Source organism: Haloarcula argentinensis DSM 12282 (genome assembly GCA_000336895.1).
GTDB lineage: Archaea > Halobacteriota > Halobacteria > Halobacteriales > Haloarculaceae > Haloarcula > Haloarcula argentinensis.
Genome location: AOLX01000003.1, coordinates 57,672 through 115,089 on the forward strand (window position 1 = coordinate 57,672; position 57,418 = coordinate 115,089).

Sequence of the window (57,418 nt, forward strand, 5' to 3'; positions counted from 1 at the left end):
TCGATCTCAACGCTGAGAGATGGGTTAGGAGTGGCAGAGGCCTTATTGGGATCACTCTCCCAGTGCAATTCCCCAAGATGGGTATTGGAGTGGAACTCAGTACCGTTCCCGAAGAGATCGGCTCCGTCGGTAGCCGTTCCGGAAACCTTGTGGATACCTGCCTGTGCCGGGACTTGTTCGTCCCCGGAGATTCCGCCATCATCATCACCATCAACGATAGTGAGACCGTCACCATCGTCATCGTCACGGAGGTTCTCACGGTATAGCACGACATTATCGGTATGCCCAACATCATAAACACCGATCCAGCCGTCCCAGTAGCCGTCACCGTCCGTATCTGGGTCCGTTGGGTCTGTTTTGTAGACCGAGCCGGACGAACCGTCCTGCACTCCATCGATCTCCTGCCCATCAGTGAGTCCATCATCGTCGGTGTCAGGGTCCCAGGGATCAGTCTCAGAGCCCAAGGCCGGATCTGCATCTGGTTGCCGATGATCCGGATTCGCCGTGCGGATCTCTTTCTTGTTCGAAATCCAGTGATCCGTCTGAGGGGTGCCATCCAGCCCTCTGAAGACGAACTGATCTAGCCCGCGTTGGTCGGTCGTTACGAAGTCGAATGAATCGCTTGCGTCCGTGAACTCCGGATCCGAGAGGTCGTCCACGCCCTGCATGCGATCAGTGTCCAGTCCCATCTGGTTCTGCAGGTTCGTTCGTGGGTAGGATCCTCTCCCATCGAACACCTGCTCGAACGTCTCTGACCGCTCGGTAGTAATGTTGTACGTTCGCTCCGCGCTCGGATCGGTGTGCGTGAGATTCTTCTCTTCGGGGTCAGTCAGACCGTCACCATCCGAGTCCCGCGATGTCGGGTCCGACGTCACACGGATGGAATCCGACTCTGCTTCACACCCATCGTCTGTTTCACAGGCGTAGTCGTACCGATGCACCTCGCCGCTTTTGTTGACTGTCTGGATAGTCCAGCCCTCCTTTTCAAGCGAGTCGGCCAGACCATCGCCGTCAGTGTCTGCGTTCCCTTTCGCAGGGTTACTGGTCCAGCGGTAGCCAGTTACCAGCGATTTCTCGTTCGGTGGCTCATTCTCGACAGTTTCAGACATGTCAACTTCCTCGCCATCGGGAATGCCGTCGCCATCCGTGTCTGGATCGTTCGGGTCAAGCGTCACCGTTGGCCCGTTGGCCAGCGGAATGCCGGTCACCTCGCGGAAGTCCGAGATGCCGTCCTCGTCTGAGTCCACGCGGACAGTCTCATTCGAGGGTGAGACGAACCGTACGTTGTGGGCACGAAGCCACGAATAGTCTCCGTTAGTGTGGCGCGCGTCCGCCCGCAGTTTCACCGTCACTTCCTTGCCCGCATGTTCGGAGATGTTCACCCGCCGGACCGCGTTTTCCGTCCGCAAGCCGCTGCTGTCGTCGTTTTCAAGCCGGTAGATGTCGGTCTCCCCATCTTCGTCCGTCAGCGCCAGCGTCGCTGCCGCGTGGGACCACGAACTCTGGACGTGGGCTGTCACGTTTGCGATGACGTACACCTGTGGGTGATCCGGCAGCGTAATCGACCGTGAGAGAGTTCGTTCACGGTTGGTCCGTTCACCAACACGAATCGCGTCACGGTCCTCTTCGACCTCGCAGTTCCCGTCGGCCGGTTCGTCGTTGTAGCCTCCACTACGCGGTTCGACATCGCACGTCCAGTCACTCTGTACAATCGAGTCCGGCATATCCTCAAACGTCCACGACTCGATTTTACCGACCTTCGACCGGTCCGGGCTCTCGGAGATGATGTCCTTGCGCTCGTTGAGGTACTCTGTCCAGGCATCGCTGTCGAAGACGGTATACGTCGAGAAGTGTGTGGTATTGGCCGTCACGGTATCTGTCGTGGTGTTGACCGACGACGGCACCTGCTGGTACCGGTTCGCCGATTCGTTGAACCAGTAGATAGAGACGTTTGACTCTGCTCCCGACACTTGTGATTCGTTGTACTCGATGGAGATTTCCGCTTGCGAGAAATTTGCGTCGGATTCGAACTCAACGAACGGAGCAACAGTCCCAGTGGGTGCGTAGTTGTCCTGATATCGAACGTTGACTGGCTCATCCACCGTTGTCTCCGCACTCACGTTTCCGGCACCAGTGATGTTCACCGAGGCACCGAGGCTCTCATTTCGAGCGGTCGTGGTGTAGGTCTCGTTTCCGTCTGTGACACTGTCTCCGTCAGTATCAGGGTTCAGTGGGTCCGTGTTGAACGGGTCAGTTCGCTCGTCACCATCGGTCACCCCGTCCTCATCAGTATCAGGCGAGAGCGGGTCAGTTCCAAGTTCGAGTTCCTCGGGGTCAGTCAGGCCGTCGTTGTCCACATCGGCGTACAGCGGGTGAGTTCCGGCAGCCAATTCTTCTCTGTGTGTGAGCCCATCGTCATCGGGGTCTGCACGGTCGTCAGTGAACCCGTCGCCATTAGAGTCTCTCTTGGTTGGATTCGTCTTCGTGAGTCTGTGTTCGTCGCTGTCAGTAAGGTTGTCCCCATCCGTGTCGGGGTCGGTTGGATCAACACCCTGGAGTCGTGATTCTACCTTATCAGGGAGTCCATCACCGTCTGTGTCGTTGCTTCGAGGGTCAGTGCCAAGTCGGTATTCTCGGTATGCCGGTAGCGTATCGTTGTCCCAGTCTTCTGCACCGTCAATCACAGCATCCCCGTCGGAGTCTGCTATGACAGGGTCGGTCCCAGTGACATTCCGCTCGTATGCATCCGGAAGTCCATCGCCATCAGTGTCGTTCGAGGCCGTCGAGCGTGTGGCGACGAAGAGCCACTGAATATCCCCCACGTCGGTTCGGTTGTCACCTGTGTAATCATACGCGCTCCAGTTAGCACCGGCTGCTGTGGTTCCCAGATGACGCGACAGTGCGTCAACGTCAACGATATTGATAGCGCCATCGCCGTTGACATCTTCGTAGATTCCGTCACCATCTGGGTCAGTAGGTTGGTGGTCACCGACGAGTGGGTACGGCTGAGAGTCGTTTTCTCGGGGCGCTAACTGCTCAATTTCACTCGCATTCGGTTCTGTTGAGTCATTCCAACTGGTTGAAAGTGGTCTGGTTGCCTGGTTCCCAGCCGTTGCGGTTGGTGTCGGTGGTTGTGTCCGTGTTGGTTCATTACCGGCCGTTGCGGCGGGTGTTTGGGTCGGTCGTGTCTGTGCTGGTTCGTTTCCGGCGGTGGTGACAGCCTGGTTACCGGCACCTGTGAGAGACGCGTCATTGCCGGCCGTCTGCAACGGGCCAGCCCCAGTGCCAGTCATCATCCCGGAAGCCGGACCGACAGTCACTAATAGTAATACACCAAACAACGCCTGTAATTTTCTCGTTGAACTTGCCATATAAACCCCCCACCAGAGGTACTGTTGTCAATTTGATTCGGTAATCAGAATACTTAATCCTACCCATCTAGACAGTATATTTAATGGGGAAACTTGCGACAGTAGCTGGCCTCTGTATAGCGTTGTCCCTCTGTGCGGGACTCGCGATGGGGGCGGGAACGACCCGTGTGGTGGTCCAGCCTTCGACTGATACCGTTACCGTTGGGAACACAACCACTGTTGATATTGTGGTCACGTCTGCTACAGACGGAGTCGGCTCGCTGGATATCGATATTGCAAGCACCAACGGGTCGGTTGCAACAGTCTCGAACACGACTGTTGCTGGGAATCCAGACACAGTCCAGACCTCTNNCGCCTGTTGTCTCGGTCACGCTCACCGGCAAGGCTGTCGGGACAAGCGATGTCGAGCTGACTGTTGCAGCCGTTGGTGACGAATCCGGGAACGCATACAATGTCACCAGCGTACGCGCCGGAACACTGACAGTCGAATCCGGAAATGACACAGCAACCCCAACGGAGACGCCAACGCCAACACCAACTCCGACAGAGACACCAACCGAGTCAGACTCTTCCAGTTCCGACGATGGTAATGATGATGATGACGATAGCCATGACGGTGACGATGACAGTGATTCCAGCAGCAGTGACTCCGGTGACACGGCAACACCGACGGACACACCGACAGTAACGGAACCGACACCTGGTGACACGCCGACAACGACGACAGCGGCAACTGAACAACCGACACAGACGGCAACCGAGCAGTCAACCTCGACGCAGACCAGCGGTGGGCCGGCCATCACGCCGGACGCGACGAACACACCGTCTCAGACCAGAGCGACCGACAGTGTTGAGCCGTCTGGCGGCTCACCGACAAATCTGCTTGTGGGTGGGAGCATTCTCGTGGCTGTTCTGGGTGGGATCACCATCTACCGTCGGTTGTAGAAGACGGCTTTCACGAGCTACTCAGCTACTTCAGAGCGCTCGATGAGGTCGTTGTCTTCCATGAGCCAATCAATCCTCGCGGACGAGCCAGCCGAGCTGGTCACGAACCCATGTGAGATGGGGCCGCCGCATCGAGGACAGCCGCAGCGCTGGCGGCCCGTCGTTGGGGTTGTCGAGATTCCCGTCACCCACCAGACAGCCTCGGATCGCCTCGTGCTGGGCATCGCTCAGATCACGGAACGAACAGTGCTTGCTCCGGGACCAGTGCTGTGCCAAGCGCTGATACTCGCTGTCGCACTGGTGGCAGATACCCCCACGAGCGTCAACGACCCACTCGCTCATACCCGCTGGTCCGAACGGATCAATATGTAGGTATCGTGTTCGCTCTAGTGTCGGTCGGCTATAGCTTCAGTCCGGTGTGGAAGGATAGACTGCACAGCGGCCGCAGTCACGGCTACTGGTCAGTACAGGATTAGCACATACCACCGTAGTGGGGGCCTTCGAACGTCCCATCGGAGTTGACCGGCACGTGAATATCACCATAACACGCATCGTTGTTAAACGTGTCACGTGTCGTCACATTTCGGGCTGTGACGATTACCTCGAAGGACTCGATGCCATCGGTGTCAGCGCTACTGATATTATAGGCGGTCCGGCGTGACTCAGGTGACAGAGCGTAGCTCTCGTTGCGGACAGTCTCGTTCGTTGCAAGTCGGATGATACGGAGTTGTACGTCGGCGCTCTGGTTCCAGTCATTTATTAGTCGCACCTCTTTGTTCTCAGATGCGACCACACCGGTGGCAGTACCGGCAGATTTGGAAGTGGACGCTGGTGTTGAGGTGGCAGTACCGGGAGATTGAGAAGTGGACGTTGGTGTTGAGATGTCAGTACCGGGAGATTGGGAAGTGGACGCCGGTGTTGAGATGTCAGTACCGACTTCCGGGGCAATACAACCGGCCAAGAGTATCATGGCTACTAGTCCCATGACTTGCCAGTTTATTGGAGGGCGCATCGTCTACGATTGGACAAGCAACAGTTGAAAACTTTGGGCACGCCTTTCGGCCATTCTCTCGTTGTAGAAACATTCTGTCGGTGAAATAGTCGGCCTCACGCAAACGGATGAAAACATCGTGACGGTCGCGGAGGAACTCGGCTTCCCGGCCCGAAAAGCTACCGCACGGCACAGATGACGATGCCACTCCAGCGGGGTCAGGCCGACTTTGATCTCGCACTAAACAGCTGATTCAGCAGGAGAGGGCCAGAAGCAACGACGGCAATGTAATAGATCCTCAGAGTCTTGCACGTCGCTTGTGACAGAAGTCGAATAGAACAGCGGTTTGTTCGATACAGAGCGTTTATCCGGCGATCCAATCTGATTGACTCAGGTAGAGACTCTGTACAAGATATGCAGTCTTACTGAACAGTCGTGTCACGCCTGCTCGCGACGACCAAAGCCCACCCGTATCCACTACGGCACTGGGACCGTCAGGTCAAGCGGCGATGAGACCGACGCATCGCATGTATGAGAGTCCACTGCGGCCGACGAAGACCATCGTCGCCGGCAGGCCAAGGCCAGCTAGTGCTCCAAAGACAACGTCAACACCATCTTCGACAGCAGTGTCACAGTAAATGTTTCCGACGTCGGTCTGGCCCATCACAGAGCCAGCAAACAGCGTGAGGATCAACAGCAACTGTGTTGCCTGGCGCACGCCGGGCGTGAGCCATGCTTCAGCGAACTGGCGCTTTGCGTGAGTGTAGAGTGTTGGTTAACAGTGTTGAGTCAGCACATCGACCCACACCGGGTTTCCGGTGAAAAAAGCGCCACCATCTCACAGGGGTAGACTGTTGGAATCTCAGACGCAACACACCATGTTTCCGATGAAATCAGGAGACTACAGTCAAATATTAGTGGTTATCAGCTAACGAGAGACACCGGATTTCTGATGAAACTAAGTGCATCGCAGAGATGCGGAACAGTGGTAGTACGCTGCTTTACAAAATCGATTCAGCTGATTGTATCTTCGAGCACCTGTTGCACGACATCTGGATCTTCCAGAAGCTGATGTTCTGTATAGCTCCCTTCTGCACTACCACCACTGTGGCGCGTTTGTTCGATAATATCTAAGAAAGCGTGTTCCTTGAGAAGGTCACGGACTCGTCGTAACGAGAGAGGATCAGAGCCTTCCTGACGGCAAATTTCTTCGTACACGTCGTAGATTCGGGTTGTTCGGAAGCCGATATCATCAGCTCCATCGCCAGCATTGTCAACCGAAAGGATAGTCAACGCCTGTAGTACGTATCGAGAATGTGGCGTTGAGCCGCTAATGAGCTCACGGAACCGATCAGTCTCAGCCCGCTCTCGAGCTTGAACAACGAAGTCTTCTGGAACCGTCTTCATGTCCGATGATTGGGCAATTTCACCTGCATATCGAAGTATGTCAATCGCTTTTCGTGCATCGCCGTGCTCACGAGCTGCGAGTGCAGCTGCCCGAGGGATAACACCACCTTCGAGTACTCCCTCTCTGAATGCGTCGCCCCGTGCACTCATGATTTCATTGAGCTGATTAGCGTCGTAGGGTGGGAACACAAATTCTCGTTCGCAAAGACTGGACTTGACCCGCTCGTCCATCCGATCCTTATACTTGATTTTGTTGCTAATCCCGATGACACCGATCTTACAGTCTTCAATTTTTCCAGCCTCTCCAGCTCGTGACAGTTGCATCAGGATGTCGTCGTCTTCGAGTTTGTCGATCTCGTCGAGGATTATGAGGACGACGTCATAACGCATATCGAGAATCCGCCAGAGACGCTTGTAGTAGGTTGCAGTGCTAATTCCCTTGTCGGGAATGTAGATATCATTCTCCTCCGTATTTACTGAGTCCGCGATCGTTTGCACAGACTGGGTTTCGGTGCTGTCCTGGGCACAATCCACGTATGCGTAGACAGCGTTGATACCCTCCTCAGATGCGGTATCGACCAGTTGACGAGAAACGTATTTGGCACAGAGAGACTTCCCTGTTCCAGTCTTTCCATACAGGAGGATGTTGCTAGGACTCTGGCCAAAGATGGCGGGATTTACCGCATTAGCCAGTTGCTTGATTTCTTCATCTCGACCAACGATGCGATCCTCCTCCGGGAGATGGCTGATTTCAAGCAGTTCCTTGTTCACGAAAATGGGATCTTCAAGGATGAAGAGATCGTCAGAGTCGGACATTGCTTGTACACCGGGTTTCCGGTGAAACGTCTTGATACTTTCCCCGAGACACACACACCACGTTTCCGGTGAAAAGCGTCTAGAGGGTGTTTAGTGTCCAGATGAAACGGGGGTTAGGATGCACCGGAAACATGGTTTCAACTGCGATCTACCTCAGCCGCATTGGCGGGATAGCCAAGGAAATACCAGAGTAGGGCAGAGATAGAAATCCCGAGATAGATAGGATAGAACGGTTCTGTGGAGTGTTTTCGATTGGAGTGATGAAAATCATAAGCGAGAAAATCTCGCTCTAATCTATGAAAAGCGATTCAGCTAATGGAATATCACGCTAGGATTGTATATAAAACTATGTCAGACATAGCAATAAAGATAGTATCTGGTCATTTCCTTGCTGATGTGAGTTCCATTATGTTCTTCCTCCTGCAGATTTCCCTGAATCTGCAGATAGCGTAGGAATATTCCTTTTGTAACCAATGGGTTTAGCAGCTATACTGTCTCTATTGGGCAATTTCACCGGAAATCTGGTGTGTCTGTCTACGCTCCCCAGTTGACGCAATAGTAGTTGATCCGGAACGTTCTTGGTTACTGCTATGGCTCTCTGTTTCACCGGAAACCCGGTGTGCGTGTGGTTCCATTCAGCGGTGATTTGGCTGATTTGGATTTCACCGGAAACCCGGTGTGCGTGCGAAGTCTCAGTATCTCTCAGATTTCACCGGAAACCCGGTGTCCCCCTATCACATTTCAACAGTAGTCTCTCAGTTTCCCCGTCGTCGAATCAGCGAGCTCTTGGACGGGCTTTTTCGAGCGCGTCACGAGATCGAGGACGCCGTCGAGGTTCGTTTCCCCGTAGAAGAACGTGTTCGACTCATGGTCGCGAGCAGCGCACGCGGGAGGGCGTCAGCGAGCTGTGTGGTCGGGACGAGCCGGCGCCGACGGAGCGCACGGATCCCCGGGAGAAACTGACGCAAGACGAACTCGCGGAGGTCAACGAGCAGGCAATGCGGATCAGCGATGAAGTGAAAGGCGGCTGGTCGAGAGCAGTCGTCGCGAAGCAGCTGTCCGAGAAGGTGCAGCGCGGGCGGGACGTCACGAAGGCGGTGCTGGAGACGCTCGAAGAACTGAAAGCGGCGCCGAGGGCGATCGTGCCCATCGCGGACGTGCCGGATGTTCCGGTCGGTGAGGTGACCACGTTCTACGGCGCCGTGGCGAAGGGCGGCGCCGCGGCGAACCTCCCCTCCGCCAACGAAGCGGAGCCGGCCGTCGACGACAGTCACCGCAAGACTTGGGACGTTGAAGGCGTCGAGATGGAGATCGCGATCGAGGCGATCGCCGCGGCCGGTGTGAGCGACGAGTACAGCATGCAATCGTCGGGAGCGTTCTGCCCTCGTCGCCTGCGAAGACGAACGGCTCGGAGAGTCAGCGGTGAGGGACCATCTGGAGTGGCTGTCGGTCGGGACATGGTGGAGGGGGCGTCAGCGGTTGTGGGAAGCTATCGAGGCGTCGTCTAGGTGTCGGTGGCGATACGCAGGGAGTAGGCGATCAGGAGGAGCCCGCCGAACTGGAGGAGGCGGACGATCAGCCGGAATACGTTCTGGTAGCGGATCGGGACGATGCGGAACGTGAGGAGCCCCTGTCCAGCCACCGCCAGGACGTATGTCACGCCGAAGAGCAGGATCATCCCGATCGAGAGATATCGCATCGACGGGTCGTCGTTGCGTCGGAGCCCGCGATAGGCCTGACCGCCGATGTAGAGGCCAACGAGGGCGGAGCCGGTCGCCGCCACCCCGGCCGCGAGACCGACAACGCCGGTGAAGTCGGTAAGCGCGCTGAAGACGTTCATCTCAGAGCTGTCCCCACATCCGCGAGAGCTCGTCGGCCGGGTCGCTCTCCGTCCGGTCGATCGTCCAGTCCAGTTCGCCGTCGCGGATCGTCAGCTCGAACCGATCGAGTGTCGAGACGTACACCGTCTCGTGGTGGCCGTCGCGGCGCGGTCGCGTCCGCTCGGTGAGGAGGGCACAGTCACAGAGCTCGTCGACCCGACGATAGATCGACGACACCGAGAGATCGCAGTGCTCGCCGAGTTCCTTGGCCGACAGCGGTTCCGCACTCGTCGCGACGAGGATCGACCGAACGTGCTCGTCGTCCAGCAGAGCGACGACGTCGGCAACGTCGGGGTCCTCGTCCACAGCGTCATCTGACATACGTGGAACAAGTATCTTGCCCTCGGTTGGCCGAGGTCGTGGCGTCTGTGAGGTGCTGAAACGAGGGACGGCCGTGGCGCTCATCGGTCGTCCTCCAGTGGCAGCTCGAACAGTATCCGGAAGCTAACGTCGTTCATCGGGCCGTACACCACACTGATCCCTTCCGCAGTCGGAGTGTCACCCAGGTCGATCGTCGTCTCGTCACCGGCACTCACGGTGTTCTGGTCTGGCCAGAGTGGCTTCTTCTCGACCTGGCCCTTATCCTCGGGCGTATCGATGTCGTAGCAGATCAGGTCCGCGTCGGCCGACTCGCCGACCTCGTGACGAAGCGTGACGGTTTGGGTCTCGGCATCGAACACTCCACCCCACGTGACGTGTGGCGGATCGTCCATCGGATCACGCTCACGATCCGGCCGGGCCGGTACTCGAGCAGAGACCGTCATGAATCGGCCGTCCTTCCTGACATCGACGGTCTGTGCCTCTTTCGTGAGTTCGTGTCGCTGCTGTCCGAGGGCACGCTTCATCTGCTCTTCAGAGAGGTTGGTCTCGGTTTCGTACCGTTCGATCAACAGGTGGTATGCGACATCATCGTCGATTCGAAACGCGTCGGCACCAAGTTCGGAAACCTCGGGGTTGATCCCCGGATGAGAGCCGCCAATGAACAACATCCGGTTTGCGCCGACCGCGTTGGTGACCGCCGCGAACGCGTCACTCTCTTCGTGGAACTGTCGACTGTGACCGTGTCCGGCGTCGATCGTCGCCTCAATGTCCGGTGCGTTGTGATCGCGAGTACTCGACCACACGAGGACGCCGTCCCGTACTGCAGCCCGTCTGCGTACGTCTGAACGGGCGTACACGTCGTAGCCGCGATACGAGCCGTCAGGCTCGTAGCCGGTGTCTGCGAGCGTTGACGCCACGTCGTCGGCTGTGAACTCGGCCTCGATCACCGTGGCGAGGTTCGTGCTCGTGACACTGTCGTAGTTCTCGTACCCGATTCCGAAGTAGTCCAGTTCCATCTTCTGGAAACCGCGCCTGGCGACGAACTCCTCGGGGACAGGGCCGTCAAAGCGCCCGGGTTCGGCGTAGGTGATGACCCAGTCTTCGTCGGTCTCGCTCTCCCATCCTGCGGGGAGCCAGCGGCGGTACTCCGGTGGGCCGGCGTCGGGAACGTCGACACGGCCGTACCTCGGTTTGCTGCTCAGCGGTGGTAAGCTGCCAGTACAGCCACTGAGCCCAGTCGTCAGACCGAGCGCGACGGCCGTCGCACTGCCGTTGAGAAACGAGCGTCGCGTCGGCCGGAAGGGATCGTCTGGTGGAACCATCGTGGTACGTAATCGATGACAGCCAGCTATCTTTATACCGGCCCGTCGGCCGCGCACTGGCAAACATCGGCGACAGATATATATGTAGAAGTGATCGATCGCCCGCTGGGACGATCGTCGCGATATTTGTCAGTTGAAGGTGGTAAAATACGTCACGGCCGGATAGCTCCCGATATCACTCGCCGCGGTCGGGGACGTAGCTGAACAGCCGCAGTCCGTAGGGATGATCTTTCGGGCCCCAGCGCACGTCAACGCGGTCTGCGTCCGGATGGTCACTCATGTCGACCGTCGTCTCGTCGCCCGGTCCGACGGTGTCTCGACCGGGCCACAGCGACCGGTTCTCGACCCGATTGATCGCGTCGATGGGAACGAGATCGTACCACAGGCGGTCGGCGTCGAGTTCCGGACCGAGCTCGTGACGGAGCGTGGCCGTCTCACTCTCCGCGTCGAAGGCCACGCCCCAGGTGATCTGGGGGGATCGTGGATCAGATCGCGAGGTTCGTCCGGCTGCAACGGTATGCGAGCACCCGCCGTCGCCAGCTGGCCGTCGACCCTGATGTCGATGGTATCAGCCGCCGCCATGCCGGTAGGGTGTTGGTCCTGGATGGCATCTTTCATCTGCTCGCCGGGCTGGTCGACCGTCTCCGGGTACCGTTCGAGCACGAAGGGATACGCGGCCTCGTCGTCGACTCGGAACGCGTCGACACCGAGCTCGGCGACGGTCGGGTTGAGGAGCGGGTGATCGCCGATCGACACCAGTCGGCTGGCACCGACCGCATCGGTGACCGCTTCGAACGTGGTATCGACCTCGTGGTACCGCTCGGTGTCTCCGTGTCCGGCGTCGATCGTCGCCTCCAGATCCGGCGTGCTGTGGAGCGACGCGCTCGTCGAGACGACGACACCGTCCCGGACGGCCACGCGGCGTGGTATGTCCGAGCGAGCGTACAGATCGTAGTCGCGGTACGAGCCGTCGGACTCGTAGCCGGTCTCTGCGAGGGCGGACCGAACCGTGTCGGCCGAGAACGTCCCCTCTCGCACAGTGGCGAGGGTCGTACGCGTGAGGCTGTCGTAGTTCTCGTACCCGATCCCGAGGTACTCCAGGTCCCGACGCTGGGTGGCCCGGCTGGAGACCAAGTCTTCGGGGACGGGGCCGTGGAACGATCCGGGCTCGACGTAGGTGAGGAACCAGACTTCGTCCGTGTCGCTGTCCCACTCTGCGGGGAGCCAGCGGCGGTACTCCGGCGGGCCGGGGTCGGGAATATCGACGCGGCCGTACTGGGGCTTGTCGCCGAGTGGCGGGAGACCGGTACAGCCACTCAGAGCAGTGGACAGACAGATCGCGACGGCCGTCGCGCCGCGGTGGAGCATCGAGCGACGCGTCGGTTGGGAGGTGTCGTCTGGTGGAACCATCGTGGTACGTAATCGATGACAGCGGGCGATATTTATACCGGGTTATCGATCGCGTGCTGGCAAACATCGGCGAAGGGTTTATACGCCGTCTGAGAAGCAGCCAACGAGTGCTAATACGGTATTCCCGGCTGTGTTGAATCGCCATACTGCAGCGAGGTGGGCCGCTAAATCAAAGGAACTGAAGCGGGAAGTACGCCGGCGGTGGCAACCATTGAGGCTCGATTTTCAGGTTGCACGTTGGACGGGCACTGATCGAGAAGCACGGCTGGCACGACGAGTATCCTCACTGGGGCGAGCAAAATCCGGACGCCGAAACAACGTCTGTTCGCGAGCAGGAACACGAACTTGAACAGCGTGTGTCGGAGTATATTCGGGATCTGCCGTTTCTCTGGGTTGACGTTCCGGCCGACCCCGGACCCGAGTGTGACCGAGCGGTGATTGAGCCAAATACAATCGCGAGGGTATCGCATCATCGTCGATCCGCAGGATCGTCAGACCTCGATTGGCTCGGGTACCACTCGCCGAAATCTGAGGTGTACCAATCTGGGCTGTGGAACGTGCGCCACGTCTCTGACAAGTTTGACCCCTCGCTCGTGGACCAGTTATCGGGGTATATCCCGTCAACGAATGCGCTAGATCATCAATCGCGGATCTGAGGACGAGGGAGGTGGTTCAGACAATTTCGTGAACTTGTACTAAGTGACCGTAAGAAACGTCGAGTTTAATTCCTAATTTCAGTCAGTACGGGTAGAATACCAGTCAGGATTCTCGAGTTGAAATTTGGATAGAGTCGTCATCCTTTGCTCGCTCAAGTACTGATGCGCAAAAGTCGTTTTTTGCGGCGTTGTACTCGGTGATGTTGTTTGGGTGAGATTCCGCAGCTTCCTGTTTTACTGTTGCATACTCGTTGCGTACATCTGGATAAGAACGCAGATATTCTCGAAAAAGGAGGTCATCTTTCCATTGATTGCTTGACTCTTTGATGAGATGGAGGTTGTATGATTGACCACTATCTTCTGTACGTTGAAGGAACAGCCAATTAGATGGAATATGGCTCAGCTCATATCCAAAACCAGCGCTAAGTTTGTCGATATCTCCCCATAGTCCGTTTAAGTCAGTCACAACTGCCGTGATGTCGATGATTGGTTTCGCCCTTAACCCTTCAACCGCTGTACTCCCGATATGCTCGATTCGGGCCGTATACTCGTTTAAAACGGTGGTAAGTCTCTGCCGTTCAGATTTAAATTGGTTGGGCCAGTTCGGATTGTATTCTACTACTTTGATTGGTGTCTCACTCATGTTTCTGTATCTACACGTCTATATCAAAACCGTTTTGAGATGAAGATCTACAATGCGCCTGAAAACTTGCGGAGGTTTGGACTATCGATTCGCGCCACCATATAAACGAACAAACTGTTGTTCTACGTCTACACAAGGCTGTGGGTGTCCTCTTCGGAACCGCCGGCAGTCGTCCTCAAGGTTCCAAGCCTCGGACTGGAATCTCACGGTGACCGGCTCGGCGACCGCCTGGCGACGCCTCTTGATGGAGTTTTCCCAGATGCGTGGTTCAGATTTCGACCGTGCCGACAAGGCTGCCCTTCGTTTCAAACAGTTGCTCGCCGCAGACCTCGCAGACACAGACGCAGCACTAGCTGCCCTCGAACTCATCAGTACGATCTGGACACCTCAACAGACACGTTCATGGCAGAAGTGACGGACAGCACGGGGCGACGAGTAGCCAACTCGTCCTGTCTTGGTCTCGGCTCTTACCAAAGACAGCGAAACACTGGTATCTGTATCGGGGTTGGTAGATCGGGCTGTGCAAGATGCACAGCGCAAGTCGGTCACCAGTTTCCAACTGAAAGACTTTGACGAGTCACCACACATACAGAAGAACTACGTAACAAGCGAAGTGAGAGCGAAAAGATGGCTGAAAGCGTACGGAGTCGATTAACGAATTCGTGGCTATATATTCCGATGAGCGTCGTCGTTTGGATATTGCTGTGGGTTTCGATAGATGCGCTTCTCGGGGACGGTAGTGTGATTTCTGCTGCGATTCCGGGGGCAGCAGGGGGGTTGGCTTTCGGAGTCTTCACCTATTATTTCAAAAATCGCGACAACGACTAGCTTAGTCCTCTTGTCTGTTCATATCGGCTCCGTTGCTGCCGGCTCCCGTTCCAATTTTCCGTTTCATCACCAGTGACCGGATATAAAGCGCCTCAGCGTGCTGACTACACCCTCTACATCTTGCACGGCAACCAGTGACAACATCATCAGGTCGACAGCTGTTTCACTGGATTAGGCAAGACTCTCGCTCTCTGTCGGTTTGTGCTTCCCTCAGGGCCGAGGTTTAAATACGATGACGAACGCAACCATGCGTGTAACCGACCCGAATCCTGAGTACGATCCTGCTGATATCCTCGGTGCAGCGAGTTGCGACCCTGAAACGAGAGGGAACGGGCGGGAACGCGTGCTTAAATCCACTAGGTATCCCGACCGTACCGAGGATGATACCCGTATCTGTCGGACCTGTGGGAAGGATATCCCCCATGATAAACGCCAGTGCCCATTCTGCACTCAAACCGGTATCTCAGAGACTTCGTCCGACGACCAAGACGACAGTCCATTTGGAGAGTGGACATTCGGCCGAGTCGTGCTCGCGCTCGTCGAGGCGAACACTACCTTCAACGCACGAGCCACCGGCGCTGCGGCCTTCTCCGCCTCTGATAGTATCGCGAACGGCGAGGTCACCTCTCACGGAACGGTGAAGTGCCGTGCAGCGTTCGGCAGTGAGCCAGCCTCCAATCTCACCAAAGGGTAGCCCGAGCTTCCGACCGAGACCACGATCGGGGAGGACCGCGGACAGACACTCTTGGAGACGGCCGACGAGCAGACCGATTGGGATGAATCAGACGTCCAGCCATGAATCTATCTTGAGGATGGGTCGCCGGTCACCGACCGCTCGGAGTTCCAGCGGCTCAGAGATGAGTTCCAGCAAGACGACGGTACGTACTGGCTTGTTCCCGGTGTCGTACAGCGCCATCAGGCGAGATCCGAGCTGGGGACGCTTGGCGTTGAGTTCCACTGTCGACAGTGTGGCGCCGTCACGGGACACGAATCACATGGGCTCGACGGGTTCGAGTGTCACTCACACCTTGACCGTATGATCTGGACCTGCAGGGAGTGTGGACAGCACCGCCACGAGCCCGAGCAGGAGGACGACACGGAGGAGGCTACGGACTATGAGCACCTCCCCGACGGTGTCTCTCCCGAAGACATCCACGGCGACAAGCCAGACTTCCAGGAGCAGGAGTTTCAGGACCAGATCGAAGCCTATCGCGAGCGCTATGGCTTCTTCCCATGGAAGCGGTAGCTATCGTGTCGGTAGGGCGTAACGGTTATTTAGGGTGCTGTAGAGCCGTTAACGGATTCCATTGTGGTTCTCGGTGAACGGTCAGTATCGCTGTTCGCCGAAAGGATGTGTCCGGTTCTTGGGTGAGAGTAGGACAGTGTGAGCGCGTCATAAAACTCTCTCACGAAGTACGATTCATCGGTAGCTCGTTGAGTTATCCGGACAGTAATCGGGCGTATTGCTCGGTGAAGCCGGACTCAGAACTCAGCGACGACAGCAAGTTGCTTTAGTATTTCGTAAGTCTGCTGTATTGCTTACTCAGCGTAGATCGTGGTGCCTATTCTACGGTACGCGACAGTATTATCTTAATTCTCGCATAGTTTGTTGCGAGCGAGAACATCCACTCTAATGCATCTGTGTCCAATTCTGCATCGTCGGTCGCTTTCGTACCTAGATATTCCTCACTCGCGGGGAAAATCGTATTCATTACCCAGCAGCCTAAACGACAATAACCGAGCGCTACATTTGTATACCCAGTGGGGAAATACTTTTTGTCAGATGGGAAGAACCACTACGAAATGTCGCCAACCGATTACAATACTGAAGGATTGAACTTTTCGCTCCGCAATTTGCTTTTAGCTGTCTTTCTCTTCCTGATTGTTAGGCTCGGAAGTGGATTGGCAAGAGGACTATTGGAAGGAGACTATCTAATAGGCACACTAGGATTGATACTTGCTCTCGTACCAATAATTTGGCTCTTGTCGATCATCAGAAAGGCATATTTCTGAAAACCTTCCAAGATAAGGATCCTCTGTTAGAATATACGATTATAGTCCTACGATGACGTTTTGAGTTCCGGTAACATCCGATTCATAGACTACCTGTACTGACCATCGTTTAACCACTCAAGTTAGTTCCAGTGTTCCCGCGAACCCCCGTCGCCTCTGTGGGGAGAGCCGTACATATTCTTCCGCCGAATTGTCAGTGGTCCGGTCTGATTCATCACCGAACTCTATGAATTGTGGTCGTAAATCTAGAGTACTGGACATGATCTTGGAAGACTTCGTGGTTAGGACGGAACAGAAGTAGAACTGTCTGAGTGCGGAGCTAGCCACTCTTCAATAATATAAAACACAGAATGAGAGATTACACTATTTCTTGCCGTACAGTGTAGACTCCGTCGGCTGGAATGGTGGAATAGCAATCTTAGTCACGGCTCTGCTGTCAGAGCGGAGGACGGAGGTGTTGATCTGTCTGGTGAACCACTCACTGGTCGTAATAAGCGCGTGTAAAATAGTATATCAGATTGGAATATCATATTCATGGGGTTGGAATGTCACTTTGAAGTATCCTGCCCACTTTTGTCAGTTGAGGATAATATGATACTGTGAAACGGTTCTATGTGTTTTATATATGCTTAGCAATGTGGGGCATAATGTTCGGATATAGTACGGTACTAGCCATCGTCACGGGTGATCTGAGCTTTTCAATAATTGTCACATCTATAGCTAGCATCATGATGTTTTGTGCATCATCATATCAGATAGTCCGAGGCCTCTCGGGTGAATTCGATGACATCCCCGAGTGGTCAGTTTGGATCGTCGTTCTAGGTACTGTTATGTTTATTGTAGCCCATCCGGCTGAATTGGCCTGACTCGAAAAAATACCATTCCCAGTAGTAGCGTGGATACAGGATAGCAGTCAATACGCCCACGTACCAAACGGCCGTTTCACACTCACTGGTGAAAAAAGAAGCCGTATTCACAACGGCTGTTACTCCGGTAATAGCCGATCCAAAACGATACTCGTTCCGTCCTCAGTCCGGGGAACTGTATTCTCCAACAGGTGCTCGTCACATTCGTCAACGCCGAGAATACCGGTTTCGACGATACGGGGACCGTCCTCCCGTTCACCGGTGAGAGTCAGGCACAGCTGGCCGTCGACCTTCCCACCAGCAACCGAAATCGACGCAACTGCGTCGGGAAACGAGATAGTCGTCCAACCATCGGGTTTCCGGACCCGCAACTCGGGCATTAGTTCTTCTTATGTCGGCGAACGACATCAGCGCTCTGGCTGCCTGCGAGCGGTTTTGTGTCTCCTTGTAGCCGGAGGCGATCATGAGTAGTACACCTTCCTTCGAGGAGTACGACTTTGACCGTGGTGACCGCGTCCGGGTTGATTGGACAGACGGCAGCAGCCCACTCGATGTGGTCATTGGGACCGTATCAGGTATCTCGCGTTCCGGTGGCAACGTGGTTGTTGCTGTCGAGGTTGAGGACGACCAGTATCCCGAGAACTCGATCTACGGTGGCACCCACGACGCTGCTCCTGAATGGGTCGAGCGGCTAGAGCAATCCTAGTCTGACGGCAAGAACTCGCCCCTCGTTTTGTGAGCCCCTTGGGCTGCGGGGGTCGTCCCTCAGATAAACTACTTACCGAGGACAACACAATGTCAAGACCCATGAGTTCTGGCCGGGAGATTCGACTTACTGAGGACCCAGAGAGTGAGTATTGGGTCGCCAAGGACATCGAAACGGGCGTTGCCAGCCAGGGAAAAACCCGCAGACAGGCCCTCGATAATCTTGATGAAGCGGTCGAAGGATATCACGGGGCCGGCCGGGAGCCGACCGAAGCAGAGCTCGCTGAGGTGGGTATTGACCCGGACGAGAATACGTCCGGTGGCGAACTGCCTGACGTTTTGAAATAAATCCTCTTACGACGATGGTATCACGCGATTTCAGCGGAGAAGACGTAGTCAAAGTACTCTGCAACGTGGGGACTTATGAGCTAGACCGAATTCGTGACAATCACTACATTCTAGTCTGGGAACCGCCTGCTGACCACGACACTGATGCGCGAACGGTTCCAGCGCGTATTACGACCGAATTAGTACTGTGACACTTCAGGAGATTGCTGAACAAGCTGGAGCAAAGGACTTCCAGGCTTTCTGTCGCTGGATCGACCGCAATCGCTAGCTTCCGACAGTGGTTTTGTGTGCCTTAGACGGACGAGAGGCGCGCCCAAGAGCGTGTCTCGACGGAACAGGCCTACATGGCTGTCGGACGCTACGGTGGCGTCTCTACTAACGGTCATCTCTCTGTCTGGGATGTTGCTGAGGCCTGAGTGACTTCTATCGGTTGCTTGCACGAGCTGCCAATTTTGTGAGTCCCCCTCATCTGAGGGGTTCCGGAACATGAGGACCGAACAGCAGTCCATCGACGAACAAGTAATACCCGGCGGTAATCGGCAGGCAGTTTCGACACAGCTTCTCAACCGCCACTGCAAGTGATACATATAAGTCTCACGACAGATGGTTTTCAAGAGTTTACCCGTTCAGATCCGACTGATAATGAAGATCTCGGACTTGGGGACGCCCTCGCCGCAGTCGCCGTTGATGTCGATGTGGACGCTGTTGCCGAGGTCCGGGATGCCCGCGAACAGATATGATATACCCGCTCGATATAACCGGGACCGTACAGTTGCGCCAGTTTGAGGTGTGAGCAGTTCGTGTTCGCTTGCTCATTTGCTACCTAACAATCTGCCCACTGTCTTTCGAGCGGTTTGTTCGTATGACCCGCTCTCACTCCAGAGGTTGGTCGAGAATGTCGAAGATATCGACAGCTTTGAACTCCTGATACCGTTTTTTGCCAGTCGTTTCGGTCAGGACATCCTGTCCCTCAAGCTCCTGAATCGCGTTCCGTGCTGTTTGTTGCGTTACGTCCAGTAGCTCGGCAATGTCGTTCGTGGTCACGTATGGCTGCTTGAACAGGCGCATCGCCAGCCGGTCGGCGGCTGTTTTTTCGTGTCCATAGGTTCGCTCATACTCCCGACGGAGATCTCGGAGATCATTCGTTCGGGTGACAGCCTCGGCAGCTTGCGAGCGAATCCCCTTGACGACGAATTCTAGCCAAGGCTCCCAGGCACCTGTTTCGCTGAAACGACGAGGCTGCTGGGAGATTGATCGGCTTCGCACGGACTTCCCCGGTACTCACAATTTAATCGAATTTGAGACAATCAAAATATCAGATATTGATTTCGACACCACTAGAAAGGGGAGTTCGTCTGAGTTTGCCCTTACTAAGAAAGGGTGATGAGAGCATCCTTATCGGCCAGATGAATCCGATTATCGTCTTCAATCACACCAAAGGTTTCTGTCAGCTCCCTAGACAGACTATTTTCCCAGGCCAGCTTTGGCACGGTTTTATCAAATTCTAAAGCTGCGATGCCTCCTGAGTACAGTGGTGTATATAAATGATTTCCTATCATCGCAGGTGTACCTGTAGGGTTAATATCTGCTTCGCCCTCGATATTGAAATAATCGCTTCTGCCAGATTCTATATCTGTAGAATATAAAAACCCTTGTACCGTTATCATATAGGCCTGATTTGCATATTATTTATTATCGGAGGATGTGTCAACCCCATCGTTCCGACGCTACTATTTACCTGTGTGAACCGATTTTTCCAAGCAATACTGTTATTTTGTTCAGATATATTGAGGCAAAACAAGTGATGCGTATTTTTTCGACGTTGTCTTCCCCACCAAACGAGGCTAACTCAGTTGTACCAATCAAAGCCTTGTTGCCACTAACTGTGATTGGTGAGAAGGCACCTCCTGAGACGGGGAGTTCTATAGAAAATCGTTCACTCCCGTCATCTGGGGATAATGCATATACTTTTTGCTCAGCGTATGACGGGACAATCAATACTCCTTCACCGAATGCAGGGCCAACTACAGACTTCAGTCTCTTTTTCCACTTTATATGCCCATCAGACTTTCTCAGAGCAAATACATAGAAGTTTCCAGTGTCCATTTTTTGCCCGGCAAAGTATATGAGTGTATCATCTACCAGCGGCGAATTAACAACTGGCGCACCAAAATTTGTAATGTTTCCAATGTCTAATTTCCACTGTATATTTCCTTTTTCGCGGCTAACCGCATAGAATTTTGATTCCGCTGAGACATAAAGTGACTTACTATCAACCGTTGGTGAATCAGTTATCCATTCTGTAAAGTATTGTGACCAGTTTATTGTGCCAGTCTCTGCATCAATACTATACAACTTTCCTCGAGGAGGGTCCTCAGAGGTGCTAACACTCAGTCGCTCGCCTATAAATATAGTATCTTAGCCTATGTGAACAATAAAATTTGAATCGTTGAACGCCTCTATTCAACGGGAGTCTTCAGCTACGACAGTTTCTGCAGGTCGACCATTCGAACTGATTGACTCGTTGATGTACTCCCAGTCCGACTTGGCATTCGGTCCAGAATCTGTGGCGAACCGTATGGTTCCCGACGGTGAGTTGTAATTCATCACACTAGAGTACTGATTGTAAGACACTGAACTCCCATGGCCAGGTACATCTCCGATCCCGAGCTGATGGCCAAGCTCGTGAGTGAACACGGCTCCTAAATTTTGTGTATTTGCTTCGACGAAGGCTGTATCTCCCTCGGAGGCAAATCCCGCGATGGATGCTCCTTCTTGTGTACTTCCCTCAATATCTGATACTATTCGTGTTGAGTAGTACCCAGTGTGTGTATCTCCAAACACGACGTCTGGGTTGGTTTCCCACCCTTCGAGGTCACTCGTATCACCGGTAGTAACACAACTGTAATCTATAGGTCCAACGCCTGACGTCCGCTCAACCGCATCTTTGCAGGTTAAGGTGTCGTCCCAATATATGTGGAGGGTAATCCCAGTAGATCCATCGGGATTTTCAACCGGTGCTTCAGCGAATTTCTCCTTTATTTCTTCACGTTTCTGTGCATCAACTTTCTCTACGTAATCGACAGCGACAAACACATCCTTCTTCATCGGATCAGCACCCGGGTATAGATCCTTCTTGTTTATCTCTGGGCCATCTGCGATACCATCATTATCGGAGTCAATGTTTGTTGGACTAGTTTCCAGTCTCTTGACTTCGGCTGAGTCAGATAAGTTGTCTCTGTCAGTATCAGCTGAGAGGGGACTCGTGTCTAACTCCAGCGCCTCTCTTCCATCAGTAAGATTGTCACTGTCAGTATCGTTATTTGTAGGAGAGGTACCGTATTCCTCTATCTCTGTACTATCGTTTAGACGGTCTTCGTCGGAATCGGCACGAAGCGGGTCTGTTGAGTAGATCTTGACTTCTTCCCCATCCGTTAGACCGTCTCCATCAGTATCACTCTCAGTTGGGTTTGTCCCATAGACTTCTACCTCTTCAGAATCATTCAGTTGGTCGCTATCCGTATCGTTATCATTAGGGTCAGTATTCAATTCTTGTTCTCGACTGTCAGTTAGGCCATCGCCATCAGAGTCAGTCACCACCTCTGTCGGTGGCTCTGTTTTAGTATCTGTGGCTTGTTTAGTTGGTGAGATCTCAGTTGATGGCTGTTCTGATGTGGCTGTCTGGGCAGGAGTCGATTCCTCTATATCGTTGTTGCTACTGCCGCCCAGATATTCTCCACACCCTGCGGTTAGTACGAGTGAGGATACAATTACTGTAATAATCACATTTCTCATTCTAAGGATAGTTACCATAAATAATCATTTAGACATAAAGGTGAGGATAGTTCATTAGATCTTTATTTAAATACATCTATCAAGTTTTAGTACACTTTACCAGGTCGATCGGATCAATACACTCCTGGTTGCCTGAACTACTTACCCAGGGCCGACCGCTCTTTCTCGGCGTCGACCCCAGCACTAATCTCTGACTTGGCACCGATGTCGAAGTTCGATTAGCCGCGGTGAGCGAGCAGGGCCGCCCGATCACGCCGAGACGCTACCAACGGCTCACACCCAGCGTCGGGGAGGCGTTCGCTGTGCGTCTGGACCAACTCAAGGAACGGTTCGATCTCCGCGAACTGTGGGCCCTGTCAAATCTAAATGGCTTCTCACTGAGAAGCGGCGTATCTGTAATCGCCTTCCGATCCATTGGTGGTGTATTGGCGGATATGAATGTTCCGCTCCTGCTGCTTGCCGTACTCGGGCTCGTTTTTTCCGTGGTTCAGGAGCGTTACTGGCAGTCACTCAAACCGCCATATTCTGGACCGCAGACATAAATATAGGTAAGTAATACCACCACATGATTTCGATGATTGCTGATCAGTTCGAAACGTTTCTATTCGACCTCGATGGCGTAATTTACCTCGGGGATGAAGCGCTCCCGCATGCTGTTGACGGTGTAAATCGGCTCTACGAGCAGAACAAGCGGATCCGATTTCTCACGAACGATCCACGACCGACGCGACAGGCAGTCGCGTCACGTCTTCGTGAACTCGGAATTAGAGTCGATAAAGAAGAAATAGTAACGGCAGCTTGGGCGACTGCAGCTCACCTTCGTCGTGAAGGAGTCACCACGGCGGCAGCAGTAGGAAGTGAAGGGTTGCGGACAGAGCTCCGTCAGCAGGGAATCACCGTCACGAATGAATCCCCGGATGCAGTCGTTGTTGGAGTTGATGAACAAACAACGTATGCAGATATCAGACGAGCAACGAGACACATTGATCAGGGGGCGCAATTCGTCGGGACGAATCCGGACGGTGCATTTCCGACCCCTGACGGTCCCGCGCCTGGTGCAGGAGCAATCGTTCGCGCAGTCGAAACTTCGACAGGAGCCTCGCCTACTGTCGTCGGAAAACCCGAGCCTCTGATGTTTGAGATGGCTCTCGAAGGCACCGATGTCGTTCAGAATGCAGTCGTCATCGGTGATAATCCAGCAACGGATATCCTCGGCGCACATCGCGCAGGGCTCACAGGAATCCTGGTCGCAGATGAAGCGCCAATCGCAGCCTCGTCCCAAGATTTCACTCACCCTGATGAAGTGATTCGATCACTTTCGGGTCTGTTTTCACACACAGTGACTCCCTGGGACAATCCCCAGTACTCGTGGCCAGCGGACATCCGACCAGGGGTAGGCGCGGTCATTTTGAACGAGTCAGGAGAGGTATTACTGTTGAAGCGGGCCGACAAAGAACAGTGGGCGCTCCCGACGGGGACAGTTGAACGAGGTGAAGCGGTTGAGGAGGCAATTTTGCGAGAGGTGCAAGAAGAGACAGGTCTTCAAATCACGGTCGACCGACTAACTGGAGTGTACTCCCACCCGGAGCAGCAGGTGTTCTCGTATCCGTCCGGAGAGACGGTCCATTTCGTGACGAACTGTTTCTTATGTAGCGTCGACGGCGGCACGCTCGAAGCAGATCAAGATGAGGCACTTGATGTCAGATTTGCCGACACGGACCGACTCCCGAATAGAATACTACCAATGCATCCACGGTGGATCACTGATGCAGTCGAGGGCACCAATGTTACAATTGCATAAGTGTCCTGTATTGAGCGGTTGGACGGATAATTGAATATCCCGTCGTCAGCATTCTTCCGTGGCCTCGATATGAAGGGTCCACCAGACCGCCCGCCTATCCTCCGTCGACTAGCCAACGTACGAGTCTAGCCCGGTTCGATCGCTCAGCCCTCCCACGAGCTAGAATCAGTGCTCAAAGGAAATCCCATCTGTGCCCTCGAACCCATACCGTGGACAGGAAATCGACAGGCTGTCGATGGCCCGCTCAACGACATCAGAGCCGTGAATCAACCAGTACGGGGGATTACTCTAAGACACGTTCGCGCTCGGTTGTCTGCTGTTCTGGTTCTTCCGTCTCTATGAGTTGGTTGAGACGCCGTTCGAACGCTTCTTGATCAAGTTCACCTTCTGCATACCGCCGCCGAAGCGTTTCAATTGGGGTTTCGTTTGTTGCGTCTATCTGCTGCCCGTCCTGTAGACTATCCGCATGGGCCGCATTCGCTTCGCGAATGACCCCCCGTATCAGTTGTCCTGCGACACCGAGTGTGACGGTACTGAGCAGGAGGAACAATATTCCTGCCGCGACGTTTCCAGTCAGCCCAACGAGTCCGAGCACGAGTGCTGGGACACCAATCAAACAGGCGACGATGGCAGTCGCAGTTCGACCAGCGGGGCTTTGGGGGGCATATCGGTGGACCAATTCAAACATACTTATTTTATTACTATTTGACAACTTAATAACCTCGGAAACGGAACACGATTTCTCTCGGGGGACCGAAATGACCCTTTGGGAAGGGAGCATGACGCTGGCCAGTTCGCACGCACAGTGAGCAGTTTCTTTGCTCGATCAAGCTTGAAACAAGGCGACGTCGGTAGCAACGACTTATTATATCACACTGAAATACTGGAGGCTAGCAATCAGCAGGATAGAAACAATCAAGACAACTTTCAGCAGCCATGATGGGACATCTTTCCGGATTCTGAAGGACCAGTCCATACAATTCAATGATACTTTCAGCAATTATATTTCACGAAAGAGTTCTTCGCTACGAGGGACAAGTGAACCACCCACAAGATGAGATTCTCTCGGTCGATTAATGAATCACCGGTTGCTACATAAAGTGGTCGAACAATTCACACGTATTCTGGTTGAAAATCTAATGAATACGGATGTCGCTACGGTAGATATTAATGGAACCGTCCGGGCGGCAGTCGAAATGATGCTCCGTGAGCACATTGGGAGCGTCATTGTGGTTACAGACGACAACCCAACCGGGATTGTCACTGAGACAGATATCGAATTGAAAATTTATTTAGGTCGGCCTAAAAAATAGCCTATCATGAAAACCGAGTGTTTAGAGGTGTAAACGATGGTTGAAGGGGACGAACGAGTGGACTGGAGCGCTGTCGAATCCGTGGCGTTTCTCGCCCGTTCTGAGCACCGCTTCCAAGTGCTCGATCTATTGGCCGATGGTGCCCGCACCCGTGAGGGATTGGACGATCGAATGGACGTGACTCGAGTAACGTTGAGCCGTATCCTCAGTGACCTCGAAGATCAGGAATTCATCCAACAAACACACACCGATAGTTTGTACGAGCTGTCCACCTTCGGTGAACTCGTCCACCGAGATTTCGCTCGACTGTTGGGGACGGTATCGGTCGGACAAAAATACCCCAAGCTGGTTTCACGACTCCCAACTGACTGGTTCGACTTCGAGCCCCGGTGTCTCGTTGACGGTGAGCAGATCCACGGGAAGAGCGCAGATCCACTAGCGGCCGCTCGCGTTGTCGCGAACGCCATCAGGGATGGCTCCTCTTGTAGGGCGCTCGTTGGAACGTTCACATCGCTTCCGATGCACGCATACGAGGAGGATGTCCGCACTGGGGGTGATACCGACATGTGCGTCGTTTTCGACTCGGTCGTCACCGAAACGATGCTGGAGGATCAGTCATTACGGGCCAAGTGGCAAGCAATCGAGGACGCTACAGACTCGACGATCTATTACAGCCTCGACGAACAGGTCCCTTGTACGGTGGATCTCATTGACGACGAGAGAGTGTTCCTTACTGTCGACCGAGAACAGGAGCCTGGCTTCGATATCATTTCGTGCACACACCCCGATGTGGTGGCGTGGGCCGACCGAGTGATCAGCGAGTACCGTGATCTCGCCATGCCGCTCAGTCGACAAGTGAGTGACGCGAAGTAATTGGGAAGCGTGAACAGAGTGTGTTGTCCGTAACACGCCGTGAACATCACTCCAACCGCGTTAATGTGAACAGCAGGAATCACTAAGTTGTTTAGGCCGGGCTAAAAATACATGGTACGTAGACGCCAATTGCTTACAAGTAGTGCCAGTATGATTGCCGCCGGTCTCGCCGGCTGTGCCGGGAACACCGACAACTCGACGGAGAGCACAGGAGAGTCGACAGAGACCCGGACAAACACAGAGGTCGCAAACGAGACCGAAGAAAGCACGACATCAGATACGACGCCGTACACAGTCCAGATCGAACCGAACGATCCCTACACGTTCGAAGAAGTTCCAGAGACATACGGCGTCGGTACCAGTCCCTTCATCGACATGGGAATGGCGCTCGGCATCCACCCGACGGCGACCACCGGCCTAGAACGTGCTCCTCTGAAGTTCTATGACCTCCTCAACCTCGGATTCGACGAGAGCCAAATCACCAAGCTCGCCAGCGACGCTGAGTCTGGCTACGACAAGGAGAACTTCTACGCCGCTGACGCCGATATCTGGCTCATCTCGCGAAAAAACATCGGGCGCTACGTCAGCTGGGACGACTCTGACTTTGAGGACGTCGAGACCCGGACTGGCCCCTTCCTCGGCACCACGCTTCGCTTTGCCCCCCAAGCCGCCGTGCAGGACGAACCGAATCCGTACACGATGTACGAAGCCTTCGAGAAGGTTGCAGAAATTTTCCAGCGCCAACAGCAGTTTCAAGCTTGGCAGTCTCTCCACGCCGATCTCATGAGCACTATAGAGGACGGTCTCCCGCCGGAGGACGAACGCCCCACGGTCGCCGCTATCTGGCGCGGCATCAGTCCCGACTCCGGCCGATTCCGTATCGCTCCCCTTCACCGTTTCGGGAACCATACCAAGTCCTACTATCGACTCGGTATGCAGGATGCGTTCGAAGGACAGTACCCGGACGGCCCGGTCGGCTACGAGGAACTGCTCCGCGCTGACCCCGACTATATCGGCGCCGTCGGCGCACTCACGTCCGCGACCCACGAGGAGTTCGTGGACACCATCATCGAACCGTTTGAGAGTAACGAGAACGGCCAGCAGCTCCGCGCCGTTCAGAACGGCAATGTCGTCCGGAGTAGCGGCCAGTACATGGGCCCCATCGTCGATATGTTCTCCACTGAGGCTGTCGCAAAGCAAGTCTATCCCGACGAGTTCGGCGAGTGGCCCGGTAGCGTCGGTGACGTTCCAGAGAGCGAACAGCTCTTCGACCGTCGGCGCCTCATTGACATCGTCAATGGAGATCTGTAGGAGCGATGGTGGAACTATTCGACCGGCTTGCGGACCGCCGAGCGGCGGCCAATCGTTGGTACGCTGACTCGACGCTGACGGGCATCGCACTCGGAAGCATCGTAGTGTTGGTCGGGGCGACACTCCTGCAAGTGAGCTTTGGCGCATTCCCGCTGCCGCTAGAAGAAGCGTGGGGTGCAGTCTTCGATCCCAGAATCCTGTTCAGTTTGGAGGCGTGGCAGGCATTCCTGCTTGGCGCTGATATCCCTGAGTGGTTCACTCAGCAACAGCACATCGTCTGGAACATTCGCCTGCCGCGTATCCTCGTCGGCGTGCTCGTCGGTGCGAACCTCGCCGTCTCTGGCGCAATCTTCCAGATTATTACCCGGAACGAACTCGCCAGCCCCTACATCCTTGGTGTTAGCGACGGTGCTGGGCTCGTCGTGCTGGTCGTCCTGACGGCGTTCTCCGAGTTGCTTCCTCTTGTGCCCGTACTCGCGGCAATCGGGGGTGGGGCAGCATTCCTGCTGGTATACATCATCGCGTGGAAGAACGGCACTAGTCCCGTCCGGCTGGTGCTGGCGGGCGTCATCGTCGGCACTTTCTTCGGGTCCGTCCAGCGCGCACTGTTCTTCTTTATCGACGATCTTAATACCGTGATGTCTGCACAGGCATGGCTCTCTGGGTCACTGCTGAACACCGACTGGGGGGAGGTCCGCATCGCGCTCCCGTTCACAGTGCTGGCAATCATGCTTGCGTTCGTGGTGACCAAGGAGCTGAACGTGCTTGCGCTCGGCGAGGAGACCGCAGATTCCCTTGGAATGTCCGTCGAGAAGATGCGGTTCGCGGTCGCCGGCATCGCCGTGTTGTCGACGGCAGCGGCCATCGCGGTCGCGGGGCTCATCGGCTTCGTCGGGCTCATCGTCCCGCACATGGTCCGGAACGTCGTTGGCGGCGACTCACGGCGGCTCTTGCTCGGGTGTCTGTTTCTCGGGCCAGCGCTGCTGGTTGGTGCGGACGTCGGCGCGCGCCTTGCACTCAGCCCCATCCAACTCCCGGTCGGTATCATCACGGGACTGGTTGGGGGGCCGTACTTCCTCTATCTGATGCGGAAGACCGAGAATCTGGGTGAAGTCTAATGCGAAAGAATGAGATATCACACGAGCGCCAAATAAGCCGCGAAGCGGCGAATGACGGCACAGACGAGCTGGCGTCGCAGACAGCCCTCGATGTGGATGAACTCGTGGTCGGCTATCCAAGTACCGACGAGCTAGTCATCGACGGACAGACGCTCGCTGTACCTGATGGCGAGGTGACAGCGCTCATCGGCCCGAACGGCAGCGGCAAGTCGACACTGCTGAAGGCGCTCGCGAACCGACTGGAGCCCGACGACGGCCGCGTCCTCCTGGACGACCGCCGCGTCGACTCGTTCGAATCAAAGGAACTTGCACGGAAGCTCGGTCGGCTCTCCCAGCAGAACACTGCACCGGACACGATCAGCGTTGAGGAACTCGTCGAGCGCGGGCGCTACCCTCATCAGGGGTTTTTCGAATCTCAGACCGATGACGACGCTGAAGCCGTTGACGAGGCGATCGCAATGGCTGGCGTCGATCACCTCCGCGACCGCGAGATTGGCACGCTCAGCGGTGGGCAGACGCAACTCGTTTGGATCGCGATGGCGCTCGCTCAGGACACCGATGTCCTCCTCTTGGACGAGCCGACGACGTTCCTCGATCCCCGCCACCAACTGGAAGTAATGCAAGTTGTGGAGATGCTCCGTGATAAGAGTGACACCACGGTCGTGCTCGTCCTCCACGATATCTCGCAGGCGGCACGCTATGCCGACAACGTTGTCGCGCTCAAAGAGGGCACAATCTACGCTAGCGGTCCGCCTGAGGCGATCGTGACCGATGACCTCCTCGCAGATGTGTTCGATATCGACTCGGAGGTCATCGAGACCGAGCACGGGCCCGTGGTGGTCCCCTTAGATCCGATCGTGGAGCCCTCTCAGAATGAGACGAATGAATCTGAGATGCTACAGCGAGGAAGTGGCAGCCCCGGCCAGCAGGAGTGACGCGCACGAGACCTATTCAAGGGTGAGTACCCCCTTACTAATCGTGGCTGTTCGGTCTCTATCGCCCTCAGCTCCCCCAACGGTGAGAGAGACAGAGTACTCCCTGATACGCGAGCACGACGCAACCTACATCAAGTTGGTTCGTGGCACCGGCGACTTTCTCACCCGCATTGACATCGTACAAAGACATCCCTTGTAGGGAGCGGTATCGAGGTCTGTATAGCGTTCATAGCAATCCAATTTAGTATTGCCCGGAACCGCTCGGTATGCGAGAGACAACATACCCGCAACTGTGGGCCGCTGTCCGGGCCGCACGGAAAGCCGGACGCACGCTTGAGTCCGTCAAACCGGCCGTCGATCAGTTTCAGGTGAAACATAACGGGGATATCGTCACCGAGGCTGACCGCACAGTCGAGGAGACGATACTAGCGGAACTAAGTGGGCAATTTCCCGAGCATACTGTCGTCTCCGAGGAGAGTGCCCCGGAGTTCACGACCAAACCACGATGGATCATTGACCCAATCGATGGCACGACGAACTTCCTCAACGGCATCCCGCATTATTCCGTCTCTATTGCCTTTGAGGGCGCTAGTGAACCCGATGTCGGGATTGTCTATCACGTCCCTTCAGAGACGATGTACACTGCTATTGAGGGTAGCGGTGCATACGCCAATGGCCAGCCGTTGTCACTGTCGGAAACGACTGAATTGTCCGAGGCACTCTTGGTGACAGGGTTCGACACAGCGTCAATGCAGGCACAGGAATACGACCACTTCCGCACCATCCTCAATGTAACACAGGGCGTCAGGCGGTTCGGTTCGGCGGCTGGCGAATTAGCGATGGTCGCCGCCGGGCAGTTCGATGCATTCTTCGAGCGGCAACTCTCCGTCTGGGACACTGCGGCAGGTGTCAAAATCGTTGAGGAGGCCGGCGGCGAAGTGACCCGCATCAAAGCTCTCGACGGAAAAAACAGCGAGATGGTCCTGGCCTCGAATGAGGCCATCCATCAGGATCTCGTCGCACTGGTGTCGGCTGGGACTGTCCCCAAGATGGACGGTCGGTAGGAGCAAGGAGGGCAAAAATTAGTAGCCCGTAACGATCAACCCAGTTTAAATACCCTGGTTTGTAGATATATAGCGACGTATAGCATAATATTATAAGATCTTTTTTATATACTTGTAGTTCTCTCAGCTGATGACACGGAACAGCACCGCATCGCAGGGTGAGGCCCAACAGACGCGGCGACGGTTCATCACCGCTGCAGGTGCGGCGGGGGCGACAGCATTTGCGGGGTGTATCGGCGATTCAAGCGGCGGGTCGGGGACCCAGACGATCACACTGGCTGTGTCCAGCGGTGACGGGGAGTTGATCAAGCGATTGCTGAAGAACCACGTTGAATCGGAAGTCGGCGTGACGACGGAGACGACGATTCTCCCGAATGCGAACCTCTTTGAAAAACTCTCGACGATGTTTCAAAGCGAGAAGGCGACCTACGACATTGTCGCCATGGACGACCCGTGGATGCCGCAGTTCGCGCGGCATCTCGCGCCGATCCGGGACCACGTCGACTCGCTGCCGACCGACCAGATCATTCAGCAGACCCTCGACATCGGGACTTGGCCGACGCCCGGTGAGGCAGTTCCGCCGAACGCACAGGATGCCGAACCGGAACTGAAGGCGCTGTGTGCAGTCGGGAACTCACACATCTTCGTCGTTAACGAGCGGTTATACTCGGAGGTTGGCGAGGACTTGCCTGAGACGTGGGAGGATGTCTACCGCGCTGGACAGAAGATTTCTGAGCAGGTCGACGGTGCAGAAGGGTACGCCATGCGCGGCAAGAGCGGGAACCCCATCATGTCCTCGTATTTCAGCGTCGGCATGAGCATGGCTGGGAATATGTTTGACGAGAACTGGGGCTACGACTGGGCCGACGACAGCGGTATCGAGGCAGCATCTTTCTTCCTCAACGATCTCGGTTCTATCAGCCCAGACGGGGTTGCTTCCTTTGATAACAGCCAGGTGCTCTCGGGACTGGCCGACGGAAGTATCGCTGCGACCCCACAGTGGCCCTCTGGGACCTCGCTCCTGTTGAACGAGGACAAGGCAACTGAGTACGAGAATATCACATTCCTGCCGATCCCTGAAGGCAAGGAGCGAGCGGCCCCCGTCCAAGGGAACTGGCTGCTGGGCATCAATAACTACGCCGATTCGGAGACAAAAAGTGCTGCTGGGGACGTGCTCCAGTCGTTCGTCTCGAAGCAGGCCCAGGAGCAGTACGTCGACCTCGGTGGCGTGCCATTCCGCCATGACACATTTGAGGAGAACATGGACGCCCAGCCGTGGTTCGAGGCGCTGTACGGCAGCCTCCAGAACGCGAAGCCGCGACCCCGGACACCGCTGTGGAGCGAGATCGAGACCGCACAGGGGCAGCCGCTGAACGCCGCGCTCGTCGACAATATATCCGTTGACGAGGCGATGACCGAGGCCGAGTCACAAATCGAATCGATTCTCGATGAGAATGGCTACTGAATCGGATCGGGACAGCCAATAGCCATGTCGCTTCAATCCGACACAGCTGTCGGCGGCCGCTACGAAAGTGCGCTGCTGTGGGTTGAGGACCACCTCCGGTGGATACTGACACTTCCGGCGCTCGCCGTGCTTGCGGCGTTTTTCGTTTATCCGGTCGGCCGCGCGCTGGTGCTGTCCCTGTACCAGTTTGACGCGGCTGGCCGGCAGTTCGTCGGCTTTGAGAACTACGTGGCGATACTGACGGCGGGCGCGTTCTGGCAGTCGCTGTGGATCACAGCGAAATTCATGTTCTTCGCCGTCTCGTTCGAGGTCGGCCTGGGAATCGCCATCGCCTTCGTCCTTAACAGCAAGGTTCGGTTCCGAGGGCTGATCCAGACTATCGGCCTCGTCCCGCTTGTCATCTCACCGACCGTCGTCGCGCTGCTGTGGCAGTTGCTGTACCAGAACGGCGGTGTCCTCGATTCGCTGGTCGCCCCGCTGACGAACGGTCCGGTCCCGTGGCTGAGCGACCCCTCCATCGCGCTGTATGCGCTCGTCCTCCCCGATGTCTGGCAGATGACGCCGCTGGTGACGCTCATCGTACTGGCCGGCCTCCAGTCGGTTCCCGACCACGTCCAGGAGGCAGCGATGATGGACGGTGCCGGACGAATGCGGCGACTTGTCGACGTGACGCTGCCGTACATCAAGGAACTCGTCGTACTGGTCCTCATCCTCCGGGTCATCGGGACGATGCGCGTGTTTGCGAAGGTGTTCGTCCTCACCCGAGGTGGCCCGGCAAAGTCAACGGAGGTCATCAGCATGGCGATGTATCGGGAGGCGTTCAGCTACGGGAACTATGGCCGGGCGTCGACGATGGCGCTGCTCCTGTTGCTCATCGCTTTGGCGATCACCTACGCCTTCGCAACGGTATCGGAGGTGGAGTTCTGAGATGGCGACCGACACACAACCGAGCCGGGAGGTCGGCAGAACACTGCTTGCTGGTGTCGAGCGCATCCACGAAACCCTCGACAGCTACGGGCTCGTCCCGACCGTGACGAACGGCATCGCCCTGTTGTTCGTCGTCTGGACGCTGTTTCCGGTGTACTGGATGGTATCCGGATCGCTCCGGACCCGGAGCGACCTGCTCGCGACGCCGCCGAAGCTGGTCTCAACCGCGCTCACGGTTGAGAACTATCCGGAACTGTTCGTCCAGCGCCCGGCGTTCTACGAGTTCCTGTTTAACAGCGTCGTCGTGACGGTCGGCTCGACAGCCCTCGCAGTGCTGCTCGGGACCGCCGCGACCTACGGGTTCGTGAACTACGAGTTCCCGTACAATCTAGGGCGGTTTCACCTGCCTTTCCTCGTATTGACGACGCGCTTTCTGCCGCCCATCGTGACGGTCATCCCGTTGTACGTCATCTTCGATACCGCAAACCTGCTCAACACGCGGCTGGGCCTCGTGCTTGCCTACGCCGCTTTCAACATCCCCTTTGTCGTTTGGATGCTGAAGGGCTTTTTCGCCGAGCTCCCGGACAGCATCGTTGAGGCTGCCGTTCTCGACGGACACACGGAACTCGGCGCGTTCTTCAAAATAGTGTTGCCGATGGTACGCCCGGGGCTGATCGCGGCGACCATCTTCACTGTCATCAACGCCTGGAACGAGCTGCTGTTTGCGGTCATTCTTACGAGCAACACCGAGGCACAGACCCTCCCAGTCGCGCTCGCGACGTTCAAGACGGCCTACGCGATCCAGTGGGAGCTGCTGACCGTGGCGGGGACGATTGCGATGGCCCCCGTTTTGCTGTTCGCGTTCCTCGTCCGGGAGAAACTGCTCCGTGGGTTCACAATGGGGGCGGTCCGATGACGACGACACGGCACCGAGTACAGTCAATAACTAGCGACAAGCGGAGGGAACACTAATGGTACGCGTACGCTACGACGACGTGACGAAACGGTACGGCAACGAAATCGGTGCGAAAAACATCGATATTACCGTCGATGACGGCGAGTTCGCCGTGTTGCTCGGCCCAAGCGGCTGTGGCAAGACGACGACGCTGCGCTGTCTCGCGGGGCTTACTGACCCCACAGAGGGAGAGATCCGTATCGACGGGACAGACATCACCGACAGGCATCCGAAAAACCGCGACATCGCGATGGTGTTCCAGGAGCTCGCCCTATACCCGCATATGGGTGTCGCAGCAAACATCGGCTACCCGCTCAAAGTCGAAGGCGTCGACAAGGCGACTAGGCGGGAGCGAGTCGAAGCTGTCACCGAGACGCTGGACATCGGCGAACTGCTTGACCGCGAGACAGACGAACTCAGCGGCGGTCAACGCCAGCGGGTCGCCATCGGCCGGGCGATCATCCGTCGTCCGAGCGTGTTCCTCATGGACGAACCGCTGGCGAGTCTGGATGCCAAGCTGAAAGTCGAGATGCGAAACGAAATCAAGAAGCTTCAGCGAGAGTTGGGCATTACGACGCTGTACGTCACCCACGATCAAGAGGAGGCGATGACGCTTGGCGACAAGCTCATCGTGATGAACGATGGGACCGTCCAACAGGTCGGGACGCCGGCTGAGGTGTACCACGACCCCGCGAACCAGTTTGTCGCCGGCTTCATCGGCAGCCCGAGCATGAATTTCCTGCGGGTCCGCCGTGAGGCGGCCGGCTCACAGCGAGTCGTGGCTGCCAACGACGCTACGTTTTCCTTCAGCGTCGAAAGACTACCCACCGCTGTTGGCGACACCGAACCATTCGTCCTCGGCGTCCGGCCCCAGTACTTCTCGGTGCATCAGTCACCAATCGATGGCGCAGCCAAAGCCGAGGTCACAGTAACGGAACCGATGGGCGACGAGCAATTGCTCACGGTCCAGTTCGACGGCGACGGCAGAGAGATTGCAGTTCGAGCTCCGTTTGACGTGGGCGTTACACGGGGTGACACCATCTGGCTGGGTATCTCCGGCGAGCGTGCCTACGTGTTCGACGTCGAAACGGGAGCGCGGATTCGACAGACTGAGCTATCTACAGACACCGCCGTTCCCACCGGTAGCCGGCCGTAAAATGTGGCAACATACCATCGGTAGAACTCGGCATACTGCGAACAGCATGGACAGGCGAATGAGAGATTTCAGACAACACAATGGTAAATAGCACGCAGAACAGGCGCCACACGAGGGGCGAACAGGTCTCAGACGGCAACTACCCGGCGAGTCGGCGCGCAGTGCTACAGACGGCCGGCCTCGCGGTCGGTGGTACGGCACTCGGAGAGACAGTGATGACGCACACAGCAACAGCAAAGAGTACGTTCCAGACGAAGACGTGGCAAACCGAGGCTGTCCCTGAAACGCCGATTCGGGAACTAAGTTTCCCTGGGACCCATCACGCTGCGATGGTGACCGACGAGCCAGACTCGCCAGAGTACTACGACTGCCAGACCAGAGATGTCTACACGCAACTCTCAGATGGGATCCGGTTTCTGGACGTGCGCGTCGAGTCACAGGACGACGGCGACGGAACCGTGTTCTACGGCCACCACGCCGATGAAGCCGGCCAGTCACTCGATGAGACGGTGTTCCCAGAGGTCGCACAGTACCTCTCAGAGGTCGATGACGCCGGGGCCTCGGAGCTGGTCTTGCTCAAGCTCTCGCATTTCCATGATTCCAGGCCGTTCAGCGATGATGCGTTCGAGGCTGACGACTGGGAAGCGCTGTCAACGCTCTTGACCGACACGTTTGGGGCGTACGCGTTCGACCTCGGTGCGGTGAGTGGCACTGATTCCCTCCTCAACGCGACACTCTCCGAGTTCGACGGGCCGAAGATAGCGATCTTTTATCGAACGCTCACGGAGCACGACGATCCAGTCTCACTGCCTGATTTCACCGCGCCGTGGGCCGACTGGGTAGCGAGTTCCTATCCAGACACAGCTACCCCAGGAGATGTACTGGCAAACGGCGTCAGGAACGACCATACTGAAACAGACCGGCTTGGCGAGACCCAGTGGATCATCCGCGCACCAACGGATCTCTACAGCGGCGCACAGCAGACGAACGCGATGTTACCCCTATACGAGCAAGTCGTCAGCGTCGCCCCGGAACTGAATCCGAACCTTATCCGTGTCGACTACTACGAAACGTCCGACATCGTCCCGCTATGCCGCCGACTGAGTGTCGCCGGGCTGGATGGGACAAGTGATACGCCAATTTCAGAAGGAGTCTACTCGGTCCATTCAGTAGAGACGGGCAACGTCATCGAAATCACGGATGGAGATACCAGCGACGGCGCGAGCGCGGCTGAGGCCGACTGGACTGAGAGTGACCACCAGCGGTTCAGCATCCAACCGACTGACGACGGCACGTATCGACTCGACGCAGTACACAGCGGCAAGGTGCTCGATGTGGAAAACGAAGGAACAGACGACGCGGTCGACATTATCCAGTGGCCCTGGACCGGGAATGCGAACCAGCGGTGGTACGCTGTATCAGTCGGAGACGGCCGCTACGCGTTCATCAACAAACACAGCGGTCGCGTGCTCGACGGAGAACAACCCGGCGCGAACGTCCACCAGTGGCACTGGGAAGGGGACCCAAATCAGAAATGGACGCTCCATAGTCGGTGAGCGTCGCTATATCAGTCTCAACATAGAGTCAATACAGGGATACTTCAGGAGATTGCTGAACAAGCTGGAGCAAAGGACTTCCAGACCTTCTGTCGCTGGATCGACCGCGATCGCTAGCTTCCGATAGCAGCTTGTGCCTCTGACCGATGAGAGGCACGCCCAAGAGTGTGTGTCGACGAGGAATACGGGCCGTATATGACTGTCGGCGACTGGGATTCATTCACCGCTATCGAACCCTCCCTGAACACCCCAAGTGAGGACGTTATCGATGAAGCATTTGCAGAACTCGAACTGTGAGAAGTCCCGCTACCGATAGCTTTCGTGGGTTACACCGGGAATGGTTCCGAAGTGGCTGTCGCCGGCGAGAACAGGCTCATCACGCTCTATAGCGGTTGCAGCGATTGCCGCGTCTCCTTTGCCAATACCTGGCCCCTCACTGTCATCCGCATCAGCCATCTGTTCACCGAGTAGCCGACCGGCGCGACGAGAGATGCTCGGGGTCATATCGATCAGTGGGTACGAGTCAAGCACGGCTTCTACTGCCTGACGTTCCTCGCGAGTATTCGCGATCTTCCCAACGCCAATGTACAATTCCAAGACTGTCATTGATGGAATCGCCAGCGGAACGTTCGCTGCTTCGAGCTCCCGTTCCTTCTTGACGGCCGCTTCGACACCGTCGATGATATCCAAAATAAAGCTCGTATCGACAATCATTCGAATCGCTCAGCGACATCTCGAACCTTGTCGCGGTCATCCTCGTTAGCCTGCTCGATAGCGTCCCGCATCTCGGTCGTCTGGTCCTCGTCAAACACGCCGCGTAGGTCACTGAGTGAGTGCCCACCGATAAGCCGCTCCACGGCGTCGCTAAACGACTCGTCATCACGCTTGTTTGCTTTGATCCGTTCGTAGACATCGTCCTCCAGACGAACCTGATGTGACATCCCTGTTGACAGCGTTGACACTCCATCGGAATCAACATTTGGGTGCGACAGCAGGACGAGAGCGGTGAGATTGTCTACTAAATATTAGTTGCAGATTCGAAGGTCGAAAGTGAACGACGGGAGCCTGATCGGTGAAAACTACTCTTGGCGCTCACTCAACAGTTCATCCGGGAGTTCGTCGACAGCTGCTGTCAGCTCTGCCGGGATCGAGTCACGGTCGATTGCTCGGAGTTCTTCGAGTGCTATCTTAGCATGTGAGCGGCTGAACATACGCTAACCAACGCATTGCCAGTAGTTGTCGGTTGTGTTGGTTAGCGTCGTAGAGCCGCGATCACATTCGGTTACAAACTAGCGTCGCTTCTGCTCCAGCGGCTGGTCACGATTCTCGAAGATCGTAGACCGATCCCCCTGAGAAGTAGCAGTAGATATGAGTCAAGAAGTACAGCCATCAACTATGGGAAACTTGGTTGGTTCAGTCAAGCATATCCATACAGCCCCGAAAACGGGTGGTGGCCCGAAACCACGAGATTCCGTCGAAGCTGTCGCAGGCCGCGGTCTCAAAGGGGATCGATATCACCGACTTCGATCCATGTTCAGTTCCGCTGTTGATGGAGCATCAGCGTTGGCTGGGTTGTTTACCAAATCGTCAAATGCTGGGGACTCTGCCTGTTCACGCTGGGCAGTGTCTTCTGATTGGAGCAGCGTATTCAACCGACGTTCGAATTCTTCATCGGTGACTGCTCCCGTTGCGTACTGCTTGCGGAGTATCTCAATCGCTGAATCGGCATCTTCGTCTTCTCCACCTCGGTCAGTCGTGAGTGATTGTTCGATCATCGCGTAGACCAGACATAGCGAGCTCAGAATGCATCCGGCCCCAAGGAAGAACAAGACAAGCACATCCGCTGACACATAACTGGGATGGAGAAGATGCCTTCTGGCTGCAGTGAGCCAGCTACCCAGAAATATCACGCCGAGCACGAAGCTCGATACAGCCAGAGTTGCCTGGGGCCGCAGATTTTCAGGGATGAGCTGAACTATCCGATTACGCATGATTATCTCCTGTTCGGATATCTTTGGAGGGCATTCATGTTCAGATACACGTTGTTGATATAAAATAGTTATTACAGCAGCTAAACGGCTAGATTAGTATCTGTGGTGCTGCTGTGGGGGATACGGAACACGGCCGATGTAAAAGTATAAAATATTGATAGCCGACCAGAGAAATCATGTTCTGTTTCCGGGGTTATTAAGTTGTAAAATAGTAATAACGTAGGTGTGTTCGAATTGATCCACCGATATGCCCCCCAAAGCCCCACTGGTCGAACTGCGATTGCCATCGTGGCCTGTTTGATTGGTGTCCCAGCACTCGTTTTCGGGCTCTTTGCGCTGACTGGAAGCGTCGTATCAGGGGTGTTGTTTCTATTGCTCAGCACCGTCACACTCAGTGTCGCCGGACAATTGATACGAGGGGTCATTCGCCAGGCGAACGCGTCCCCTGCGGATAGTCTACAGGACGGGCAGCAGCTAGACGAATCAAACGAAACGCCAATTGAAACGCTTCGACGACGGTATGCAGAAGGTGAACTTGATCAAGAAGAATTTGAGCGGCGTCTTGACCAACTCATAGAGACAGAGGAACCAGAACAGCAGACAACCGAGCGCGAACGTGTCTTAGAGTAATCCCCCGTACTGATCGTACAGTCCTGATCTGGACTGCTATCCCAGTATCTTGACCGAGTGGAGCGACGAGAGAGATACCGGCAGCTGCGCTCAAAGTCACATGGAGTGAGAGGCCCACTACCTGGAAATGATTGCCACGACTACTCCCTATGACTGTTGTGTTCCAATATGATAGCTGTCCTTACGCGATTCGAGCAACCGATACCGAGTGCAAAACAGAGGAGGGTACCATTACAGCTCTTCTGAACCGGACTCTCTCACTCAGTGCAGAAGCAAGTATGACATAATGTTGGCCAGATTCAGCTTCTGTTGCCGGTAGATGCAAGACTAGGGCATCTGTTTCTCAAACCGTCTCAGTAACGCTGAAGCAGAAACGGCCGACGGCTGGCTCAGAGCATTCAGTTTTGTATAGAATTAGCTATGCTGAACGTGAGGAATAATTTAAAGGAAAAAATTTAGATATTGTTACTACTAGATGGAGTCATGGTAAGTAGACGTACCATACTGAAAACAGGATGTTCGGGAACTATATTCTTAGCAGGTTGCACTTCAAGTTCGAACAATCCACAAAATTCAACAGAAAGTGAAAGCTCCTCCGAAGGTATTGGCGAAACATCAGAAAGGCTAACATGTGGTAATATTACCGGTACACATATCTTAACTGTAACTCCACAAGGCTACACTCTAACAGCTGCCAATCGTCAGACTGCGGAATCATTTATCAACGATGTCAATGGGTTAGAAGCCGACGATATTACAGCAATAAATCCCTCTGAAGTGACCGAAATTGAGTCTTCTGAGGGATACCTAATAGAGTTTAACCAAGGTAATTATCAAGAATCGGACATGGGATCTTTTGTAAACCAATACGATGGAATCAATAGCTATTCTGCTGGAGTCAGTAGATTGAGCTTAATCCGAACTGGAAGAATTCTTTATACTAGATTGCAAGGAACTCAATCAGTTTCGGATTTTTCGGTTTTTCATGTAGTTACGAATGATTCATCTGCAGATTTGATAGCAGCAGATATAACAGCTCTAGAGGATGGACCATTCCCTAGTTCGCTCGGAAACATTGCTTTTCATATACAAGTCGGTAGCGACGAAACAATCACAGTAAGACAATCTGATCTAAGTGGGAAGTTTGAAACTTATGAATCGACCGGACCAAGGGTAGTATTATCCCTCCCCCGTGATGCTCTGGACAAATTCCAAGAACTAGTAAATCAAGGAGCTTTCGATGAGGGGAGCGATTCTCAAATCCGGGTCAAATTTAGGGAGGAAACAATTTTTGAAGGTGGTATTAATCAGAGACTTCGAGAGTCGATAAAATCAGACTCTTGGGATGGAGAGATAGCTGTGCCGTTTGAAAATTCAGACACAGCCAAAGAATTTGCGACAGTATTAAATTTAGATACGATGGGTCGAATCGCCACAGAAAGTAATATAGAAGTTTGTGAGCAATAAATAATAACTTCGACAGTTGTTCCGGATTTTGGAGGGTATTCGTTGCACGCTAATCAGGCCGACTAGCCAGCGGCGCGAAGGGGAACGAGGGCTGGATGAACGTGGGGCGTCAGGCCCCTAATATGCTCCATGCTAAGTCTTTCTCGGGGTTGTATAGGTCCTTTCAGTCGGGTACTCTCTTCCGGATCGAGTCCACAAACAGTGCGGTGAAGCTCTTCGCTGTTGCATTTCTGAGCAATATCAATACGCTCGGTTGAGGGCCTCATCAACATCATCGATACTTTCGCCACACCGCAGCTCATATTCCTCGCGCTCTGTTGCCCACTCACTACTGAACGCCGGATTTCAAAGCCATGCGCAGCAAGGCCCTGCCCGCACGCCCATCGTTTACCCATCGCCGGTGACCGTCTATGTGGCCCGTGGCCGTGACGAATATCTCAGCCACTCTAACCCACCGTTGCAGACATAGCAGGACATGCTGGTGGAAGAGGCTGTAAACCTGCAGCTACCATGCAGACTTATTTATGATAATTTGGGGGGTTGGTTTATAAAGGTACGAAATGCAGCAGAATTATGCAGAGTCGCCGTGATGTTTTACGAGTCTTAGGGGCTGCTCCTGTCGGAGCGGGAATGATAAGTCGGCAAACAGCAGCCAGATCCGCGTCATCAATATCAAATCTTGACAATAGTATTGTTCAACGTAGTAACTTTAGCTATGATGGGGAAAGTAAGAAGGTAACAGTCGAACTGTCCTATCAGCTACCGCCGTCTGTTACCGAACTCACAATCGGATCGGTTCCAGAAGAGTTTGAGCGTGTCTCAGTGGACACGAAAAATCTCCAGCAGGAAGACAAGTATACACATGTTTGGAGCGGTGGTTCCCCGCCGAAGATAACCATTGATATATCCTACAAATCTGACAATTTATCAGACGGCTTTTTTGGATATGCATCTAAAAAGTCTGCACTAGTCAGCACTATCGGTACTGACCCATCATGGCGATATTCTACTGAAAGTCCAGATTTTGTCAGAGAATCTGAGGTAAACGGTGAGGGGTATGCAGGAACAGAGACAGTCTATTTAGGACCCCACGACAGAGAGCTGCGAAATATAGAGGGGAAACAGTTGGCTCTTATCGTGCCGGAAGAGGTTACAAAGCCAATTGATGGAACCGATATCCTTGATGTACTCCAGCTGGGACTGAATAATTTGAAGCCAAGATTTGAAAGGCGAAAATATACGGCGTTCGTGTTTAGCTCTGTGCGGCAAGGAAACTACACCCGTGGAAGAGCGATAGCGACGGATATACTACTATCTGAGGAAGTAGCCCAAGCCGGGAAATATACACCTCCACATGAATTCGCTCATACAATCTATGGCGTTTTTGACGGAGAAGAGATGTATTGGCTTAAAGAAGGTATAGCACAGTATATTGGCCACTTACTCAACCTCAATGCAGGACTGATAACATTTGAGCAGTTTATCAGCAATATCCGGACGGAGCGATACAAGAATGTGAATCTATCAAATTATTCGTCATCGGAATCTGGAGCTGCGGATTATAGAAAGGGGGCACATGTGTTAGCAGCACTTGATGCAGAAATTCGAATTCGCTCGGGCAGTCAGAATACACTGATTGATGTCATGGGTGTCGAGGATGCTGATTTGTCAACGTACGAGGGGTTTGAAAGCGCAGTAACTAGGTTCTCTGGAGATTCAGAGATAACGAATTGGCTGGATAAATATATTCGCTCGTCTGGACTCCCTGAAATCCCATCTGAACCGCAGTACTACACATTAGATAGTAGTTCAGAGGATGATTTCCGTACGCCGACTCCGACATCAACGCCTACGCAGTCACCCACCGAGAATCGTATGCAAACTGAAACACCACAACAGACACCAAGCGAACCAGCGACGGTTGAAAATCTGGGGACCCCATCATCTAATACTCCCAGCGACATTGAGGCTACGATTCAAGAGTTAATCAGAGATGGCTCAGAAGTACTCAACCGGGTCATTAAATTGATCGGTCAGTAAGCTCATACAGGCACTTCACCGACCAGTTCGGTGTACAACCTTCACAACCCATCGACCAGCGCTGTCGATTCCTCGGGCATCAACAGCGTGACTGCAACGGTATCACCGGGCATGGATTTTTCTGACTGAGATTTTAACCTCAAGCTCGAATGCTTCTGCTTCAGTTTGTCCGATGTTGAGGAAACCGACCCGTTCGTCCGAACAGTTTCCCTCCACCTCATATCTTCCACATTCGGACGGTGGGAATGGCGGAAGCAACATCGGAACGTTGACCAAACTATGTTAGTGTAGTTACAAGTACAACCTGCCCAATATAAAGATTTGTACCGGAACTCTCCCACCGGCCGATTCGCGTGTTGTATTCGTCACGCTGCTCAGAACATCAGCTGTGTTTCTGATGACAGGAAGTCACGGATTCCTCAATCATGGACTTGAATTCGTCTATCGTATCGTTCTCCACCATCGTTCTGAACATTACCTCTTGATCGTCATGCCCAACCCCCGGAAGAGACTGAAGATAGTCAAACAGGAGCGAGGTCACTTCGGCGATGAGGCCCGTACTATCTCGTTGATCGAGGCCGGCTACTTCCGTTCCCGCACCTCCTGTTCGGGTAATCACCCACGGACAGTTCACAGCATCTTACCCTGCCTTACTGCTTAATCCCAAGCGAGACTCTATATTTATATACTAATCGACGTTTCTACGGATCACAAGAGTCGGGAAATGCTAGGTTCAAGAGATCACTGTTCAGAGGTACTGGAGTCAGACATGGACAGTGTTTGTCCTTTGCACCAGTATTCGTAATTCGCGTCCTCCTTTCTGTATTTTTGAGGGTCCCCTGCAAGTTTTCTTGAGAATTCTACCTCGGCAGAATCTCCTGCTGCTCCATGAACACCCCCAGACATTTGCAGGGTAACGCCTGCCGAACAAGCGTCGTTCAACGACTCTATCGTAGGTTCCTTCCCAGAGCGTTCATGCAGGAAAGGCTCTGTAACAAAGTATCCAGTCTTCCCACTTTCAAGGATGTTCGCATCAGGTGCTGGATCGAAGTCCTCGCCGCCTTTTCCTACCCACCTTTCTACTGGTAGCGAGAAATTTGCTTCGCCGCGTGGCCGGGAGATGAAGCCTACGTCACCCTCTTCGTCATCACTCATCCCAAATCCTTCAAACGTAACAGTTGCAGTCTCAGCATTATCTAAAGTGAACGGACCAACCAATTCTGGCGCGTTGCCTTTATTCTCCACCTGGAGGACAACGGCTGCATCGAGGAATCTCCTCTGATCTCTGTCCCCCATTTCGCTAACCTCAAATTCGTCACGGAAACTGCCGTTGTTTTCGAACTCCCGCGCAAGGCCTATATCAACTACTTCCAGTTCGGGCTCTAGTGAGAGCTCCGCTGAGCCCACTTGTTCATCTTCCTCTCCCACAGCGACAATACGGTAGTCGCCCGCCCGATACGAGTCGCCCTCACCGAAGTCCTTGTCAGGGTATTCCCACTCATCATAATCATCACTTAGCAGTAGACTGACAGAGGCCGTGTCTTCACCGGTGCTAACCCCAGATTCTTTGACTACTTCATCTTGGTAGAATATATTGATTTTTGATACTTTGCTACTATCTTTTATTTCCACCTCTATAGAATTTCGTACAATCTCAACATTTGCTATTTGACCGCCGCTTTGGAGTATTCCGAGGCATCCAGAAAGACTGATTGCACAACTCGCTCCCACACCTGCAATAACTTTTCTCCTATTCACAAGCATTATCAGGAAGGCTATTTACATAAATTTATGCATAAAGTGCTTTACATTATTCACCAATAGTATATTATAATTCAAATTTATTGAAGGTAAGAGGCGTGTCGTATGCTGATTATCGATTTAAGAGCATAGGAATTACTGATATCCCGTTCTAAAAGTCAGTTGAGAGCGAATTGATAAACCAGATGATAGGGAGAACCTGGAACCGTTCGAAGCGGCTGTGTTGAGAGGCCGTTACCGCTGGTAAAGGATGTCACTGGCAACATGAGCGGGTTGTTGCTCCACATCTGAACAAGGCCGAGAATCCTACTCGTCGGCCACCTCGTCGTCTTCCTCGGGCTGAATATCTCGAAGCCGACCACCGATCTCCTGCTCGTACTCTTCTAAGAGGTCGTAGAACTCTGCAATCGTCTCCTCAGCAGTCTCACCTTCCGCTTCAATCGTCATTCTGTCTTCGTCCCGTGTTTCGGTTCCTCGTTTCACCCGGGCCTCCATACTACAGCCGATGTCTGTTCGTTCTACCTTCTCAACTGAGTCTGGAGCCGTGTCTTGATCTTCGTCTGTTTCGTTTGACATGGTTCTTTTCAGGACGCTCTCACTGGAACGCCCCTCACCCGACTGGGGGACACAAAACAGCCGCTAATCACTACTCTTGAACGCATCCAGACCGGCCTGCTCGCTCGAAACAGACGCCGTAACTGGAGCTGTTCGATCCTCCGAGCCCGCATCTGTCTGCTGCTCCGGACTGGGGTAGTTGCCTTCCTCAACCGGATTCTCGAAGGCGTCGGTCACCCACTCACGAAGTTCAGAGACCTCCTCGTCGTCTAGCTCGCGAACGCTCCCACCCAACACAGAGTACGAGGTTTGCCACGCTCGCTGGAACTCAACAGTCAGTGAGTCGCCCTAGATAACGTAGGCGTCCAGATTCAAGAAACAGCAGTTCAGCGCTGTAATCCGGGCACACAGCGGGTCCTTGTCCTGCCCGAACAGGAGCGCGTCTGGCTGCTTTCGGCCGGCGACTAGTAGCATCCGACCGCTCCCACAGGCCGGGTCAAGAACCGTCTGCCGGTCATCGGTATCATTTTTATCTACAACGCCGGCGATCTCGGCCATCGTCTCGCAGACATTGTGTGGCGTGAAGTGCTGGCCGAAGGCATCGCTCGACATCCCGTATTCCTCATAGACAGCGCCCAGAACGTCCGCGTCGGTGGCTGCCATTCGCTCTTGGAGGTGACCGAACGCTTTCGAGAAGAGGTCGACTGACCGTTGTCCCTCGGGATGGTCCATATCGCCGCGCTCGCGGTGGTCGTCGACGATCTCCAGATATGGGTAGTCCCGGCGTTGCAGTGCGAACAGCATGAGATTAACCCAATCTCGGAAGACCGTGTGGGCGCTGTGCCCTCGTTGACGGATCTGCTCAAGCGTTTCAACAATCTCGTCGACGTCGATCTGTGGCGAAGCCATGCTCTCTCGGCCACCAGAGAGTCACAAAATCTGGCCTGCCAGTTATCGTCACTACAGTAGCTCTACTCGCTGAGTGATCTGGTCAATGCATGAGATTGATGAATCGATTAACACAGGAGTTTGACTCAGCAAATAGAATAGATTGTTCCCGGTGACCCGTCTTCTTCAATAATCACATGTGCACTTCCGTAACAGGTGCTCGTGGTTATATTTACCTGCCCGGTTTCGTTTCGTGCCATCCATCGGACTTCGAAGGTTTCGATACCGTCAGGTGACGAACTATTGGTATTGTAGACCTCTCGCTCCTCGCCCGCATCGAGCACATAACTCCGGTCGTGAACTGTCTCATTCGACGCCTGTCTCACGACGGTAATCTCGAAGGTTGCACTCTCGTTCCAGTTGTTTTCAAGATAGAGAGAGTGGTCAGGGGACGGTGGATTCGAAGCAGGGACTCCAACGCACCCCGCGACAAGTAGTGACAATACAAGGACACAGGTTACATTTTGCACTTGCTTGTCCATACTCTGGCTACATCGTGGTTGCCATATGTGGTTTCTGCTAAATTCGCAGGCTTACTGAGCGGTCGTTTCAATCGCGTTCATGAGCAAAGAAACTGTTTCCACAGCGGCTACGGCGAGTCGTACAGGTCTTCAACCGAGCGTCGGTAGTAGTCCTGACTGGAGTCTGGAACTGGGTCAGCCTCCTCCGGGTCCTTCGCGATGATGCTGGCGAACCGCTTGGGCGGCTTCCAACTATCGTCAATTTCGCGGGCTTCGGACTCTTTGACGAGTGCGTACTCACCGTCGGCGGTAACGTACAGGACACGAATCCCCGGCTTCTCGCTCAGCGGACCCCTGAGCAGTTTCCCCGTTCGTGTATTGACCAGCCATTCAAGTAAGAGCCCAGCCCGACACTGGATTGCATACAGTTGCACCTCGTCTTCTTCGGGAGATTCTGTGCGACCCTTGTCGGCCCACGATTGGGGCAATGACCGGTTATCAGTCTCATCTTTCCAGCGCCATTTTAGCCTTTTCTGACCGCGATTGCGATGTCGGTATTTACTGCTCATTATTGGATTCTCTCAGCCACTAGAGAAACGCAAAATTCGCTTTTCGTAGCCTCTAGAACAACTTTTTTGCTGTTTGAGAATCTAATGATTAGTACGAGGACTCACTATGAAAACAGCCGAGTCCCCCACCACGACTAGCGAGGGTTCGCCACCAGACCAGTGGATATCCCGCCAGCCCAGCGGGGCCCGTGATCTTGACTTCCAGCAGATTCGAGAGCGCCAGTCAGCGACGTGGAACACCGCCCTCGATGCTGATGTCGACGTGACAAAGGGTAGTCGCCCGGATCTGTTTCTCGTCTCCGTCGACGACGACTGTCCCGTGAATTGCTCGCTGGCTGAGCATCCCAACGGGACCCACGCTGGCTGGTGCAGCTGCGAGGCCTTCCAGACGACCACCGTCTGTCCACATCTCTGTGTCCTTCGTCAATACGCTGCTCTCGGTGATCTCGCCCTTCCGGAACGAATAAGCGATAGTCAGTCGTCGTCTGCTGTGTAAGCACCACTCCGGTGTTCGATTCTGTGGACTTCAAGTACCGAAGCATCGTGTGCGAGTACACACGCAAGACGGTACGTACCAACCCGAAGCTTCCAGAACGGCCCGCCAGTCAGTGGCTCTAGGAAATCCTTTGGCTCCCGCCATGTTGAGTCAACAACCTCATCAAGTTTTGAAACGATTCGGTCCTGAACGTGCGTATCAAGATCACTGAACTGCCCAGTGGCACGCTCAGTGAACTTCCACGTCCACTCCTCGTCACTCGTCATTACCGTCTTGATTCATCATGGCACGGACTTCCTCACGCGAAACCAGTTCAGCATCACCCACGCGGAGATCGTGCTCGCTCGCGGCGATCTGTTTCCACCCACTCCGACTAAATTCGGGATGTTTCACTGCATCCCGAGCGACGTGGCGAAGGAACTCGCTCCGTGAGTTGAACCCCTCTTCTTGCCACGTCGCATCGATATCCTCAAGAAAGGATTTGCTCAATCGGAGGTTTATTTGTACCATCTCTGGACCACCGTTTCCAGTATCGCTATCTGCATCAGACATATACATATGCTATACGCTGGTGTAGTATAATTCTTCACCTATTGTGCGGAGCATGAGTACTCTGCCGAATAGTGTATCGTCATCAGTCGCTGCTCACCGTAACATCAGTCAGTGGTCGGACATCAACACGCCCAGTCCGGTCGTGGTCAAGACACTGGCACAGTCGCCTCCGAACCGTCGCTTGCGAACACGGTTCCACAGCAACGCCTACTCGTGGATCGTCCCGAATCTGAACATACTCCGCGTCGACGTCCAGTTGCGTGTGCTTGACCCGACACCAGATTGTCTTCTCCCATTCCTGCCCTAGATCGGTCACATATCGAGCAGCCAGCGCTTCGTGGTGAAGCTCGACGAGAACTCGTTCGACAAACGATACGACCTTCGTTGGCGACCGTAGCGCCGGGACCGACCCAAGAGCAGTCTCGGAGTCGTGCTGTGCCGCCGATTCGGGAGTATCAGTTACAGACATACGTTCTCTCTCAGGACGCGCTTTCTGCCCGCCCTGCACCCCATCGGGGCACACAAAATAGCCTGTCACGACGCTTCAGTCAACGATGTGCTCCTCGATCTGCTGGAACCACTGACGGACTGTCGACGGGTTCAGATCCATCGCCTCGCCGATCGTCGCCTGTGTGAGTCGGATATCTGACTCCCGACTAGCGAGGTACAGAGCGCCGGCTGCAACCCCATCCGGTCGTCCGTTGACCTCGGTAGACTCGGTTGCCTGCTCTGCCAGTTTGAGTGCCTGCTGTCGAACCTCCGGCGCAACATCAAGCGGGAGATCCGAGCAAATCCGTGCCACCCAGTCCACCGGGAGCGATACTGGAATCGGAAGTTCGAGTTCCATCAAAAACGTCCGGTGGCAGTTCCAGATATGTGAGTCGGAACACCGAGCAACGTCAGCGACTGTATCCATCGTCACGAGCCCGTTGCATCGACAAGAAGCGTACACAGCGGCCGCTGCACCGCCTTCAATCGACCGTCCGATTAGCAGGTCCGCATCCTGGGCCTCACGGAAGAGCGTGGATGCCTNGCCTTCAATCGACCGTCCGATTAGCAGGTCCGCATCCTGGGCCTCACGGAAGAGCGTGGATGCCTGCTCTTTCACCGACCGACTCTCAGACAACGCACTCGCGATGCGTCGGACTTCACCGAGCCCGTGAGCAAGGTTCCGGTCGCGCTTGCTGGAGTACTTCGACCGACCGTGGAGCCGACGCTGGCGAGCAAGCCGTCGACGCCGTCTCGGAGAGATATCTGAGCTCTCAACAGAGCCGATGTTCGTCGACAGGCCCCGGTCGTGGCGAGTGGCCGTCCGGGGAGCACCCGTCCGCTTCTGTTCCTCCCGATTGTACGTTCGCCACTCCGGCCCGTGGTCGAGCTGGTCTTGTTCGGTCACCAGGCCACAGTTCTTGCAGTGCGTTTCCCGTCCGCTGCTATCAAGCGTGCCGCCACACTCGGGACAGCCCTGTGCAACTGCAAACAGCTCTGTCTGGACAGTTTGTGAAGACATTGAGAAGATACCTCTCACCCGACTGGAGGCTCAGAAAACACGCTGCGGCGCCCGGTCAGGCGTCGGGCAGTTTCCCATCCGGGCGCGGGACTCGCTTGGCTTCGATCTCGATCTCGACCCGGCGACGGCCCTGAAAGACCTCGCCGCGTTCCTGTGCCTGTCGATGATGGGCAAGGACGTCTTGCTGGTCGTCGGCTTCGGTATCTGAAGGCTGTTCGCCGACGGACTGCTGGTCAGTGCTCATGATCGGGAAATCCCTCGCCCGGCAGGGGGTCACAAAATTGGCAGTGCGTACAAGCAACCGATAGAAGTCACTCAGGCCTCAGCAACATCCCAGACAGACCGATGAGCGTGAGAACAGACGCCGATTTCGAAGCGAGAACGGCGAACGAAGCTCATGAAACTCGTTGCGTACGACTTGCTCGGGCGTGATGGCGAGGGACCGGGGCGGGAGTACTGGCCATGCGATGCGTCGGTCTCATCGCCGCTTAACCTGACGGTCCCAGTGCCGTAGTGGGTGCGGATGGGCTTTGGTCACACCGAGAAGGCGTGGAACGACCGTTCAGTGGATCCGCGTATTGACTTCGGGCCTTTCATCAGACACAGAGAGTATTGAAAACAATCTGCTGAATACAAAGCGCTTAGTCAGAACCGTATAATCACCAGTCAAGATCGAATGGGCACTGATCAACGCAATAGTACAATCCGCAGAATCCACCTTCCCGCCATGACTCTGGCGGCAGGAGGTTTCCCGGAGTTTGATCACTGTCTTTTTCAGGTCAAATCGCTCTAATCACTCCAGCATTACAATCGCCCCGTTCCGGGTCAGTTCGAGCGTAATCGAGTTGTCATCGCTCATTTCGTCCATTATTCGGTGGACCCGCTTTCCTCCATTTCGTCCAGCAACTCCTCCAGTTCCTCCGCGCATAGGCCGCTTCTTTGAAGAATTGCTCTTCACCGATACCGCCCCGTACCTTCTGAGGGTCTGTATCGGGACAATACCTATCACATGCAAAGAACAGCGGCTCGAGGACTTCGTATGGTTCGTCTGCAGGCACATCGTGATAATCCTCTTTGAACTCTGTCAAGTATCTATGCATAAATTCTGACGATTCCATTTCGCCATTTGTATAGGAAGTTATGAGATCCAGATATTTCTCCGCTCTCTCATTAGCGTTCATAGTCATTCACCATCAATAATCCCGGTACTTTCCATATTTTGACGTTGGTCAGCAGTCAGCTTGTATCCAGTCAAGAACTCTCCATCGTCCACGATAACGTTGTTACCGGTTCTCGAATTGTAAATGTGCGTGACTGATTGATCGCCTTCTAGTCGCTTGTACTTCCCTTCGATTACCTCGGTATCAGGGTCAACCGCGTGCTCAGCGATAGCCTCTTTGAACCGTTCTTTGTTCTCCGGGTTCTTGTTCCCGTTTACACCGAAGTCATCAGCATGCTTATACTTGCTATCGATTTGACTGTCTGGCAGATCAACCTCCCCCAGTTCGTCCATCTTTCGCAGCGTGTCTACGCCTGTAGAATCAGAGTCAGCGTACCGCTGAATGAGTTTTCGTGAGAATACATCGTCTCTGTTGATGACATTCGTGGCATCACGACCCTCGTCAGTGGCGAGCTTCTTTGCGTCCCCGAGCAGATCCGCTGCTCGCTCGTCACTTATCGAGTCTCGTCGCACAGCATCCAAGAGCTTGTTATGGAACGTCGTTGCGTCGTAAGAGCTAATTGAGTCGGTTTGTTTGAGTCCATGCCAGGCCTCAGTGAAACTGTCACAGGGACTGTTACAGACCTGCTCATCAAGGAGTGAAACGCCGTCGTCACCGCCACGCGCCACCATCTCGTCGGCTGTCGACTTTTCGTTCGGATCCAGTTCGTCGTACCACTTGAGACTCGTCGCCAGTTCGTCCGACGAGACTTCACTCGAGTCGTAGGCCCGGGTGAAGCGCCGCTAGGTCGCCGCGTCGTCCCTCTCCAGCAGGATATCCGCTGCATCGGAATCCGTATCTGCTAGACCGTTCAGCGACCGCCGACCACGCGAATCCGTTCGCTTGAACAGATCCATCGCTTCACTGGCCGGCGAATCCACGTCCGAGTCGCGCAGATACCGCCTGGTCTGGGGCGACAGCGAGTTGAACTCGTCGACGACGGCCTGTCGCTTTGGCCCCGGCATATTCGCCAGCCTCGAACGGATTGCGCGTCTCGTGCTGATCCTGCAACGAATGCACCTTCAGCTGAGGCAGTTTGAACACGATCGACGGCCGGTTGATCAGCATCGTCGCCATCCCCACCATCTGCGTGACGTACTGCCTGGGATGGAGAATCATCTCCACGATCCCCACGAGCGAGATCCCGATCACCGTCGTCGTCCCCGAGAAAAGCGACATCAGGCCGATGAACCCAGTCTCGCCGGCGCTGATCGGCAGTTTGTCGTAGTTCGAGCGGCCTCACCGAATGTATCCGGCCCCTTCAGCGTCTGCCGTTTACTGTTGTCGTGGATGTCGACCGTCTCGACATCGACCGTGGTCGGTCGGATGACGCTCTTTCCACCCACGACAATCTTTCCAACCCCATTGGAACTGATCGTACAATGGTGGTCAGTCCAGAGGCTAGCATAGTAGCATTAAGAACGCGGTCCTTACGGGAATCCAATGCCACCAACAGTTTCACTTATCAAACCGAGAGCTAGTCAGATTCAAGCATGGTGTCCAGCGGGACCGAGTCACGAATCCACGCCTCTGGGACGGACTCGAACTCACGAAGTTCCACCAAGTCTGCCCCACCCGTTCGACCATGAAGTGTGCCGATCGTCCCGATTCGAATGGCCACGTCGGCTGGAACGTCAACGATGGCGACTGTGATTGATTCACTCTCAGGAAGTGCGTACTCGTCGCGGATTTCTTCTTCGTCGGCGGTAGCATCGAACTGGTCACGGCGGTGGAGCCAGCGTTCGCCGGGCAGGCCGTCGGGGTCGAACTGGAGGTATTCAGTCGAATCGGTGGTCGTTGCGTCCATGACGATGGATCCGTCCGCGTATGGGTTTGCCATTGGTTGTAATTGAGTGTTGGTTGACTTCGTCCGCTCACCACAGACCAGTGTCGATGACCTCTCGATCATATCTGTCGCCGGTGTCGGGGTCGAGTCGGTAGCGGTGGTCAGTGGTGCGATTGACTGCGGTTTGCTCCCAGAGTTCGCCATCTTCGACGAAAATGGTGCCTCGTCGTTCGCCAGCATCCGAACGCCAGCGTTCGGTGCCATCGGCCTCGAAGGCATAGAGAGTGTGAGTGGCCTGTTTACACCGCAGGAAGATGGCGGTATCGAATTCGACAACTCGGGTGATCTCGCCGCTAAGTTCAATAGTTCTGTCGGCAATGGGTAACTGGTTATGTGGCCATTTGTTGAGAATGTCACCAGTCTCGGGATCGAATTCGAAATTCCCTTCGGTGTGCTGAGTTAGGTAGCGATCTAGAAGTGTCCACAAATCGTAATGGTGGGCATCTTCTTCGTCACTCTGTACCGACTCAATTACCCATTCACGTTCTCCAGACGGAGTCACTGAGATAACATTTCGGGTTTGGTCTTTGATGTGAAAATCGAATCCTTCTATATTGCGGTTTTGGTACTCTGTCCGGAGAATCACACGCTCATCAGCCACAATCGAATCTCCGATAGGATACTGGAAAACGATCTCCTCACCGTTAATCGAGATTCGGTCCCAGTCAACCTCAATTGTCATGGAGAATCACCGCTAAGGAACGTATCCACATCCCATTTTCCATCCCTAATGGCTGGTAGATCTTTCATTTTGAGGTCCCTGCTTTCGTCCATCATATCTTCACCACGAATCTCGTACTGAATCCCACCACCATCGTGGCCAAAGTTCTCCCCGGCCTCGCTGATGCGGACGATGGTTCCTTCATCGACATCAAGCCTGGTAACTTTGTCGGCGTCGCCGGGAAGCGCGTATCGGTCGACAATCTCGTCCGACCCGACATCAGCGTCGCTACGCAACCGATCGATGTCGTCGGCGTCGGTCGCCCAGGGTCCGGCCTCGTGGTTGTTTCTCGTCGAATCCCAGAACCGATAGACCGAGAGAGATTCGTCGGCTTTCCCGTCGATGACGATAGTATCGGCGTCGTACGGGCTTTCCGGGCCGTCGTACCACGACGAGTAGTACGGATCCGAATCGACGTCGATGTCGGAAGCTGGTTTGAAGCTGGTGATCGTGACGTCGTCGCTGACGGAATCGACTTGCTTGAGCGCCGTTGTTACCGATTGCTTGGAAATATCCGGATCGCCTGCAGCGCGGATCCAGGACTTCCGGAGATCGTCATCGTCGAGAAGACGCCGGAACTGCCTGGCCTCTCCCTCGTCAAGGTCCCCATACTTCCGGGTCGCACGCGAGAGGTCAACGGCGTCAATATCGGTGTCCCCAAGCAGTTTCCGAAGCGTATCGTCTCCAAGTTCGTCGACGAGCTTGACGCCAGCCCCATCCGTATCGGCGATGAGCTGCTTGGCCCGTCGTTGCTGAGTGCTGTCGAGGTTGTCGACCTTTTTGACGGCCCTGTCGATCTGGTCGAAGGAGTCGACGCTGTCGTCATCAGCCGCGCGAGCGACGCCCCGGCGGAACGACTGGTCGAGGTCACCGGAGCCGTCGGCGAGGATGCGGACGGTTTCGCCGTCGGCTTTGGCGATGAGCTCGGCGCCGTCGTCGCCGGTTGCAGCAAGGACATCGTCGGCAGCGTCTTTGCCGCTCGCGTCGAGGCTATCGTAGCGCTTGACGGCCGTCGACAGTTCGTCCGTCGACACCTCACGCTGCTTGTGGGCCTTCACGAACCGCCGCTGTGTCGCCGCATCATCAATCTCCAGCAGCCCGTCAGAGACGTCCTAGTCCGTCTCAGCGCTTATGATGAGGAGTGTCGAAAGAGACTGCAGTCACAGAAGCCGCTTGCGGATATACTGGTCGATGTTCTCGGTGTCGTCGAGGTCGTTAAGCGTGTCCAGTGCGCCCTCCATTGAGTCGAGGTCGTCGGCGGTGAAGTCGTCCTGTTGGGCCACGCGGCCGAGACTCACGAGGAGCTTGATCTTGCTCACGGTGGTGTCGAGGTCCATTACCTTCGTGACGACATTCTCGGCTTCGGGGTCGTCCAGTCTGATGAACGACGGCGGGATTACGTCCCGAAGCAAGGCCGAGACGTAGAGATCGTCTTCAGCAGTGGCAGGTATATCTGAGAGCATTCGCTTGACGATATCTGCCTTGTCTCCCGTGGTATCAGTGACAACGTTCCGCACGAACGTACCGGTATCGAGATGCCGCAGGTTCCGGTGCTCGTCGACACGGACAGGGACGAGCTCTAAGTCCTCATTGGCGAATTCCGGGGCGATATTCTCTCGGTGGACACAGACGTCGGTGCCGATCGCATCGGGGTCGAAACTCGCGAACGGATCTGACAGTGTCACGTCACTCGGCGGTGAAACGGCGTCCGCTCGATCCATCCCATCCAACAGATACCGGTCTGCTGGGTGTTTGCTGCCGTAGTCATCCCAGGGTATCCGGGTCGTGACGATGAGGATACTGCCGTTTTCGAGCTTTTCGACCTTCCAGGCTGGAGCATCCAGAACCCGCTCGCAACCACCGAACCGTTCTATCAACGGCTCTGAGTAGATACCCAGCCACGGGAGTCGCCGCAGTTCGAACGGGGTCTCGACTGGCAGCACCGTTTTAGGTGTCGGAGCGATTTCACCGTCCATTATCGCCCTGTTGAACGTCGAAACGTAGAACGGATCGAGCTCGACCGCGAGTCGGCGAATCAGTTCGACGAATAGCTGCGCAGGGCCCGTGTACGCATCACCCGAGCTACGGTCTACTTCGACCAGTCGGTTTGCATCTACAGACACGTTTAGCATGGTGTCAATCGGTCCGCTCCAGTCATCGAGACGAAATCTGAGACGTATCTCTCTGTTCTCGGAATGAACCGAGATTCGGCCTTTTTCAGAGAGAGTCACATCTTCCGGGCTCAATGGTTCCGAGTCAGTCGCGTGTTCTGTCAATCCCATCTCCGCACAGATCGAAAGTGTTCTGTCGATAACTCTCGCTCTGATTGGCTGCTCATTGCTGTGAAAAGAGGCGAACACTGACCCTTCCTGCTTGATCGGATTACTCATGTTCCCTTGTTCAGATCGCTGTAACTCTTGAATTCGACACTAACGTCATCAAAGTTGTCCTCAACGAGTTGGCCAACGTCAGAGGGAGTTTCGACACTATCCACAGTGTCCGGGAATTCACCGGTAACTTCGTCACTGTACTCAGCGTCGAGTTGGTCCTGTCGCATAACGACGACAATTTCATCTTGGCCGCTCGCAGCTTGTGTATTTAGCTTTTTGCGGAGGCTGTCGAGTCTTCCACCGAGTGCTTCATACTCAGCTTCGTCGGGGTACAGCGGTGTGAATTCCTTGGTGTTCTTCGACTCGTATGCGGCCCCGTTACGATCGTTGACATCGATATCGGTCGGACCATCTTTGAGGTCGTCTCTGGTGACACCATCCGGAAGGTCCTCGTCGGCGATGTTGTCGGGATCAACCGTCGCATCCATCTCGACATTTGCGTCGTCGTTGTTCTCGGAGACACGCCGTGCAGTGCGGGTCTCACCTGCGAGCCCGGTGTAGCCGGACTGGTCACCAGATATCCTACTGATAGTATCATCCAGACGGTCGACGTTCTGGTCGTCAAGCGACTCAAGATCTTCCATGACTTTGCCCGGCTCTTCGCCTGGGACACCGTCAGGCACATCGTCCGAATCCTCGAACGCTCTGACGAGTTTGTCCGAGGCGTCTTGGTCCAGTCCGCTGCGACTGTCGACGAAGTCCTCAACGGATTTCAGGACCCCATCGCAGGGACTATTACAGACATCGGTACGCATGAGTCGGACCGCGTCCGTATCAGACCGCGCCATAGCCCCCCGAGCCACCGCTTTCTCATCGGCGTCCAGTTCGTCGTAGCGTCTGAGCGCTGTCGACAGTTCGCCACTGTCGACCTCGCCGCTGTCGTAGGCTCGAGTGAACCGCCGCTGGGTCGCCGCATCATCAATCTCCAGTAGTGCATCTGCCGCCTTCCGGTCGGTGTCGGCAAGCTTGTTCAGCGTCTTGCGTCCACTCGGCCCGGCGTTCCGGAACAGATTGGCACTCTTTGTCGCCGGTGCGTCAACATCGGTTTTGCTGAGATATCGTTTGGTTTGTGGATCAAGTTCATCAAACTGCTCAGTAACCTGCTTGCGCTTGGGGCCGGGTAGCTTGTTGAGTTTCGCGCTCAGTGTGCCCGTCCGGACGTTCGTATCTGGAAGCGTACTATCGATTTTGCCTGCCTGTCGGAGCACACCGGGCCGCACTCCATTTGGAACATGGGATGGAATTGCCGAGTCGACCGCGTTAACGACACGCTGCAGTCTGCGGGAGTAGCTGACTGCTTGGACACCGAGCGATTCACCACGAGTTACAGCTGCCGGGAGAACGATTCCAGTCGAGTATCCAAGCGACCATGCCCCACCGAATGTATTGTAGTGTTTCTCACCCCGGTCGAATGGATTCCGGGTTTCATGTTGCCGCCGGGTTTGGTCAGCCATCATTCCCGGCATTTTG

58 protein-coding genes and 5 pseudogenes (1 of these 63 running past the window's edge) are annotated in these 57,418 nt (G+C 54.8%); 25 read left to right on the plus strand and 38 right to left on the minus strand.

Annotated elements, in window-relative coordinates:
- Positions 1-3,320 carry the 5' portion of a dockerin type I domain-containing protein gene (locus tag C443_RS00305; protein WP_152422979.1) on the minus strand. Its footprint begins 697 nt before the window's first position, so only the first 3,320 of its 4,017 coding nucleotides appear in the window; the start codon lies at positions 3,318-3,320; its stop codon lies off the left edge, out of view.
- A 197-nt stretch (positions 3,321-3,517) separates the two neighbouring features.
- On the opposite strand from C443_RS00305, the pseudogene C443_RS22325 reads away from it, so the two are divergent.
- Positions 3,518-4,316 (plus strand): annotated as a pseudogene (locus C443_RS22325) (hypothetical protein).
- A pseudogene (locus C443_RS22015) lies at positions 4,304-4,399 on the plus strand (radical SAM domain-containing protein); the annotation flags it as partial. The pseudogenes C443_RS22325 and C443_RS22015, both read left to right, overlap by 13 nt.
- Here the strand turns inward: C443_RS22015 and C443_RS00315 are convergent.
- From C443_RS00315 to C443_RS00330, 4 genes are all read right to left on the minus strand, one after another.
- On the minus strand, positions 4,386-4,658 hold the full coding sequence (locus tag C443_RS00315; RefSeq protein ID WP_311241359.1) for a hypothetical protein: 273 nt from the start codon (positions 4,656-4,658) through the stop codon (positions 4,386-4,388). The pseudogene C443_RS22015 and the gene C443_RS00315 sit on opposite strands and share 14 nt — an antisense overlap.
- A gap of 130 nt (positions 4,659-4,788) precedes the next feature.
- Complete coding sequence (locus C443_RS00320) at positions 4,789-5,085, minus strand: hypothetical protein (RefSeq protein WP_160163332.1); 297 nt, start codon at positions 5,083-5,085, stop codon at positions 4,789-4,791.
- 721 nt (positions 5,086-5,806) lie between these two features.
- Entirely contained in the window at positions 5,807-6,025 is a 219-nt protein-coding gene (locus C443_RS00325) for a hypothetical protein (protein ID WP_005532709.1), read from the minus strand.
- A gap of 296 nt (positions 6,026-6,321) precedes the next feature.
- Entirely contained in the window at positions 6,322-7,530 is a 1,209-nt protein-coding gene (locus C443_RS00330) for a Cdc6/Cdc18 family protein (RefSeq protein WP_005532710.1), read from the minus strand.
- A 905-nt stretch (positions 7,531-8,435) separates the two neighbouring features.
- Here C443_RS00330 and C443_RS22020 point away from each other — a divergent pair.
- On the plus strand, positions 8,436-9,038 hold the full coding sequence (locus C443_RS22020) for a hypothetical protein (RefSeq protein WP_394295048.1): 603 nt from the start codon (positions 8,436-8,438) through the stop codon (positions 9,036-9,038).
- On the opposite strand, the gene C443_RS00340 is transcribed toward C443_RS22020, so the two are convergent.
- From C443_RS00340 to C443_RS20560, 5 genes are all read right to left on the minus strand, one after another.
- Positions 9,035-9,370: a DUF7521 family protein gene (locus C443_RS00340; protein WP_005532715.1), complete on the minus strand. Its 336-nt coding sequence runs from the start codon at positions 9,368-9,370 to the stop codon at positions 9,035-9,037. The genes C443_RS22020 and C443_RS00340 overlap by 4 nt on opposite strands.
- A gap of 1 nt (position 9,371) precedes the next feature.
- A complete protein-coding gene (locus tag C443_RS00345) occupies positions 9,372-9,731 on the minus strand; it encodes a winged helix-turn-helix domain-containing protein (RefSeq protein ID WP_005532717.1) in 360 nt (119 codons plus the stop codon).
- An 80-nt stretch (positions 9,732-9,811) separates the two neighbouring features.
- Positions 9,812-11,053 (minus strand): hypothetical protein, encoded by a 1,242-nt coding sequence (locus C443_RS00350; protein ID WP_005532718.1) that lies wholly within the window; start codon positions 11,051-11,053, stop codon positions 9,812-9,814.
- 276 nt (positions 11,054-11,329) lie between these two features.
- Complete coding sequence (locus C443_RS00355) at positions 11,330-12,463, minus strand: hypothetical protein (protein WP_005532722.1); 1,134 nt, start codon at positions 12,461-12,463, stop codon at positions 11,330-11,332.
- 759 nt (positions 12,464-13,222) lie between these two features.
- Entirely contained in the window at positions 13,223-13,762 is a 540-nt protein-coding gene (locus tag C443_RS20560) for a GrpB family protein (RefSeq protein ID WP_005532724.1), read from the minus strand.
- 160 nt (positions 13,763-13,922) lie between these two features.
- Here C443_RS20560 and C443_RS00365 point away from each other — a divergent pair.
- Both C443_RS00365 and C443_RS00370 read left to right on the plus strand, forming a co-directional pair.
- A pseudogene (locus C443_RS00365) lies at positions 13,923-14,188 on the plus strand (hypothetical protein); the annotation flags it as partial.
- A 634-nt stretch (positions 14,189-14,822) separates the two neighbouring features.
- A pseudogene (locus tag C443_RS00370) lies at positions 14,823-15,836 on the plus strand (hypothetical protein).
- 1,752 nt (positions 15,837-17,588) lie between these two features.
- On the opposite strand, the gene C443_RS00385 reads toward C443_RS00370, so the two are convergent.
- The gene (locus C443_RS00385) at positions 17,589-17,849 is read right to left on the minus strand and encodes a hypothetical protein (RefSeq protein WP_005532729.1); all 261 of its coding nucleotides are present in this window, start codon (positions 17,847-17,849) and stop codon (positions 17,589-17,591) included.
- 83 nt (positions 17,850-17,932) lie between these two features.
- Between C443_RS00385 and C443_RS00390 the strand changes: the two genes are divergently transcribed.
- The 3 genes from C443_RS00390 to C443_RS21370 all read left to right on the plus strand — a co-directional run bounded on the left by C443_RS00390 (position 17,933) and on the right by C443_RS21370 (position 19,262).
- Positions 17,933-18,175: a hypothetical protein gene (locus tag C443_RS00390; protein ID WP_005532731.1), complete on the plus strand. Its 243-nt coding sequence runs from the start codon at positions 17,933-17,935 to the stop codon at positions 18,173-18,175.
- Positions 18,176-18,276: 101 nt separating this feature from the next.
- Positions 18,277-18,522 carry a type II toxin-antitoxin system HicB family antitoxin gene (locus C443_RS00395; RefSeq protein ID WP_005532732.1) on the plus strand — a complete coding sequence of 82 codons (246 nt, stop codon included), beginning with the start codon at positions 18,277-18,279 and terminating at the stop codon, positions 18,520-18,522.
- A gap of 578 nt (positions 18,523-19,100) precedes the next feature.
- Positions 19,101-19,262 carry a hypothetical protein gene (locus C443_RS21370; RefSeq protein WP_160163333.1) on the plus strand — a complete coding sequence of 54 codons (162 nt, stop codon included), beginning with the start codon at positions 19,101-19,103 and terminating at the stop codon, positions 19,260-19,262.
- A gap of 133 nt (positions 19,263-19,395) precedes the next feature.
- Here C443_RS21370 and C443_RS00400 read toward each other — a convergent pair whose 3' ends face one another.
- The 4 genes from C443_RS00400 to C443_RS00405 all read right to left on the minus strand — a co-directional run bounded on the left by C443_RS00400 (position 19,396) and on the right by C443_RS00405 (position 22,335).
- Positions 19,396-19,788: a DeoR family transcriptional regulator gene (locus C443_RS00400; RefSeq protein ID WP_049943780.1), complete on the minus strand. Its 393-nt coding sequence runs from the start codon at positions 19,786-19,788 to the stop codon at positions 19,396-19,398.
- 104 nt (positions 19,789-19,892) lie between these two features.
- Positions 19,893-20,189 (minus strand): hypothetical protein, encoded by a 297-nt coding sequence (locus tag C443_RS20990; protein WP_152422980.1) that lies wholly within the window; start codon positions 20,187-20,189, stop codon positions 19,893-19,895.
- A 67-nt stretch (positions 20,190-20,256) separates the two neighbouring features.
- Positions 20,257-20,877: an outer membrane protein assembly factor BamB family protein gene (locus C443_RS20570; protein WP_160163334.1), complete on the minus strand. Its 621-nt coding sequence runs from the start codon at positions 20,875-20,877 to the stop codon at positions 20,257-20,259.
- A gap of 108 nt (positions 20,878-20,985) precedes the next feature.
- A complete protein-coding gene (locus C443_RS00405) occupies positions 20,986-22,335 on the minus strand; it encodes a hypothetical protein (RefSeq protein ID WP_152422981.1) in 1,350 nt (449 codons plus the stop codon).
- 556 nt (positions 22,336-22,891) lie between these two features.
- Here C443_RS00405 and C443_RS00410 point away from each other — a divergent pair.
- Positions 22,892-24,118, plus strand: a complete 1,227-nt coding sequence (locus tag C443_RS00410; RefSeq protein WP_049943800.1) for an HAD-IIA family hydrolase — start codon at positions 22,892-22,894, stop codon at positions 24,116-24,118.
- A gap of 283 nt (positions 24,119-24,401) precedes the next feature.
- Here the strand turns inward: C443_RS00410 and C443_RS00415 are convergent, their stop codons facing one another.
- The gene (locus C443_RS00415) at positions 24,402-24,713 is read right to left on the minus strand and encodes an SHOCT domain-containing protein (protein ID WP_311241360.1); all 312 of its coding nucleotides are present in this window, start codon (positions 24,711-24,713) and stop codon (positions 24,402-24,404) included.
- A 544-nt stretch (positions 24,714-25,257) separates the two neighbouring features.
- On the opposite strand from C443_RS00415, the gene C443_RS22330 reads away from it, so the two are divergent.
- From C443_RS22330 to C443_RS00470, 11 genes are all read left to right on the plus strand, one after another.
- On the plus strand, positions 25,258-25,431 hold the full coding sequence (locus C443_RS22330; RefSeq protein ID WP_394295049.1) for a CBS domain-containing protein: 174 nt from the start codon (positions 25,258-25,260) through the stop codon (positions 25,429-25,431).
- Positions 25,432-25,467: 36 nt separating this feature from the next.
- The gene (locus C443_RS00425; protein ID WP_005532744.1) at positions 25,468-26,304 is read left to right on the plus strand and encodes a helix-turn-helix transcriptional regulator; all 837 of its coding nucleotides are present in this window, start codon (positions 25,468-25,470) and stop codon (positions 26,302-26,304) included.
- 111 nt (positions 26,305-26,415) lie between these two features.
- Positions 26,416-27,615 (plus strand): ABC transporter substrate-binding protein, encoded by a 1,200-nt coding sequence (locus C443_RS00430; protein WP_049943782.1) that lies wholly within the window; start codon positions 26,416-26,418, stop codon positions 27,613-27,615.
- A 5-nt stretch (positions 27,616-27,620) separates the two neighbouring features.
- A complete protein-coding gene (locus C443_RS00435) occupies positions 27,621-28,733 on the plus strand; it encodes a FecCD family ABC transporter permease (protein ID WP_005532748.1) in 1,113 nt (370 codons plus the stop codon).
- Positions 28,733-29,668, plus strand: a complete 936-nt coding sequence (locus C443_RS00440) for an ABC transporter ATP-binding protein (RefSeq protein ID WP_005532750.1) — start codon at positions 28,733-28,735, stop codon at positions 29,666-29,668. The genes C443_RS00435 and C443_RS00440 overlap by 1 nt, the downstream gene beginning before the upstream one ends.
- 266 nt (positions 29,669-29,934) lie before the next feature.
- Positions 29,935-30,732 (plus strand): inositol monophosphatase family protein, encoded by a 798-nt coding sequence (locus C443_RS00445; protein WP_005532751.1) that lies wholly within the window; start codon positions 29,935-29,937, stop codon positions 30,730-30,732.
- Between the two features lie 130 nt (positions 30,733-30,862).
- Positions 30,863-32,197, plus strand: coding sequence for an extracellular solute-binding protein (locus C443_RS00450; RefSeq protein ID WP_005532753.1), 1,335 nt, complete (start codon positions 30,863-30,865; stop codon positions 32,195-32,197).
- Between the two features lie 24 nt (positions 32,198-32,221).
- A complete protein-coding gene (locus C443_RS00455) occupies positions 32,222-33,124 on the plus strand; it encodes a carbohydrate ABC transporter permease (protein WP_005532754.1) in 903 nt (300 codons plus the stop codon).
- 1 nt (position 33,125) lies between these two features.
- Positions 33,126-34,040 (plus strand): carbohydrate ABC transporter permease, encoded by a 915-nt coding sequence (locus C443_RS00460; RefSeq protein ID WP_005532755.1) that lies wholly within the window; start codon positions 33,126-33,128, stop codon positions 34,038-34,040.
- Positions 34,041-34,095: 55 nt separating this feature from the next.
- Entirely contained in the window at positions 34,096-35,235 is a 1,140-nt protein-coding gene (locus C443_RS00465; RefSeq protein WP_005532756.1) for an ABC transporter ATP-binding protein, read from the plus strand.
- Positions 35,236-35,315: 80 nt separating this feature from the next.
- The gene (locus C443_RS00470; protein ID WP_005532757.1) at positions 35,316-36,791 is read left to right on the plus strand and encodes an RICIN domain-containing protein; all 1,476 of its coding nucleotides are present in this window, start codon (positions 35,316-35,318) and stop codon (positions 36,789-36,791) included.
- A gap of 306 nt (positions 36,792-37,097) precedes the next feature.
- Here the strand turns inward: C443_RS00470 and C443_RS00475 are convergent, their stop codons facing one another.
- The 4 genes from C443_RS00475 to C443_RS00485 all read right to left on the minus strand — a co-directional run bounded on the left by C443_RS00475 (position 37,098) and on the right by C443_RS00485 (position 38,782).
- Positions 37,098-37,505, minus strand: coding sequence for a PIN domain-containing protein (locus C443_RS00475; RefSeq protein ID WP_005532759.1), 408 nt, complete (start codon positions 37,503-37,505; stop codon positions 37,098-37,100).
- A complete protein-coding gene (locus tag C443_RS00480) occupies positions 37,502-37,732 on the minus strand; it encodes an antitoxin VapB family protein (RefSeq protein WP_005532760.1) in 231 nt (76 codons plus the stop codon). Before C443_RS00480 ends, C443_RS00475 begins: the two co-directional genes overlap by 4 nt.
- A gap of 138 nt (positions 37,733-37,870) precedes the next feature.
- On the minus strand, positions 37,871-38,002 hold the full coding sequence (locus C443_RS21000) for a hypothetical protein (RefSeq protein WP_268237888.1): 132 nt from the start codon (positions 38,000-38,002) through the stop codon (positions 37,871-37,873).
- A 303-nt stretch (positions 38,003-38,305) separates the two neighbouring features.
- Positions 38,306-38,782 (minus strand): SHOCT domain-containing protein, encoded by a 477-nt coding sequence (locus tag C443_RS00485; protein ID WP_152422982.1) that lies wholly within the window; start codon positions 38,780-38,782, stop codon positions 38,306-38,308.
- A 360-nt stretch (positions 38,783-39,142) separates the two neighbouring features.
- On the opposite strand from C443_RS00485, the gene C443_RS00495 reads away from it, so the two are divergent.
- The 3 genes from C443_RS00495 (at position 39,143) to C443_RS21010 (ending at position 42,919) form a co-directional block, all read left to right on the plus strand.
- Positions 39,143-39,412 carry an SHOCT domain-containing protein gene (locus C443_RS00495; protein WP_005532763.1) on the plus strand — a complete coding sequence of 90 codons (270 nt, stop codon included), beginning with the start codon at positions 39,143-39,145 and terminating at the stop codon, positions 39,410-39,412.
- Between the two features lie 483 nt (positions 39,413-39,895).
- A complete protein-coding gene (locus tag C443_RS21005) occupies positions 39,896-40,879 on the plus strand; it encodes a hypothetical protein (RefSeq protein ID WP_152422983.1) in 984 nt (327 codons plus the stop codon).
- Between the two features lie 630 nt (positions 40,880-41,509).
- A complete protein-coding gene (locus C443_RS21010; RefSeq protein WP_160163335.1) occupies positions 41,510-42,919 on the plus strand; it encodes a hypothetical protein in 1,410 nt (469 codons plus the stop codon).
- Between the two features lie 741 nt (positions 42,920-43,660).
- On the opposite strand, the gene C443_RS00505 is transcribed toward C443_RS21010, so the two are convergent.
- The 5 genes and pseudogenes from C443_RS00505 to C443_RS00520 form a co-directional block, all read right to left on the minus strand.
- Positions 43,661-44,677, minus strand: coding sequence for a hypothetical protein (locus tag C443_RS00505; RefSeq protein ID WP_160163336.1), 1,017 nt, complete (start codon positions 44,675-44,677; stop codon positions 43,661-43,663).
- Between the two features lie 309 nt (positions 44,678-44,986).
- Positions 44,987-45,256 (minus strand): DUF7389 domain-containing protein, encoded by a 270-nt coding sequence (locus tag C443_RS00510; RefSeq protein WP_005532767.1) that lies wholly within the window; start codon positions 45,254-45,256, stop codon positions 44,987-44,989.
- A gap of 63 nt (positions 45,257-45,319) precedes the next feature.
- Positions 45,320-46,144: pseudogene (locus tag C443_RS00515) on the minus strand (N-6 DNA methylase).
- Positions 46,145-46,269: 125 nt separating this feature from the next.
- Positions 46,270-46,665 carry a hypothetical protein gene (locus tag C443_RS21015; RefSeq protein ID WP_152422986.1) on the minus strand — a complete coding sequence of 132 codons (396 nt, stop codon included), beginning with the start codon at positions 46,663-46,665 and terminating at the stop codon, positions 46,270-46,272.
- A 107-nt stretch (positions 46,666-46,772) separates the two neighbouring features.
- Positions 46,773-47,213 carry a hypothetical protein gene (locus tag C443_RS00520; protein ID WP_049943786.1) on the minus strand — a complete coding sequence of 147 codons (441 nt, stop codon included), beginning with the start codon at positions 47,211-47,213 and terminating at the stop codon, positions 46,773-46,775.
- A 106-nt stretch (positions 47,214-47,319) separates the two neighbouring features.
- On the opposite strand from C443_RS00520, the gene C443_RS20575 reads away from it, so the two are divergent.
- Complete coding sequence (locus C443_RS20575; RefSeq protein ID WP_080505417.1) at positions 47,320-47,709, plus strand: hypothetical protein; 390 nt, start codon at positions 47,320-47,322, stop codon at positions 47,707-47,709.
- Here the strand turns inward: C443_RS20575 and C443_RS00530 are convergent.
- The 8 genes from C443_RS00530 to C443_RS21020 form a co-directional block, all read right to left on the minus strand.
- Complete coding sequence (locus tag C443_RS00530) at positions 47,688-47,975, minus strand: type II toxin-antitoxin system RelE family toxin (RefSeq protein ID WP_005532770.1); 288 nt, start codon at positions 47,973-47,975, stop codon at positions 47,688-47,690. The two genes, C443_RS20575 and C443_RS00530, sit on opposite strands and share 22 nt — an antisense overlap.
- A complete protein-coding gene (locus C443_RS00535; RefSeq protein ID WP_049943801.1) occupies positions 47,965-48,261 on the minus strand; it encodes a ribbon-helix-helix domain-containing protein in 297 nt (98 codons plus the stop codon). The genes C443_RS00530 and C443_RS00535 overlap by 11 nt, the downstream gene beginning before the upstream one ends.
- A gap of 82 nt (positions 48,262-48,343) precedes the next feature.
- Positions 48,344-48,730 (minus strand): hypothetical protein, encoded by a 387-nt coding sequence (locus C443_RS20580; protein WP_005532774.1) that lies wholly within the window; start codon positions 48,728-48,730, stop codon positions 48,344-48,346.
- 75 nt (positions 48,731-48,805) lie between these two features.
- Positions 48,806-49,771, minus strand: coding sequence for a transcription initiation factor IIB (locus tag C443_RS00540; protein ID WP_005532776.1), 966 nt, complete (start codon positions 49,769-49,771; stop codon positions 48,806-48,808).
- Between the two features lie 55 nt (positions 49,772-49,826).
- Positions 49,827-50,015 (minus strand): hypothetical protein, encoded by a 189-nt coding sequence (locus C443_RS00545; protein WP_005532777.1) that lies wholly within the window; start codon positions 50,013-50,015, stop codon positions 49,827-49,829.
- Between the two features lie 604 nt (positions 50,016-50,619).
- The gene (locus tag C443_RS20585; protein WP_160163337.1) at positions 50,620-50,952 is read right to left on the minus strand and encodes a colicin immunity domain-containing protein; all 333 of its coding nucleotides are present in this window, start codon (positions 50,950-50,952) and stop codon (positions 50,620-50,622) included.
- A gap of 2 nt (positions 50,953-50,954) precedes the next feature.
- Positions 50,955-51,623 carry a colicin D domain-containing protein gene (locus C443_RS00550; protein WP_005532779.1) on the minus strand — a complete coding sequence of 223 codons (669 nt, stop codon included), beginning with the start codon at positions 51,621-51,623 and terminating at the stop codon, positions 50,955-50,957.
- Between the two features lie 111 nt (positions 51,624-51,734).
- Positions 51,735-51,956 carry a hypothetical protein gene (locus C443_RS21020; protein WP_152422987.1) on the minus strand — a complete coding sequence of 74 codons (222 nt, stop codon included), beginning with the start codon at positions 51,954-51,956 and terminating at the stop codon, positions 51,735-51,737.
- Positions 51,957-52,027: 71 nt separating this feature from the next.
- Here C443_RS21020 and C443_RS21025 point away from each other — a divergent pair, with 71 nt between their 5' ends.
- Positions 52,028-52,219, plus strand: coding sequence for a hypothetical protein (locus C443_RS21025; protein ID WP_152422988.1), 192 nt, complete (start codon positions 52,028-52,030; stop codon positions 52,217-52,219).
- A gap of 249 nt (positions 52,220-52,468) precedes the next feature.
- On the opposite strand, the gene C443_RS00560 is transcribed toward C443_RS21025, so the two are convergent.
- The 5 genes from C443_RS00560 to C443_RS21030 all read right to left on the minus strand — a co-directional run bounded on the left by C443_RS00560 (position 52,469) and on the right by C443_RS21030 (position 57,156).
- Positions 52,469-52,831 (minus strand): hypothetical protein, encoded by a 363-nt coding sequence (locus tag C443_RS00560; protein ID WP_005532782.1) that lies wholly within the window; start codon positions 52,829-52,831, stop codon positions 52,469-52,471.
- Between the two features lie 34 nt (positions 52,832-52,865).
- Complete coding sequence (locus C443_RS00565; RefSeq protein WP_005532784.1) at positions 52,866-53,519, minus strand: PQQ-binding-like beta-propeller repeat protein; 654 nt, start codon at positions 53,517-53,519, stop codon at positions 52,866-52,868.
- Entirely contained in the window at positions 53,516-54,616 is a 1,101-nt protein-coding gene (locus C443_RS00570; RefSeq protein WP_005532785.1) for a hypothetical protein, read from the minus strand. Before C443_RS00570 ends, C443_RS00565 begins: the two co-directional genes overlap by 4 nt.
- 102 nt (positions 54,617-54,718) lie before the next feature.
- Positions 54,719-55,690, minus strand: a complete 972-nt coding sequence (locus tag C443_RS00575) for a hypothetical protein (protein ID WP_005532787.1) — start codon at positions 55,688-55,690, stop codon at positions 54,719-54,721.
- Between the two features lie 254 nt (positions 55,691-55,944).
- A complete protein-coding gene (locus C443_RS21030) occupies positions 55,945-57,156 on the minus strand; it encodes a hypothetical protein (RefSeq protein WP_152422989.1) in 1,212 nt (403 codons plus the stop codon).
- Between the last annotated feature and the right edge of the window lie 262 nt (positions 57,157-57,418).

Excerpts from the sequence above, each read along its gene's own strand:
- C443_RS00315 (WP_311241359.1), bottom strand. The coding sequence starts at position 4,658 with ATGAGCGAGTGGGTCGTTGACGCTCGTGGGGGTATCTGCCACCAGTGC.
- C443_RS00330 (WP_005532710.1), bottom strand. The coding sequence starts at position 7,530 with ATGTCCGACTCTGACGATCTCTTCATCCTTGAAGATCCCATTTTCGTG.
- C443_RS00340 (WP_005532715.1), bottom strand. The coding sequence starts at position 9,370 with ATGAACGTCTTCAGCGCGCTTACCGACTTCACCGGCGTTGTCGGTCTC.
- C443_RS00345 (WP_005532717.1), bottom strand. The coding sequence starts at position 9,731 with ATGTCAGATGACGCTGTGGACGAGGACCCCGACGTTGCCGACGTCGTC.
- C443_RS00350 (WP_005532718.1), bottom strand. The coding sequence starts at position 11,053 with ATGGTTCCACCAGACGATCCCTTCCGGCCGACGCGACGCTCGTTTCTC.
- C443_RS00355 (WP_005532722.1), bottom strand. The coding sequence starts at position 12,463 with ATGGTTCCACCAGACGACACCTCCCAACCGACGCGTCGCTCGATGCTC.
- C443_RS20560 (WP_005532724.1), bottom strand. The coding sequence starts at position 13,762 with ATGAGTGAGACACCAATCAAAGTAGTAGAATACAATCCGAACTGGCCC.
- C443_RS00385 (WP_005532729.1), bottom strand. The coding sequence starts at position 17,849 with ATGCCCGAGTTGCGGGTCCGGAAACCCGATGGTTGGACGACTATCTCG.
- C443_RS00390 (WP_005532731.1), top strand. The coding sequence starts at position 17,933 with ATGAGTAGTACACCTTCCTTCGAGGAGTACGACTTTGACCGTGGTGAC.
- C443_RS00395 (WP_005532732.1), top strand. The coding sequence starts at position 18,277 with ATGAGTTCTGGCCGGGAGATTCGACTTACTGAGGACCCAGAGAGTGAG.
- C443_RS20990 (WP_152422980.1), bottom strand. The coding sequence starts at position 20,189 with ATGATAACGGTACAAGGGTTTTTATATTCTACAGATATAGAATCTGGC.
- C443_RS00405 (WP_152422981.1), bottom strand. The coding sequence starts at position 22,335 with ATGGTAACTATCCTTAGAATGAGAAATGTGATTATTACAGTAATTGTA.
- C443_RS00410 (WP_049943800.1), top strand. The coding sequence starts at position 22,892 with ATGATTGCTGATCAGTTCGAAACGTTTCTATTCGACCTCGATGGCGTA.
- C443_RS22330 (WP_394295049.1), top strand. The coding sequence starts at position 25,258 with ATGAATACGGATGTCGCTACGGTAGATATTAATGGAACCGTCCGGGCG.
- C443_RS00425 (WP_005532744.1), top strand. The coding sequence starts at position 25,468 with ATGGTTGAAGGGGACGAACGAGTGGACTGGAGCGCTGTCGAATCCGTG.
- C443_RS00430 (WP_049943782.1), top strand. The coding sequence starts at position 26,416 with ATGGTACGTAGACGCCAATTGCTTACAAGTAGTGCCAGTATGATTGCC.
- C443_RS00435 (WP_005532748.1), top strand. The coding sequence starts at position 27,621 with ATGGTGGAACTATTCGACCGGCTTGCGGACCGCCGAGCGGCGGCCAAT.
- C443_RS00440 (WP_005532750.1), top strand. The coding sequence starts at position 28,733 with ATGCGAAAGAATGAGATATCACACGAGCGCCAAATAAGCCGCGAAGCG.
- C443_RS00445 (WP_005532751.1), top strand. The coding sequence starts at position 29,935 with ATGCGAGAGACAACATACCCGCAACTGTGGGCCGCTGTCCGGGCCGCA.
- C443_RS00450 (WP_005532753.1), top strand. The coding sequence starts at position 30,863 with ATGACACGGAACAGCACCGCATCGCAGGGTGAGGCCCAACAGACGCGG.
- C443_RS00455 (WP_005532754.1), top strand. The coding sequence starts at position 32,222 with ATGTCGCTTCAATCCGACACAGCTGTCGGCGGCCGCTACGAAAGTGCG.
- C443_RS00460 (WP_005532755.1), top strand. The coding sequence starts at position 33,126 with ATGGCGACCGACACACAACCGAGCCGGGAGGTCGGCAGAACACTGCTT.
- C443_RS00465 (WP_005532756.1), top strand. The coding sequence starts at position 34,096 with ATGGTACGCGTACGCTACGACGACGTGACGAAACGGTACGGCAACGAA.
- C443_RS00470 (WP_005532757.1), top strand. The coding sequence starts at position 35,316 with ATGGTAAATAGCACGCAGAACAGGCGCCACACGAGGGGCGAACAGGTC.
- C443_RS00475 (WP_005532759.1), bottom strand. The coding sequence starts at position 37,505 with ATGATTGTCGATACGAGCTTTATTTTGGATATCATCGACGGTGTCGAA.
- C443_RS00480 (WP_005532760.1), bottom strand. The coding sequence starts at position 37,732 with ATGTCACATCAGGTTCGTCTGGAGGACGATGTCTACGAACGGATCAAA.
- C443_RS21000 (WP_268237888.1), bottom strand. The coding sequence starts at position 38,002 with ATGTTCAGCCGCTCACATGCTAAGATAGCACTCGAAGAACTCCGAGCA.
- C443_RS00485 (WP_152422982.1), bottom strand. The coding sequence starts at position 38,782 with ATGCGTAATCGGATAGTTCAGCTCATCCCTGAAAATCTGCGGCCCCAG.
- C443_RS21005 (WP_152422983.1), top strand. The coding sequence starts at position 39,896 with ATGGTAAGTAGACGTACCATACTGAAAACAGGATGTTCGGGAACTATA.
- C443_RS21010 (WP_160163335.1), top strand. The coding sequence starts at position 41,510 with ATGATAAGTCGGCAAACAGCAGCCAGATCCGCGTCATCAATATCAAAT.
- C443_RS00510 (WP_005532767.1), bottom strand. The coding sequence starts at position 45,256 with ATGTCAAACGAAACAGACGAAGATCAAGACACGGCTCCAGACTCAGTT.
- C443_RS21015 (WP_152422986.1), bottom strand. The coding sequence starts at position 46,665 with ATGGACAAGCAAGTGCAAAATGTAACCTGTGTCCTTGTATTGTCACTA.
- C443_RS00520 (WP_049943786.1), bottom strand. The coding sequence starts at position 47,213 with ATGAGCAGTAAATACCGACATCGCAATCGCGGTCAGAAAAGGCTAAAA.
- C443_RS20575 (WP_080505417.1), top strand. The coding sequence starts at position 47,320 with ATGAAAACAGCCGAGTCCCCCACCACGACTAGCGAGGGTTCGCCACCA.
- C443_RS00530 (WP_005532770.1), bottom strand. The coding sequence starts at position 47,975 with ATGACGAGTGACGAGGAGTGGACGTGGAAGTTCACTGAGCGTGCCACT.
- C443_RS00535 (WP_049943801.1), bottom strand. The coding sequence starts at position 48,261 with ATGTCTGATGCAGATAGCGATACTGGAAACGGTGGTCCAGAGATGGTA.
- C443_RS20580 (WP_005532774.1), bottom strand. The coding sequence starts at position 48,730 with ATGTCTGTAACTGATACTCCCGAATCGGCGGCACAGCACGACTCCGAG.
- C443_RS00545 (WP_005532777.1), bottom strand. The coding sequence starts at position 50,015 with ATGAGCACTGACCAGCAGTCCGTCGGCGAACAGCCTTCAGATACCGAA.
- C443_RS20585 (WP_160163337.1), bottom strand. The coding sequence starts at position 50,952 with ATGAACGCTAATGAGAGAGCGGAGAAATATCTGGATCTCATAACTTCC.
- C443_RS00550 (WP_005532779.1), bottom strand. The coding sequence starts at position 51,623 with ATGGTGGCGCGTGGCGGTGACGACGGCGTTTCACTCCTTGATGAGCAG.
- C443_RS21020 (WP_152422987.1), bottom strand. The coding sequence starts at position 51,956 with ATGCCGGGGCCAAAGCGACAGGCCGTCGTCGACGAGTTCAACTCGCTG.
- C443_RS00560 (WP_005532782.1), bottom strand. The coding sequence starts at position 52,831 with ATGGCAAACCCATACGCGGACGGATCCATCGTCATGGACGCAACGACC.
- C443_RS00565 (WP_005532784.1), bottom strand. The coding sequence starts at position 53,519 with ATGACAATTGAGGTTGACTGGGACCGAATCTCGATTAACGGTGAGGAG.
- C443_RS00575 (WP_005532787.1), bottom strand. The coding sequence starts at position 55,690 with ATGCTAAACGTGTCTGTAGATGCAAACCGACTGGTCGAAGTAGACCGT.